General features: G+C 71.9%; 51 protein-coding genes and 1 pseudogene. 10 read left to right on the forward strand and 42 right to left on the reverse strand.

The annotated features are described in order from the left end of the window. Nucleotides 1-106 precede the first annotated feature (106 nt). Nucleotides 107-994: a TIGR03619 family F420-dependent LLM class oxidoreductase gene (locus tag IG74_RS0118615; protein ID WP_030677999.1), complete on the reverse strand. Its 888-nt coding sequence runs from the start codon at nt 992-994 to the stop codon at nt 107-109. 180 nt (nt 995-1,174) lie between these two features. On the opposite strand from IG74_RS0118615, the gene IG74_RS0118620 reads away from it, so the two are divergent. The 4 genes from IG74_RS0118620 (at nt 1,175) to IG74_RS0118635 (ending at nt 5,312) form a co-directional block, all read left to right on the forward strand. After that, complete coding sequence (locus IG74_RS0118620) at nt 1,175-1,885, forward strand: hemerythrin domain-containing protein (protein WP_051855010.1); 711 nt, start codon at nt 1,175-1,177, stop codon at nt 1,883-1,885. 95 nt (nt 1,886-1,980) lie between these two features. Further along, nucleotides 1,981-3,426 carry a hypothetical protein gene (locus IG74_RS0118625; RefSeq protein ID WP_078868873.1) on the forward strand — a complete coding sequence of 482 codons (1,446 nt, stop codon included), beginning with the start codon at nt 1,981-1,983 and terminating at the stop codon, nt 3,424-3,426. A gap of 219 nt (nt 3,427-3,645) precedes the next feature. Continuing rightward, the gene (locus IG74_RS0118630; RefSeq protein ID WP_030678008.1) at nt 3,646-4,599 is read left to right on the forward strand and encodes a M28 family metallopeptidase; all 954 of its coding nucleotides are present in this window, start codon (nt 3,646-3,648) and stop codon (nt 4,597-4,599) included. 116 nt (nt 4,600-4,715) lie between these two features. Continuing rightward, nucleotides 4,716-5,312, forward strand: a complete 597-nt coding sequence (locus tag IG74_RS0118635; RefSeq protein ID WP_030678012.1) for a flavodoxin family protein — start codon at nt 4,716-4,718, stop codon at nt 5,310-5,312. 10 nt (nt 5,313-5,322) lie between these two features. On the opposite strand, the gene IG74_RS0118640 is transcribed toward IG74_RS0118635, so the two are convergent. The 6 genes from IG74_RS0118640 to IG74_RS0118665 form a co-directional block, all read right to left on the reverse strand. Further along, nucleotides 5,323-6,318 (reverse strand): ABC transporter permease, encoded by a 996-nt coding sequence (locus IG74_RS0118640; RefSeq protein WP_030678015.1) that lies wholly within the window; start codon nt 6,316-6,318, stop codon nt 5,323-5,325. Next, complete coding sequence (locus IG74_RS0118645) at nt 6,305-7,285, reverse strand: ABC transporter ATP-binding protein (protein WP_030678018.1); 981 nt, start codon at nt 7,283-7,285, stop codon at nt 6,305-6,307. The genes IG74_RS0118640 and IG74_RS0118645 overlap by 14 nt, the downstream gene beginning before the upstream one ends. A gap of 146 nt (nt 7,286-7,431) precedes the next feature. Further along, on the reverse strand, nt 7,432-8,640 hold the full coding sequence (locus IG74_RS0118650) for a LolA family protein (RefSeq protein ID WP_030678020.1): 1,209 nt from the start codon (nt 8,638-8,640) through the stop codon (nt 7,432-7,434). A 317-nt stretch (nt 8,641-8,957) separates the two neighbouring features. Beyond that, the gene (locus IG74_RS0118655) at nt 8,958-9,905 is read right to left on the reverse strand and encodes a CHRD domain-containing protein (protein WP_030678024.1); all 948 of its coding nucleotides are present in this window, start codon (nt 9,903-9,905) and stop codon (nt 8,958-8,960) included. Between the two features lie 156 nt (nt 9,906-10,061). After that, nucleotides 10,062-11,072, reverse strand: a complete 1,011-nt coding sequence (locus IG74_RS0118660; RefSeq protein ID WP_030678026.1) for a polyprenyl synthetase family protein — start codon at nt 11,070-11,072, stop codon at nt 10,062-10,064. A gap of 352 nt (nt 11,073-11,424) precedes the next feature. Continuing rightward, entirely contained in the window at nt 11,425-12,270 is an 846-nt protein-coding gene (locus IG74_RS0118665; RefSeq protein WP_051855011.1) for a Cof-type HAD-IIB family hydrolase, read from the reverse strand. 379 nt (nt 12,271-12,649) lie between these two features. On the opposite strand from IG74_RS0118665, the gene IG74_RS0118670 reads away from it, so the two are divergent. Then, nucleotides 12,650-12,910 (forward strand): hypothetical protein, encoded by a 261-nt coding sequence (locus tag IG74_RS0118670; protein ID WP_030678030.1) that lies wholly within the window; start codon nt 12,650-12,652, stop codon nt 12,908-12,910. 37 nt (nt 12,911-12,947) lie between these two features. On the opposite strand, the gene IG74_RS0118675 is transcribed toward IG74_RS0118670, so the two are convergent. Both IG74_RS0118675 and IG74_RS0118680 read right to left on the reverse strand, forming a co-directional pair. Then, complete coding sequence (locus IG74_RS0118675; RefSeq protein WP_030678033.1) at nt 12,948-14,150, reverse strand: FAD-dependent oxidoreductase; 1,203 nt, start codon at nt 14,148-14,150, stop codon at nt 12,948-12,950. 190 nt (nt 14,151-14,340) lie between these two features. Beyond that, the gene (locus IG74_RS0118680) at nt 14,341-15,627 is read right to left on the reverse strand and encodes a hypothetical protein (RefSeq protein WP_030678036.1); all 1,287 of its coding nucleotides are present in this window, start codon (nt 15,625-15,627) and stop codon (nt 14,341-14,343) included. A gap of 179 nt (nt 15,628-15,806) precedes the next feature. Here IG74_RS0118680 and fahA point away from each other — a divergent pair, with 179 nt between their 5' ends. Further along, the gene (fahA, locus tag IG74_RS0118685) at nt 15,807-17,117 is read left to right on the forward strand and encodes a fumarylacetoacetase (protein WP_030678039.1); all 1,311 of its coding nucleotides are present in this window, start codon (nt 15,807-15,809) and stop codon (nt 17,115-17,117) included. 103 nt (nt 17,118-17,220) lie between these two features. Here fahA and recQ read toward each other — a convergent pair whose 3' ends face one another. Then, nucleotides 17,221-19,077 (reverse strand): DNA helicase RecQ, encoded by a 1,857-nt coding sequence (gene recQ, locus IG74_RS0118690; RefSeq protein ID WP_420709911.1) that lies wholly within the window; start codon nt 19,075-19,077, stop codon nt 17,221-17,223. 257 nt (nt 19,078-19,334) lie between these two features. On the opposite strand from recQ, the gene IG74_RS0118695 reads away from it, so the two are divergent. Next, nucleotides 19,335-19,883 (forward strand): hypothetical protein, encoded by a 549-nt coding sequence (locus tag IG74_RS0118695; RefSeq protein ID WP_030678043.1) that lies wholly within the window; start codon nt 19,335-19,337, stop codon nt 19,881-19,883. 70 nt (nt 19,884-19,953) lie between these two features. On the opposite strand, the gene nuoN is transcribed toward IG74_RS0118695, so the two are convergent. The 14 genes from nuoN to IG74_RS0118765 all read right to left on the reverse strand — a co-directional run bounded on the left by nuoN (nt 19,954) and on the right by IG74_RS0118765 (nt 36,134). Further along, nucleotides 19,954-21,603: an NADH-quinone oxidoreductase subunit NuoN gene (gene nuoN / locus IG74_RS0118700; protein WP_030678047.1), complete on the reverse strand. Its 1,650-nt coding sequence runs from the start codon at nt 21,601-21,603 to the stop codon at nt 19,954-19,956. Next, on the reverse strand, nt 21,600-23,171 hold the full coding sequence (locus IG74_RS0118705; RefSeq protein ID WP_030678049.1) for an NADH-quinone oxidoreductase subunit M: 1,572 nt from the start codon (nt 23,169-23,171) through the stop codon (nt 21,600-21,602). The genes nuoN and IG74_RS0118705 overlap by 4 nt, the downstream gene beginning before the upstream one ends. A gap of 5 nt (nt 23,172-23,176) precedes the next feature. Next, nucleotides 23,177-25,123, reverse strand: a complete 1,947-nt coding sequence (gene nuoL / locus IG74_RS0118710) for an NADH-quinone oxidoreductase subunit L (RefSeq protein ID WP_030678052.1) — start codon at nt 25,121-25,123, stop codon at nt 23,177-23,179. 14 nt (nt 25,124-25,137) lie between these two features. Beyond that, nucleotides 25,138-25,437, reverse strand: a complete 300-nt coding sequence (gene nuoK / locus IG74_RS0118715) for an NADH-quinone oxidoreductase subunit NuoK (protein WP_030678055.1) — start codon at nt 25,435-25,437, stop codon at nt 25,138-25,140. Next, complete coding sequence (locus IG74_RS0118720) at nt 25,434-26,300, reverse strand: NADH-quinone oxidoreductase subunit J (RefSeq protein WP_030678058.1); 867 nt, start codon at nt 26,298-26,300, stop codon at nt 25,434-25,436. Before IG74_RS0118720 ends, nuoK begins: the two co-directional genes overlap by 4 nt. After that, nucleotides 26,297-26,977: an NADH-quinone oxidoreductase subunit NuoI gene (gene nuoI / locus IG74_RS0118725; RefSeq protein ID WP_234334372.1), complete on the reverse strand. Its 681-nt coding sequence runs from the start codon at nt 26,975-26,977 to the stop codon at nt 26,297-26,299. The genes IG74_RS0118720 and nuoI overlap by 4 nt, the downstream gene beginning before the upstream one ends. Then, the gene (gene nuoH / locus IG74_RS0118730) at nt 26,970-28,337 is read right to left on the reverse strand and encodes an NADH-quinone oxidoreductase subunit NuoH (RefSeq protein ID WP_030678064.1); all 1,368 of its coding nucleotides are present in this window, start codon (nt 28,335-28,337) and stop codon (nt 26,970-26,972) included. Before nuoH ends, nuoI begins: the two co-directional genes overlap by 8 nt. After that, complete coding sequence (locus IG74_RS0118735) at nt 28,334-30,850, reverse strand: NADH-quinone oxidoreductase subunit G (RefSeq protein WP_030678067.1); 2,517 nt, start codon at nt 30,848-30,850, stop codon at nt 28,334-28,336. The genes nuoH and IG74_RS0118735 overlap by 4 nt, the downstream gene beginning before the upstream one ends. Then, nucleotides 30,847-32,208: an NADH-quinone oxidoreductase subunit NuoF gene (gene nuoF / locus IG74_RS0118740; RefSeq protein ID WP_199818852.1), complete on the reverse strand. Its 1,362-nt coding sequence runs from the start codon at nt 32,206-32,208 to the stop codon at nt 30,847-30,849. The genes IG74_RS0118735 and nuoF overlap by 4 nt, the downstream gene beginning before the upstream one ends. Beyond that, a complete protein-coding gene (gene nuoE / locus IG74_RS0118745; RefSeq protein WP_107058968.1) occupies nt 32,205-33,035 on the reverse strand; it encodes an NADH-quinone oxidoreductase subunit NuoE in 831 nt (276 codons plus the stop codon). Before nuoE ends, nuoF begins: the two co-directional genes overlap by 4 nt. 26 nt (nt 33,036-33,061) lie before the next feature. Continuing rightward, nucleotides 33,062-34,399: an NADH-quinone oxidoreductase subunit D gene (locus IG74_RS0118750; protein WP_030678076.1), complete on the reverse strand. Its 1,338-nt coding sequence runs from the start codon at nt 34,397-34,399 to the stop codon at nt 33,062-33,064. After that, the gene (locus tag IG74_RS0118755; protein ID WP_030678078.1) at nt 34,399-35,157 is read right to left on the reverse strand and encodes an NADH-quinone oxidoreductase subunit C; all 759 of its coding nucleotides are present in this window, start codon (nt 35,155-35,157) and stop codon (nt 34,399-34,401) included. The genes IG74_RS0118750 and IG74_RS0118755 overlap by 1 nt, the downstream gene beginning before the upstream one ends. After that, nucleotides 35,154-35,708 (reverse strand): NuoB/complex I 20 kDa subunit family protein, encoded by a 555-nt coding sequence (locus IG74_RS0118760; protein WP_030678080.1) that lies wholly within the window; start codon nt 35,706-35,708, stop codon nt 35,154-35,156. The genes IG74_RS0118755 and IG74_RS0118760 overlap by 4 nt, the downstream gene beginning before the upstream one ends. Nucleotides 35,709-35,774: 66 nt before the next feature. After that, on the reverse strand, nt 35,775-36,134 hold the full coding sequence (locus IG74_RS0118765) for an NADH-quinone oxidoreductase subunit A (protein WP_030678082.1): 360 nt from the start codon (nt 36,132-36,134) through the stop codon (nt 35,775-35,777). A gap of 882 nt (nt 36,135-37,016) precedes the next feature. Here IG74_RS0118765 and IG74_RS0118770 point away from each other — a divergent pair. Further along, a complete protein-coding gene (locus IG74_RS0118770; RefSeq protein ID WP_030678084.1) occupies nt 37,017-37,874 on the forward strand; it encodes a C40 family peptidase in 858 nt (285 codons plus the stop codon). A gap of 85 nt (nt 37,875-37,959) precedes the next feature. Here the strand turns inward: IG74_RS0118770 and IG74_RS0118775 are convergent, their stop codons facing one another. After that, nucleotides 37,960-39,252, reverse strand: coding sequence for a geranylgeranyl reductase family protein (locus IG74_RS0118775; RefSeq protein WP_030678087.1), 1,293 nt, complete (start codon nt 39,250-39,252; stop codon nt 37,960-37,962). Nucleotides 39,253-39,349: 97 nt separating this feature from the next. Between IG74_RS0118775 and IG74_RS0118780 the strand changes: the two genes are divergently transcribed. Next, nucleotides 39,350-39,895, forward strand: coding sequence for a GNAT family N-acetyltransferase (locus IG74_RS0118780; RefSeq protein ID WP_420709912.1), 546 nt, complete (start codon nt 39,350-39,352; stop codon nt 39,893-39,895). 124 nt (nt 39,896-40,019) lie between these two features. Further along, a complete protein-coding gene (locus IG74_RS0118785) occupies nt 40,020-40,334 on the forward strand; it encodes a PASTA domain-containing protein (RefSeq protein WP_037825704.1) in 315 nt (104 codons plus the stop codon). Between the two features lie 76 nt (nt 40,335-40,410). Here IG74_RS0118785 and IG74_RS0118790 read toward each other — a convergent pair whose 3' ends face one another. From IG74_RS0118790 to IG74_RS0118865, 17 genes and pseudogenes are all read right to left on the reverse strand, one after another. Beyond that, nucleotides 40,411-42,717 carry a hypothetical protein gene (locus IG74_RS0118790; protein ID WP_051855014.1) on the reverse strand — a complete coding sequence of 769 codons (2,307 nt, stop codon included), beginning with the start codon at nt 42,715-42,717 and terminating at the stop codon, nt 40,411-40,413. Between the two features lie 135 nt (nt 42,718-42,852). Then, a pseudogene (locus tag IG74_RS54690) lies at nt 42,853-42,921 on the reverse strand (zinc-ribbon domain-containing protein); the annotation flags it as partial. 175 nt (nt 42,922-43,096) lie between these two features. After that, on the reverse strand, nt 43,097-43,792 hold the full coding sequence (locus IG74_RS0118795; protein ID WP_030678097.1) for a demethylmenaquinone methyltransferase: 696 nt from the start codon (nt 43,790-43,792) through the stop codon (nt 43,097-43,099). Between the two features lie 158 nt (nt 43,793-43,950). Beyond that, nucleotides 43,951-44,493, reverse strand: a complete 543-nt coding sequence (locus IG74_RS0118800) for an imidazolonepropionase-like domain-containing protein (protein WP_030678100.1) — start codon at nt 44,491-44,493, stop codon at nt 43,951-43,953. A gap of 17 nt (nt 44,494-44,510) precedes the next feature. Continuing rightward, on the reverse strand, nt 44,511-45,725 hold the full coding sequence (gene mqnC / locus IG74_RS0118805; protein WP_030678103.1) for a cyclic dehypoxanthinyl futalosine synthase: 1,215 nt from the start codon (nt 45,723-45,725) through the stop codon (nt 44,511-44,513). A gap of 94 nt (nt 45,726-45,819) precedes the next feature. After that, a complete protein-coding gene (locus IG74_RS0118810; RefSeq protein WP_030678106.1) occupies nt 45,820-46,545 on the reverse strand; it encodes a prepilin peptidase in 726 nt (241 codons plus the stop codon). Between the two features lie 2 nt (nt 46,546-46,547). Next, nucleotides 46,548-49,577 carry a BTAD domain-containing putative transcriptional regulator gene (locus tag IG74_RS0118815; protein WP_030678109.1) on the reverse strand — a complete coding sequence of 1,010 codons (3,030 nt, stop codon included), beginning with the start codon at nt 49,575-49,577 and terminating at the stop codon, nt 46,548-46,550. A gap of 240 nt (nt 49,578-49,817) precedes the next feature. Then, a complete protein-coding gene (locus tag IG74_RS0118820; protein WP_030678111.1) occupies nt 49,818-50,189 on the reverse strand; it encodes a hypothetical protein in 372 nt (123 codons plus the stop codon). A gap of 105 nt (nt 50,190-50,294) precedes the next feature. Continuing rightward, nucleotides 50,295-50,774, reverse strand: coding sequence for a pilus assembly protein TadG-related protein (locus IG74_RS0118825; RefSeq protein ID WP_030678113.1), 480 nt, complete (start codon nt 50,772-50,774; stop codon nt 50,295-50,297). Further along, entirely contained in the window at nt 50,771-51,181 is a 411-nt protein-coding gene (locus IG74_RS0118830; RefSeq protein ID WP_030678114.1) for a TadE/TadG family type IV pilus assembly protein, read from the reverse strand. The genes IG74_RS0118825 and IG74_RS0118830 overlap by 4 nt, the downstream gene beginning before the upstream one ends. A 110-nt stretch (nt 51,182-51,291) precedes the next feature. Beyond that, nucleotides 51,292-51,726 carry a TadE/TadG family type IV pilus assembly protein gene (locus IG74_RS0118835; protein WP_030678115.1) on the reverse strand — a complete coding sequence of 145 codons (435 nt, stop codon included), beginning with the start codon at nt 51,724-51,726 and terminating at the stop codon, nt 51,292-51,294. Nucleotides 51,727-51,794: 68 nt separating this feature from the next. After that, nucleotides 51,795-52,046 (reverse strand): hypothetical protein, encoded by a 252-nt coding sequence (locus IG74_RS0118840; protein WP_030678117.1) that lies wholly within the window; start codon nt 52,044-52,046, stop codon nt 51,795-51,797. Between the two features lie 80 nt (nt 52,047-52,126). After that, a complete protein-coding gene (locus IG74_RS0118845) occupies nt 52,127-53,056 on the reverse strand; it encodes a type II secretion system F family protein (RefSeq protein WP_030678120.1) in 930 nt (309 codons plus the stop codon). After that, nucleotides 53,053-54,048: a type II secretion system F family protein gene (locus IG74_RS0118850; RefSeq protein WP_030678123.1), complete on the reverse strand. Its 996-nt coding sequence runs from the start codon at nt 54,046-54,048 to the stop codon at nt 53,053-53,055. The genes IG74_RS0118845 and IG74_RS0118850 overlap by 4 nt, the downstream gene beginning before the upstream one ends. 4 nt (nt 54,049-54,052) lie before the next feature. Beyond that, nucleotides 54,053-55,360, reverse strand: coding sequence for a CpaF family protein (locus IG74_RS0118855; protein WP_030678126.1), 1,308 nt, complete (start codon nt 55,358-55,360; stop codon nt 54,053-54,055). Beyond that, on the reverse strand, nt 55,357-56,193 hold the full coding sequence (locus tag IG74_RS0118860) for a hypothetical protein (protein WP_030678129.1): 837 nt from the start codon (nt 56,191-56,193) through the stop codon (nt 55,357-55,359). Before IG74_RS0118860 ends, IG74_RS0118855 begins: the two co-directional genes overlap by 4 nt. Nucleotides 56,194-56,211: 18 nt before the next feature. After that, nucleotides 56,212-56,937, reverse strand: a complete 726-nt coding sequence (locus IG74_RS0118865) for a hypothetical protein (RefSeq protein WP_030678132.1) — start codon at nt 56,935-56,937, stop codon at nt 56,212-56,214. Nucleotides 56,938-57,252: the final 315 nt, after the last annotated feature.

Consider the following 57,252-nt stretch of genomic DNA (forward strand, 5'->3'; position numbering starts at 1 on the left):
CAGGGCCCGGCGGGGGCACCAGGGCCCGGCGGGGGCACCAGGGCCCGGCGGGGGCACCAGGGCCCGGCGGGGGCGCCAGGGGCCCGGGCGGGGCAGGGCCCCGGGGTCAGCCCGCCCGGACGAGGGTCAGTACGCGGGAGCCCAGTTCCAGCGCCTCCTCAGGCCCCCGTACACACTGCTGGAAGTCCACGAAACACCCCTCCACCCCGGCCCCCCGGACCCCGCGCAGCACCCCCGCGATCTCCTCCGCCGAAGCCCCCGGCTTGGGGTTGTGGCGGAGTTCGCGGCGCAACGCGTCGGGGTCGCGCCCGGCGCCCTCCGCCGCGCGGCGTGCGACGGTCCACAGCCCCGCGAGGGCCTCGGGCGGCAGCGTGACCCCGACCCAGCCGGCGGCGCGGCGGCCGACGCGGGCCATCGCGGCGGGGCTGAAGCCGCCCAAGTACACCGGAGGACCGGCCTGTTGGACCGGCCGCAGGCCGACGTAGGAACGGGGTATGCGCCAGTGCGGCCCGTCGTGCCCGAAGGTCTCCTCGGTCCAGATGCCCGCGAAGACGTCCAGGATCTCGTCGAGCCGCGCCCCGCGCTTGCCGAAGTCCGCATTCACGGCCGTGTACTCGTCGCGCAGCCAGCCGATGCCGAGCCCCACGTCCAGGCGGCCGCCGCTGACGCGGTCGAGCGTGGTCAGGGAGCGGGCGAGCAGCAGCGGCGGGTACCAGGGGGCGTTGAGGGTGCTGGTGCCGAGCCGTACGCGGGTGGTCGCGGCGGCGGCGACGGTGAGGACCGTCAGGGGGTCCATGAAGGTCTTGTACTCGGGCGGGTACGGGTTCTCCGGAGTGTGGCCCGGGTACAGGTCGCTGGGCGCGACCGGCGTGAGCGAGCGGTCCCCGACCCAGAGCGAGTCGAACCCGGCGGCCTCCGCGTCCCGGGCGAAGGGGGCGACGGACTCTTCCCGGGCATGGGTGCCGTACTGCGGCAGGGCGATACCTATGTGCATGCGCCCATCCTGGGTGCGGGGAAGGCCCCGGACCGCGTAGCCCCACGTGTGACCCGCGCCACCAGCCACGCAAGCACCACCGGCCGCACCACCCGCCACCCGCCACCCGCCACCCGGAGGAGGCTTTGCCGTTTAACGGCTGTTGACCGGTTCCGTACCGGTCCCCGCCACAGTCTCCCCATGACCAACCGCACCCTGGCCCCCGCCCCCGACCTGACCGGCATCCGCCTCGCCCACCGCGCGCTGACCGGCGACATCGAGCGCCTGGCCGCGCTGGCCGACGGCATCGCCGAGTCCGGCCGCCCGGTGTCCGGCGCGTGGGCCCGCTCCATCGCCGCGTACGTGCACCGCTACAACGTCGGCGTCCGGCACCACCACGAGAACGAGGACGCCATCCTGTGGCCGGTGATCGCGGCCGCCGTCGAACAGGCCCTGACGGACGGCTCCTTCGTCGAGGGCCTCTCCGCCGAGGGTGTCGCCGACCTCGCCTCGCTCACCGAGGACCACACGGCCCTCGACCCGCTCCAGGACGCCTGCGACTGGGCCGCCACGCTGTTCGGCGAGGACCCCGCGCGGCACGCCCGCCGCCTCGCCGACGCCCTCGACGCGCAGCGCGTGGCCCTCGTGGAGCACATCGCCGCTGAGGAGCGTGAGCTGTTCCCGGTCATCACGCGGCACGTCAGCGCCGCTGCCTACGCCGCCGCCGAGGCCAGGATCCGCGCGGCCACGCCCCTCGAGCACGCGCCGTGGCTGCGGGCCTGGCTGCTGTCGTTCGCCACGGTCGACGACCTGCGCGTCCTCACCCCGGGCGGCACGGCGTCCGCCCTGGCCGACACGGTGTTCCGGGTGTACGCCGAGCACGAGGTGGAGGTCTTCGGCCCGACCTCCTGACGGCCGGGCGGCGGCGCCGCTTTCACGACAGGGCGGGCCACGCCCGGCGGCGGGCGTACTCCCGCCGGATTGCCCGTATTCCTTACGGTTGTCGAGTGGCGCTCGACTTGAGGAAACAGGAAGCACGGCGCTCCGCGCGTCGCGACCGCGAACAGCGTGCCCACCGGCTGCTGCTCGCCGTCTGCGCGCTGTTCGCCCTCACCTCGCTCGTCCTCGTCCCGCTCGGCCTGCGGCTCGGCTGGGACGAGCTCGTCTACGCGAGCCGCTTCGGCCCGTTCGCGGGACCCGGCGCCGGGGTGCCGTTCAGCGCGCCCCGCACCCGCGGCGTGCCGCTGCTCCTCGCCCCCGTCGCCACCTGGAGCGACTCGGTCGTCCTGCTGCGCGCCTGGCTGACGCTGCTCGCGAGCGCCGCGCTCTACCTCGGCTTCCGCCCCTGGGTGCGGGCCGCGCCGGACCGCCCGGAGGCCGCCCCGGTGGCCGCGGGCCTGTACGGCAGCCTGTGGATCGCGCTGTTCTACGCGAACGCCGCGATGCCGAACCACTACACCGCCATGGGCGCCACCGGCGCGGTCGGCCTCTTCCTGCACCGCCGCCCCACCGCGCGCACCTGCGCGGGCGTCGCGGGCGGCCTCGCCCTCGCGACCCTCATGCGGCCCAACGACGGGGCCGCCGTCGCCGGACCGCTGCTGCTCGCCACGGCCCTGGTGCCGCGGTGGCGCTCGTACGCCCGCGCGGCCGCGGCCCTCACCGGCTTCGCGGCGGGCTTCCTGCCCTGGGCGATCGAGGCCCACGTTCGCTTCGGTGGCGTGCGCGAACGTCTCAGCTCCGCGAGCGAAGTCCAGGGCGGGCTCCGGCTCACCGACTCCGCGCTGCACCTGTTCACCGTCATCGACGGGCCGCTGCTGTGCCGCCCGTGCTCCGGCGACGGGGTGCGGCCGACCGCCCTGGAGTGGTGGCTGCTGCTCGCCGTCCTGGTGCCGCTCGGCCTGTGGTCGGTGCGCGGGCTTCGGCGCACGGCCGCCGGGGGGCTGCTCGCCGTGGCCGTCGGGGTCTCGGTCGCGCTGCCGTACGTGCTCGTCGTGCCGTACACCGCGCCGCGGTTCCTGCTGCCCACGCACGCGCTGTTCGCGGTGCCCGCCGCCTTCGGGGTGCTCGCGGCGGTCCGGGTGGCGCGGCGCGCGCGGCTGCGGGAGCTCGCCGTGGGCGCGCTCGTCCTGGCCCTGGCGGCCCATCTGACCGTGCAGTTGACCACGGTCGCCGCCAACCACCGCGTCCAGGAGTCCGCGCGGCGCGACTGGGCGCGGGTCGCCGGGGTCCTGCACGAGCAGGGCGTACGGGCGCCCTGTCTGCTCGGCGGCAACACGTCCGTGATTCCGCTCGCGTACGCCGCGGACTGCGAGCCCTCGCCCCGCGGAGCCGAACGACGGCCAGATGCCCTGGTCATGAGGTCGGCCCCGGCACCGGCCTGGGCCCGGTCCTGGACCCGGGTGCCGGTTCCGGATACGTACTCGTCCGGCTGGGTCGTGTACGTACGGCCCTGACGGCTGCCCCGTACCGGCCGTCGGGCGCGCCCCCGCGGATCCCCCCACACGCACCCGAAGAGCGCACGGAATGCGGAACTACGCGTCCGGATCCCGCTCTTGACGTGAACTCAACACGCCTCCACCATCGGGCACTCCAGGCTCATTCGAAATTCAACTCGGGATGTGCGCCCCGGGAATCCACCCGGGGTTCACCACACAGAAGCCGGAGCCCCCCACATGAGACTCTCCGTACCCGGACGCGGCGCGACGGCGGCCGCCATCGCCGTCGCCGCGCTCCTGACGACCAGCGCGATATCCACCGCGGCCACCGGGACCACGGCGCCGACGCGCGCCGCCGCCCCCGACATCCCCGTGGCCAACGTCAAGGCCCACCTCTCGCAGCTGCAGTCCATCGCCTCCGCCAACGGCGGCAACCGCGCGCACGGCAGCGCGGGCTACAAGGCCTCGCTCGACTACATCAAGGGCAAGCTGGACGCCGCCGGATTCACCACGACCGTCCAGCAGTTCACGTCCAGCGGGCGCACCGGCTACAACCTGATCGCCGACTGGCCCGGCGGCGACCCCAACCAGGTCATCATGTCGGGCTCGCACCTCGACAGCGTCAGCCGCGGCGCGGGCATCAACGACAACGGCTCGGGCTCCGCGGCCGTCCTGGAGACCGCCCTCGCCGTGTCCCGTGAGCAGTACAAGCCCACCAAGCACCTGCGGTTCGCCTGGTGGGGCGCGGAGGAGCTGGGCCTCGTCGGCTCCTCGTACCACGTGCGGAACCTGCCCGCCGCCGAGCGCTCGAAGATCAAGGGCTATCTGAACTTCGACATGATCGGCTCGCCGAACCCGGGCTACTTCGTCTACGACGACGACCCGGCCATCGAGCGGACCTTCAAGAGCTACTACGCGGGTCTGAACATCGGCACCGAGCCCGAGCGCGAGGGCGACGGCCGCTCCGACCACACCCCGTTCAAGAACGCGGGCGTCCCGGTCGGCGGCGTCTTCACGGGCGCCAGCACCGCCAAGACCTCGGCCCAGGCCCAGAAGTGGGGCGGCACGGCCGGGCAGGCCTTCGACCGCTGCTACCACTCGTCGTGCGACACCACGGCGAACATCAACAACACGGCGCTCGACCGCAACAGCGACGCCGTCGCGTACGCGGTGTGGGGCCTGTCGCAGTAGCTCCCGGCGGGAGCGGGGCACCCTCGCCCCGTAGGCGATGACCATCCCTGGACGGAGATCCTTGCGCGTGCATATAGTGCACGCGCAAGGATTCGTCGCACTGCCCAGGGGGCCCCATGACCCGCACGTTCCTGTTCGTCCTCGGCAGCGCCCGCCCCGAGGGCAACACCGAGCTCCTGGCCCGCAGGGCCGCCGAGCAGCTGCCCCCGGACGTCGAGCAGCGCTGGCTCAGCCTCGCCGACCACCCGCTCCCCGACTTCCAGGACCTGCGCCACCACGCGTCGCACGAGCGCGCCCGCCCGCTGCCCGTCGGCGACACCGAGGCCCTGCTCCTGGAGGCCACGCTCGACGCCACGGACATCGTCATCGTGTCCCCGCTGTACTGGTACTCGGTCTCGGCCTCCGTCAAGCGCTACCTCGACTACTGGGACGCCTGGCTGGAGGTCCCGGAGCTCGGCTTCCAGGACACCATGAAGGGCCGCACCCTGTGGGGCGTGACCACGCTCGCGCACCGCGAGGAGGAGGTCGCGGAGCCGCTGATCGGCACGCTGCGCTACTCGGCCGCGTACTTCCCGATGCGCTTCGGCGGCGTCCTGCTCGGCAACGGCACCCGGCCCGGGCAGGTGCTCGACGACACCGAGGCGCTGGCCCGCGCCAAGACGTTCTTCGCCCAGGAGCCGCCGCTCGCGCGCTACCCGTACGACACCGAGTGACCGGCGCCGGTCAGCTCGCGATGTCCTTCGCCCCGAACCGCGCCCACGCCGCCGAGCCGAACACGCCCGCGTACAGCGCCTGAAGGCCGAGGTTCTTCACCAGGTCGTCCCAGTAGACCGGGTCGCGCACGAGGTCGGCGAAGGACAGCCAGTAGTGCGGGAACAGGTACGGGTGGACAGCGTGCAGCTGCGGGATCTGGTCGACGATCTGGACGGTGATGAGCAGGCCCACCGTCGTCGCCATCGCGGCGATGCCGCTGCTCGTCAGCGTCGACACGAAGAGCCCGAGCGCCGCCACGCCGATCAGTGAGGCGGCGACCACGAGCGCGATGAGCAGCGCCCGCAACAGCCCGTCGGTGAAGCTGATGCGCGTGCCGGAGATCGTCGTGACCTCCCCCAGCGGGAAGAGCAGGGCGCCGACCGCGAGCGCCGACACGGCCACGACCAGGGTCGCGACCACGCAGAAGGCCAGCGTGGTCGCGTACTTGGCGAGCAGCAGCCGGGTGCGGCCCGCGGGCGCGACCAGGAGGTAGCGCAGCGTGCCCGCGCTGGCCTCGCCCGCGATCGCGTCGCCCGCGACGACGCCGACCGCCATCGGCAGGAAGAACGGCAGCGTCGCGGCGAGCGCCGTGAAGACCAGGAACAGACCGTTGTTGGTGACCTGCGCGATGAACGCGGGGCCCTCGCCGTCCGGGCCGCCCGCGCCGACCGAACCGCCGTCGCTGGTCTCGATCTTCACCGCGATGCCCACGAGGATCGGCACGGCGGCCAGGACCGCGAGCAGCGCGAGGGTGCGCCAGCGCCGGAAGGTCACGGACAGCTCGCTGCGGAACAGGCCGAGGCTCCACAGGAGGCTGGGCGTGCGGGGCGCGCCGCCCGCCTTTCCCTTCCCCTTCCCCGTGTGGCTCCCGCCCGTCACGCCGGTCTCTGGTGTCATACCGGTCCCTGATGTCATACCGGCCTCTGCTGTCGTGCCGTTCCCTGGTGTCACTTCAGCCCGCGACATCGAATCCCTCTCCCGTCAGCGCCACGAACGCGTCCTCCAGGGAGGCCCGTTCGACGCCGAAGCCGCGGACGCGGACGCCCGCGTCGACCAATGCGGCGGTCACGTCGGCGAGCTCCGGGACGCGGTCCGTACCCGGTGGCTCGCCCGTCACCCGGTCCTCCTCGACGACGACGTCCGCGACGCCGTGCTCCTTCAGGACCCGGGCGGCGTCGGCGGTGTCCGGCGTCGTCACGACGAGCCGTCCCCGCGCGCCCGCGGCGAGGTCGGCCACCGGGCCCTGGGTGATCAGACGGCCCTGCGCCATCACCGCGGCGTGCGTGCACACCTGCTCGATCTCGTCGAGCAGGTGCGAGGACAGGAAGACCGTCGTGCCGTCGGACGCCAGCTCCCGCACCAGCGAGCGGATCTCCCGCATGCCCTGCGGGTCGAGGCCGTTCGTCGGCTCGTCGAGCACCAGCAGCTCGCGCGGCTGGAGCAGCGCCGTGGCCAGGCCGAGCCGCTGCTTCATGCCCAGCGAGTACGCCTTGGCCTTCTTGCCCGCGGCGGCGGTCAGGCCGACCCGGTCGAGCGCGGCCTCGGCGCGGGCGCTGCGGGTGCGGGGGTCCGCCGTCGGGTCGGCGGCGTCGTACCTGCGGAGGTTCTCGCGCCCCGAGAGGAAGCCGTAGAGGGCCGGGCCCTCGATGAGCGCGCCCACGCGCGGGAGCACGGTGCGCTGCGCGCGCGGCATGGGCCTGCCGAGCACCGAAGCCCGGCCCGACGTCGGCTCGATGAGGCCCATCAGCATGCGGATGGTCGTGGTCTTGCCCGAGCCGTTGGGCCCGAGGAAGCCGAAGACGCTGCCGCGCGGCACGACGAGGCTCAGTCTGTCCACGGCGAGGTGCTTGCCGTACCGCTTCGTCAGCGCGGAGGTCTCGATCACGCTGTCGCCGCGTGCGCTGCCGCGCGGGTCCCCGTCGGTGCTCGGCACCCGTTTCCTCCTGTCGTCCGGCCGCCGGCCGGTGGTCGTGCCGGGCTCGGCGCCGCCGGTGGGGTCAGGGGCCGAGCACCGCCGCGGCGGACCGGGGGGTGTCGCCCCCCCGGCCCGCCGCCCTGTCGTCCGTCAATGGCCCACGCTCAGCGGTTCGCCGCCTTCACCAGGGCGTCCTTCGTCACCGCGCCCACGTACACCTTGCCGTCGTCGGTGACCAGGGCGTTGATCAGGCGGGTCTTGAAGACCGTGCCCGAGCCGAAGTCGCCGCTGACCTTGTCGCCGAGCGAGTCGAGGAACCGCTGGGCGTCCGCGGGGACGTCGGCGGAGCCGGACGCGGGCAGGCCCTGGCCGCCGGGCAGCTTCAGCTCGGCGACGGACGTCCAGCCCTCGCCGATGACGTTGACCTCGGGCTCCGCGCCCTTGAAGGCACCGGCTCCGGGCTTGCCCGCCTTGCCGTCCGCCTCGGTGACCTTCGTGCCCTTCGCGGGCTTGAAGTCGAAGGTGGCCGCGGACGGCTTGGCGAAGTCGACCTTGGTGAAGCCGACGTCGACGACCGCCGCGCCGCCGCTCGCCGGGGTGAGCGTGAACTTCAGCGGCGTACCCGTCTTGGCGTCGACCGCGATGGTGATCTGGCCGACCGTGGTGCCGGAGTCCTTCGGCTTGAGCACCAGGCGGTACGCGTCGCGGCCCGCGACCTTCGCGCTGCCGTCGACCTTCACCGACGTCGTCTTGTCGGCCGCCTTCAGGGCCTCCCGCGCGAACTCCTTGGGCGTCGACGGGACGTCCTTCGGCAGGTCGCCCTTCTCGCCGGCCCGGTCGCCGTGCTTTCCGGTGTCCTTCGTGTGGTGCGCCTCGTTCGACGCGCTGTCGTACGCCCATACGTCGTCGCCGTTGCGGATCACGCTGTACTCGGCGGCGTCGTCCAGGACGGAGACCTTCTGCTTGTCGGGGCCGTCCGCCGCGACGCGCAGCGTGTGCGAGCCGGACGCCAGCTCCATCAGCTTGGCCGCCGGGTCGGCGGCCGAGCCCTCGCCGTCCGCCCCGCCGCCACCGCCCGCGCCGCCCGGCGCGAAGGCGCCGCCGCCGAAGGACGGCAGGCCCAGATCCGTGTTGATCTTCACGGTGCCGGACAGCTGCTCGGTGTCCGACGCGGCGATCTTCTCGATGAGTTCCTGTGCGGTCAGCTTCGGCAGGTCCGGGTCGCCGCCGGACGCGAGCGCCGGGACCAGCCCGATGGTCGCCGCCGCCACCCCCGCCACCGCGACCGGGACGAGGTAGCGCGCCGCCTTGCGGCGACCCGCGCTCAGCTCCTCGGCGTCGGTCGTGCCCTGCTCCGGTTCGTACGGTGCCATTGTGTGCCTTACCTCCGTGGTCGGCGGCGGCTTTCCGTTTCGTACACGCGCTCGTCCACCCCGCGCCGCCATTCTCACCCGAATTGGTCAGGAGTGGTGGTCCCTGTTCGCCTTTCGACTGTCTCCATCCGACCAAATCGGCCAGCGGGAAGCGTCAGACCGCGGGAGCAACTCCGCGTACTGCTACGGGATGACAAAAGAGGGCGGCGCCTCCCCCGTCCCGTAAGGGGAGGCGCCGCCCTGGAGGTGACGACCGGCCCGCCGGGGGTCTGCCGGGTCGGTCGTCCGCACAGTGGTTCAAGGGGCCCCGCGCCGGGTCAGCGCTGGACGAACACGTAGTCCGCCCCGTACGGCACGGAGACGATCGCGCCGGGCCTGCACGCGCCGGCGGGCTGGACGCCGCCCACGGTGTTCAGGCGCAGGATCTCGACGGTGTGGGCGAGGAGGCCGCTGTGCCGCCCGGCCTGCTCGGCCTTGAGGTCGAGCTCGGGGATGTTCTTCGCGCCGTTCGGCGTCTTGGAGATCAGCTTTCCGGTGACGGCGCTGCGGTCCGGGGCCCGCCAGCGCGGCGTACCGGAGTTGGGGGCGACGAAGTCGTGCGCGATGCGGCCGCCGAGCGTCGCGCGCACGTCGCGCTGGGCGAAGGCGAACTTCCCGTCCGCACCCTTGGCGCACTGGTAGATCTGCTTGCCCTTGACGACGGAGGCCTGGAAGCCGCGCGCCGCCGCGCCCGCGCCGACCTTCGCGGTGACCTTGTGCAGCTGCCCGCGGACGGCTCCGCCGGGGAACTCCGCTGTGTGCAGATTGGCGTAGAAGCCCTTGGGGTCCGCCTTCAGACGCTTGAGCAGGGCCGCGTCGCGCACCTTGACGGTGCCGGTGACCCGCCGGTGCTCCGCGTTCGCCAGGAGCTGGGTGAAGTCGACCTTGACGCCGCCGTTCGTGCCCCTGCCGCCCTGGTGGATGTGGAGCGCGGTCGGCCTGTCCGTGCCGCGCCACGTGGCGGTGACGGTGACCTTGTCGCCCTTGATCCGTACGAACTGGAGCGCGGCGCCGTCCTTGTCGCCGACGGCGGGGCCGCCCGGCACGGGCACCTCGTTGGCGCCGTTCAAGCTCGCGACGAGGAGGGATCCGCCGGAGCCACCGCTGCGGCCGTCCGCCGCCGCCGGAGGCACGGCCGTGACCACGGCGCCCGCGGCGGCCACCGCGATCACGGAGGCGAGCAGCGTCCGCCGACGGTTCTTCGCAGAAGTGGTGATACTGCCCATGACGTGAAATCTCCCCGTTCCATAGCCAACGCCCCCTGCGTCAGCTTCTGGGCATGAGTACGGAACGGATCCGAGCCTGGACTCAATCCAGGCTCGGGAATTCCCTGTGACGCCCGTCACACCCCGGGCGGGGGTCGGAGCGGGGTCGGGCGGGGATCACCCCGCCCGGTGCACCACCAGGTCGCAGAGCTCGACGAGGGCGGACTTGGCGTCCCCCTCGGGCAGCGGAGCCAGCGTGGCCCGCGCCTCCTGCGCGTACCGCACGGTGTCCCGCCGGGCCTGTTCGAGCGCGGGGTGGGCCCGCAGCAGCGAGAGCGCCTCGGCGTGCCGGGCGTCGTCCGTGAGGTCGGAGTCGAGCAGCTCGCTCAGTGCGACGTCCTCCGCGAGCCCGAGCCGCTCCACCCGCTCCCGCAGCCGCAGCACCGGCAGCGTGGGGATGCCCTCGCGCAGGTCCGTGCCGGGCGTCTTGCCGGACTCGGTGGAGTCGGAGGCGATGTCGAGCACGTCGTCGGCGAGCTGGAAGGCGACCCCGAGCCGCTCCCCGTACTGGGTCAGGACGTCCACGACCGTCTCGTCCGCGCCGGACATCATCGCGCCGAAACGGCCCGCCACGGCGATCAGCGAGCCGGTCTTGCCGCCGATGACGTCCAGGTAGTGCTCGACCGGGTCGCGCCCGTCGCGCGGCCCCGCCGTCTCCAGGATCTGCCCGGTGACGAGGCGCTCGAAGGCCTCGGCCTGGATGCGGACGGCCTCGGGGCCGAGGTCGGCCAGGATGTGCGAGGCGCGCGCGAACAGGAAGTCGCCGGTGAGGACGGCCACGGAGTTGCCCCAGCGCTGGTTGGCGCTGGGCACGCCACGGCGCACATCGGCCTCGTCCATCACGTCGTCGTGGTAGAGCGTCGCGAGGTGCGTGAGCTCCACGACCACGGCGGACGGCACGATGCCGGGCGCATACGGGTCGCCGAACTGGGCCGCCAGCATCACCAGGAGTGGCCGAAAACGTTTGCCCCCCGCGCGGACGAGGTGCTGCGCGGCCTCGGTGATGAAGGGCACTTCGCTCTTGGTGGCCTCGAGCAGGCCCTCCTCGACAGCCGTCAATCCGGCCTGGACATCGGCTTCGAGAGCCTGGTCCCGCACGCTCAGCCCGAAGGGCCCGACGACGGTCACGAGGGGTTCTCCTGTCTGCTGACGATCACAAGTCGATCACTCGGTCGATCATTCGTCGATGACACGGTTTGTCGATGTGTCGCTGCCATCACTCAAGTCAGCGTATCCGGTCGCCTTTCGATCACAGCCAGCGCCTGCCCGACCAGAGGGGACCAGCCTGCCCGATAGACAGGAAATGACCGATTTACCACCTGGCGGGCGAAGCGCCCCACATGCCAATCGGCCTCCGCACGACCTGCCGATCATCCTCCGCGCGACCGTCGCCGCCGCCCCGTGGCGCGGCCCACGACGGCCCGCGACGCCGGACCGCGCCACCTGAGCGGACGGCCGCCCGGCACCCTGCCGGGTACCCTTACGCGCGCTGCCTGCCACCCACCGCTTTCCGGCCATCGGCACCCAGCATCCGCTCCAGAACGGCGGCGATCCCGTCCTCCTCGTTGGACAGCGTCAATTCGTCCGCCACCGCCTTGAGTTCGTGGTGGGCGTTGGCCATCGCCACGCCGTGCGCGGCCCAGGCGAACATGGGGATGTCGTTCGGCATGTCACCGAACGCGATCGTGTCGGCGGCCCGCAGGCCGAGCCGCTCCGCCGCGAGGGCGAGCCCGGTCGCCTTGGTGACCCCGCAGGGCTGGAGCTCCACCGTGCCGGGCCCGGACATCGTCACCGTGGCGAGCGACCCGACGACCCCCCGGGCGACCGCCGCCAACTCGTCGTCCGCCAGCGTGGGGTGCCGCAGCAGCACCTTGCTGATCGGCTCCTCCCACAGCACGCTCCGGCCGGGCACCCGCATCGCGGGCAGCGTCGGGTGCGGCATCTCGTACCCGGGCTCGATCAGGGTCAGGCCCTCGGCGCCGTCCTGGTCGACCGCCGCGAAGACCTGGCCGACCTCCGCCTCGATCTTGCCGAGCGCCACCTCGGCCAGCTCCCGGTCCAGGGTCACCGACCACACCATGCGGTCGGCCCCGGCGTCGTACAGCTGCGCCCCCTGCCCGCACACGGCGAGCCCGTCGTACCCGAGGTCGTCGAAGAGCGGGCGCACGCGGGGCGCGGGGCGTCCGGTGACGACGAGGTGCCGCGCTCCGCCCTCGCTCGCGGCGGCCAGCGCCCGGCGGGAGCGGTCGGAGACCGTGTCGTCGCCGCGCAGCAGCGTTCCGTCCAGGTCAGTAGCGATGAGGGAATATGCGAGGGGAGCGGCCATGATCCGAAGAATACGGATCTGAGCCCGACCGGTAAGCCGTGTCACAGGACCTGTGACGCTTTGGGTGCGCCCGGCGCACTCCCGGCATGCACCAGGTCGTGCGGCCGACGTCCCCTGCTCGTACGCGCCGGGGGCGCAGAGGCGCGCCGAGCGTGACCGCCCGCTCCCGGTTCACCGGAACGAGGCGGGCCGTACGGCGGTCACGACGACGCGGGCAGCGGCCCCGAACCTCCTTGTGGACGCGGCGCCTTGGCCCGGCCCCCGCGCCCGCTGCGCGCTCCGCGCACCGGAACTTCCGCAGGTGGCGGAACCTCCCGGCGCCCGGCCACGTCACAGGAGTATCGATACGCCCGGAACGAAGACTGAGGCAAGGAACGACATGGCCCTCCCGCAGAACCGCAAGCTCGCCCTCGCCACCGCGACCGCCCTCGCGCTGCTCACCGCGGGCCTCGCCTGGCAGGCCTCGGCCGCGGACGCCGACGGGAGCGGCCGCCCGGCCGCGCCCGGGGCGGGGGCGAAGTCGGACACCGTACGCAGCGAGCCCGCCGAGCACGCCCCGGGCGCGGCCGGGGCGTACTGGACCCCGGAGCGCATGCGCGCGGCCGAGCCGGCCCCGATGCCGGTGGTCCCTGGCGAGTGACCACCCGCGGCGGCGGCACGGCGCCCGAGCCCGGCGCTCAGCCGTACGCGGCTGCCAGGTGCCGGGCCAGCCGCGGTGACGCGAACTCCGTGCCGCACACGAACCGCATCACCGGCCCGTACGACGACCCGGCCAGCATGCCCGTGAAGTAGAGCCCCGGCACCGAGGAGGCGTAGCCCTCGCCGAGCCGGGGCGTGCCGCGGCTGACGGCCATGTGGGCCCGCAGGCCGTGGCCGAGGAAGCTCAGGGCCGCGAGGTCGACGCGGTAGCCCGTGGCGGCGATGACGTGGTCGGCGGTGAGCTCCCGGGTCCGGCCGCCGAGTGACTCCACCGTCAGGACGGGGCGGCCGTCGTGGGTCTCGGCCCGCACCACGCGTCGCATCTCGCGGGCGTCGACCCGGTCCTGGAAGCGCTCGCGCAGCCACCAGGCGCCGAGCGGGCCGAGGACGCGGCGGGTGAGGAAGTGCCGGGTCACCGGCGGGAGATGGCGGTACAGGTCGGCGTGGTAGCTCAGCGCGTACAGCGTCCAGGCGCGGCCGAAGGGGGACTCCGGGCGCAGCCTGGGCTGCTCCCACGGGGGCGCGCCGAAGCCGATGGCGCCCCTGCCGCGGGCCACGAGCCGGACCCGGGCGCCCGCCTCGGCGGCGAGCACGGCCGTCTCCAGGGCGGACTGGCCCGCGCCGACGACGAGGAGGTCGGTGTCCGCGTACCGCGACAGGTCGTGGTGCTGGGCGCTGTGCGAGAGGGGGCCCGCGGGCGAGGGCCCGTCGGGCACGGCGGCGGCCAGGGCGGGCGGGAGCTGCGAGAGGCCCGTCAGACCGCTGGCGACGACGACGGCGGGGGCGGTGAACTGCTCCCCCGAGTCGAGCTTGAGCTCGAAGCCGCCGCGCTCGCCGCGCTCGACGGACACCACCCGCACCCGCTCGAGGCCGGGCACGAGCTTCTCCTGGAACCACTGTCCGTACTGGGAGAACGTTTCGACCGGGATGATGTCCTCGTCCGTGAGCAGCCGTGGGATGCCCGCGTCGGCGCAGTAGTCGGCGAGGGTGTGGCCCGGCTGCGGGGCGTCGATGCTGGACGCCGCCGGGGTCGACTTCAGGAGCATGCCCGCGGGCATGTGGGAGCGCCAGCTGACCATGGGGTCGCCGAAGACGCGTACCGGTATGCCGCGGGCGCGGAGGTGGGCTGCGGTGGACAGGCCGTAGGGGCCCGCCCCGATGACTGCTACTGGTTGCTTCACGAAGTCCCTCCCCAGGACATCGCATGCGCCGCGCCGTCGCACGGCACACGGTCTTACCTCGTGGGTATTCCTTTGTCCCCCGCTGTGCCCCCGCCGTGTCCCCCTGCCGCATCCCCCTGTGGGCTCCCCTGTGCTGTCCCCGCCGGGATGCCTTCGCCGCCGTGCCCCTGGTCGGGCGGGCGGGCGGTGGTCATCTCGCCGTCGTGCCGCCCCGCCGGCTGGTCCGCCACAGCTGGTACAGGTGGATCGCACCTGGTCGTACGAAGCGCGCCAGCATCGTGAAGAACGGCTTCATGTCGTCGGCGGCGAGCCAGGCGAACTCCGTGCCGCTGGCCCGGGCGGGGGCGTGGGGCGTGAGGTACCCGCTGCGGCGGTAGGCGATGAGCGCGGGCAGGTCGATGTTCTCCACCACATAGCGGTGGCCGGTGCGCTGGTCGCCCTCGGGGACCTCGCGGCCTGTCAGGTGCAGGTGCATGGCCCGGACGACGTCGATGCCCGTCTCGCTCTCGAAGAGACGGAACTGGGCGCCCATGCGCGGGTTGAAGTCGAGCAGTTTGTACTGACCGTCGCGCCGGTCGAAGCGCAGGTCCAGGTCGATGATGCCGGTGAAGCCGATCTCTTTGATGAAACGCGCGGCGAGGTCGGCGAGTTCCGGGTTGTCGACGACGTACGCGTTGGCCGTCATGCCCGCGTGCGGCGGCCAGGAGCGGACCTTCACCCCGGTGAACAGCGCGAGGGGCGAGGAGTTGTCGTCGAAGTAGGCGTGCACCACCCAGTCCTCGGCCTGCTCGCGCGGCAGGTACTCCTGGAGGATCACCCCGGGTCGCTCACCCCAGTCCCGGGCCAGCTCGCGCAGGCCGGTGGCGGTGTCGATGCGGGTGGTGCCGTGCACGGCGGGCCGCTCGCGGCGCTGGAACGCCTCGCGGTTCTTCGCCACCACCGGGAAGGTCGCCGTCGCGGCGAACTTCTCGATGTCGTCCTGGCTCTGCGGGCACGCCGACGCGGGCGAGCTGAGGCCGTGCTCCACGCACAGTTCGTGCAGTCCCTGCTTGCTGGCGAGGCGGCGCGGCAGGGCGGCGTCGACACGCGGGAACAGGAAGCCCCCGAAGTCCGTTTCGCTCAGCTCCCGCTGGTGCTCGGCGATGAGGACGGCCGCTTCCTCATCGGTCGGGATGAGCACCGTCGGCCTGCCGATGCGCCGCCCTATCCGCAGCAGTCCGTCGATCAGATGTCCCGGATCTTCCGCTCCGGTGGTGCGCCACGGAAAGGCGCCGGTGAGATAGCGGGACACGGCCGCGGGCGTGTGCCGGTCCTCGGTGATCGCGTACATCGGCACGCCGATGCGGCCGAGGCTCCGGATCGCCCCCACGCCGCCGTGGTGCAGTGGATAGTCGCCGAACTTCACGATCAGTCCGGGCACTTCACGGTCAGGCGTGCATGGCACACCACCGCTGGAATTGGTCACGGGTCCCCCCATGCGTCCGCATCGCACTGACCCGGACCCACCCCGTCCGCGTCCCCCCGAGGAACCTAAGCCGGAACTGAACACTCCATGCGCGGTTTATCCGGACATTGCTAACTCTTTAGGCACTGCCCGAATACAGAGCTTCCACGTAACGTGTGGGGCACTCAGATTGGAAAGCGAGGCAGGAACGCATGTCCGAGCAGAATCCGCTCGACCTCCCCGAGGGCGACCCCTTCGGCCCGCACAATCTTCCGTACGGAGTCTTCTCCCCAGCGGGATCCGCCGCCCCCGCGCCCGGTTCCGCTTCCGGCGCCGCGGCCGGGTCCGCGCCCGTCAGCGAGGGCCGTCGCGTCGGTGTCCGGCTCGGCTCGTACGTCCTCGACGCGGGGGCCGCCGCGGCCGCGCTCGGCTCGCCCTACGTGTCCCTGCTCGCCCAGCCCACGCTGAACCCGCTGCTCGCCGCGGGCCGCCGGACGTGGAGCGACGTCCGCCGCGCCCTGACCGCCTGGGTGACGGTGCCCGCCCACCGCGACGCCATCCGCCCGCTGCTGCACCCCCTCTCCGACGTCACCCTGCACCTGCCCTTCGACGTCGCCGACTACGTGGACTTCTACGCGTCCGAGCACCACGCGTCGAACCTGGGCCGCATGTTCCGCCCCGACGCACCGGCCCCGCTCACCCCCAACTGGAAGCACCTGCCCATCGGTTACCACGGCCGGTCGGGCACCGTCGTGGTCTCCGGGACGGACGTGATCCGCCCCACCGGGCAGCGCAAGACACCCGCCGACGCCGCCCCGGTCTTCGGCCCGTCCGCCAAGCTCGACATCGAGGCGGAGGTCGGCTTCGTCGTCGGCACGCCCTCCACGCTCGGCACGCCGGTGCCGCTCGCCGACTTCCGCGAGCACGTCTTCGGCCTGTGCCTGCTCAACGACTGGTCCGCCCGTGACATCCAGGCCTGGGAGTACGTGCCGCTCGGGCCGTTCCTCGGCAAGTCCTTCGCCACCTCCGTCTCGGCCTGGGTCACGCCTCTCGAAGCCCTGGACGCGGCCCGGGTGGCCCCGCCGGAGCGCACCGAGCCGCTCCTGCCCTACCTGGACGACTCCGCCGGATCCGCCGGATCCGCCGAGTCCGCGTCCGACGGGCTCGGCGGTTACGACCTCCGCATCACCGTCACCCTGAACGGCGAGGTCGTCTCCAACCCGCCCTTCTCCACCGTCTACTGGACCGCCGCCCAGCAGCTCGCCCATATGACGGTCAACGGCGCCTCCTTGCGCACCGGCGACTTCTACGGCTCCGGCACCGTGAGCGGGCCCTCGCCCGACCAGTTCGGCTCCCTCATCGAGCTCACCTGGAACGGCCGCGACCCCCTCGAACTGCCCTCCGGCAAGCGGACGTTCCTGGAGGACGGTGACGTGGTGACCCTCTCGGCCTGGGCCCCGGGCCCGGACGGCACCCGGGTGGGCCTGGGTGAGGTGACGGGCCGCGTGGCCGCCGCGCGCTGAGCGCCCGCCTGGCTCGCGCCGCCGCCCATCCGCCCCCTCTTCGGGAGCGGGTGGGCGGCCCCGCGCGGGCCGAGGTCCTGCTCTGCCCGCGCGGGCCGAGGCCCTACTCCCCCTCCCCCGCCAGCACCTCCAGCACCCCTTCCCCATAGGTCGCCAGCTTCTTCTCGCCGACCCCGCTGATCCCACCCAGCTCGTCGACGGAGGCCGGCCGCGCCGCCGCGATCTCCCGCAGCGTCGCGTCGTGGAAGATCACATACGCGGGCACGCCCTGCTCCTTGGCCTGCGCCGCCCGCCACGCCCGCAGCGCCTCGAAGACCGGCACCGCCTCCTCCGGCAGCTCGGCCACGGCCGCCGCGGCCTTGGCCTTGCGCTCGCCCCGCGGAGTGGACCGCGCCGACCCCGCGGGCTTCTTGGGCTCCTTGCGCAGCGGCACCTCCCGCTGCTGGCCGAGGACCGAGGCGCTGTCCTCGGTGAGCACCAGCGTGCCGTACTCCCCCTCGACGGCGATGAGGCCCTGCGCGAGGAGCTGGCGCACCACGCCCCGCCATTCGGCCTCGCTCAGCTCTTCGCCGATGCCGAAGACGGAGAGCTGGTCGTGGTCGAACTGGATGACCTTGGCGGTCTTGCGGCCGAGCAGGATGTCCACGATCTGGCCCGTGCCGAACTTCTGGCCGCGCTCCCGCTTCAGGCGCACCACCGTGGACAGCACCTTCTGCGCGGCGACCGTGCCGTCCCAGGTCTCCGGGGGCGTCAGACACGTGTCGCAGTTTCCGCAGCCGGTGGCCGTCGGGTCCTGGCCGAAGTACTTCAGGAGCTGGGCGCGGCGGCAGGAGGCCGTCTCGCACAGCGCCAGCATCGCGTCCAGATGGGCCGCCGAGCGGCGCCGGAAGGCCTCGTCGCCCTCGCCGGACTGGATGAGCTTGCGCTGCTGCACGACGTCCTGGAGGCCGTACGCCATCCAGGCCGTGGAGGGGAGGCCGTCGCGGCCCGCCCGGCCCGTTTCCTGGTAGTACCCCTCCACCGACTTGGGCAGGTCGAGGTGGGCCACGAAGCGGACGTCCGGCTTGTCGATGCCCATGCCGAAGGCGATCGTGGCGACCACGACCAGGCCGTCCTCCCGGAGGAAGCGCGACTGGTGGCGGGCGCGGGTGCCGCCGTCCAGGCCCGCGTGGTACGGAACGGCCTCGACGCCGTGGGCGCTGAGGAAGTCGGCGACCTGCTCCACCGACTTGCGCGAGAGGCAGTAGACGATGCCCGCGTCGCCGTCGTGCTCCTCCTTAAGGAAGGTGAGGAGCTGCTTCTTGGGGTCGGACTTCGGCACGATCCGGTACTGGATGTTCGGCCGGTCGAAGCTGGCGACGAAGTGCTTGGCGTCCGGCATGGCCAGGCGCTGGGTGATCTCGCGGTGCGTGGCGTCGGTGGCCGTGGCCGTCAGCGCGATCCGGGGGACGTCCGGCCAGCGCTCGCCGAGGACGGACAGGGCCAGATAGTCGGGCCGGAAGTCGTGGCCCCACTGGGCCACGCAGTGCGCCTCGTCGATCGCGAAGACGGAGATCTTCGCGCGCGAGAGCAGATTGAGCGTGGTGTCCAGACGCAGCCGCTCCGGCGCCAGATACAGCACGTCCAGCTCGCCCGCGAGCAGTTCGGCCTCGACGACGCGGCGCTCGTCGAAGTCCTGCGTCGAATTCATGAACCCGGCGCGCACGCCGAGCGCCCGCAGCGCATCGACCTGGTCCTGCATGAGCGCGATCAGCGGTGAGACCACCACGCCCGTGCCGGGTCTGACCAGGGCCGGGATCTGATAGCACAGCGACTTTCCGCCGCCGGTCGGCATGAGGACGACCGCGTCGCCGCCCGCCACCACGTGCTCGATGATCGACTCTTGCTCGCCCCGGAAGGCGTCGTACCCGAACACCCGGTGGAGCGTCCGCAGCGCGTCGCTCTCCACCACCTCTGTCATGCCGACCCCACTGCTCCCGCTCATCGCCGTGCCCCCGCCTGTCGCACCTCGACCACTGCCTCCACGATAGGCGCCCGCGCCGACACCCAGGGAAGTTATCCACAGGCTCGTCGGGCGCTCCTCGGTCAGTCCAATGGCCCAGGCGTTCTGGCCCCCGGGTCCGCCCGGGGTGATCCTGCTCCTTGTGGCGGCTCGGGGGCTGAGCCCGCCCCAGGTCATGGCGCCCCAGCGCGCCGCACCTCCCGAGGAGCCCCTCCATGCCTCTGCCCCGTACCGCCCAGGCCGCCCTCGCGCTGGCCGCGGCCGCCGGTCTGGCCCTGTCCGTGGCGCCCGCGCGAGCGGCCGCACCCGCGCCTCCGCCGCTCCCGCAGCATGCGCAGTTGGCCAAGGTCAAAGCCGCGACCGCCAAGTACGTGTACGAGCCGCTCGCGATCAAGGACGGCTTCGTCCGCACCGACGAGTGCGTCTCCGACCCGGACCTCGGCGGCATGGGCTACCACTACATCAACCCCGCGAACTACGGATCCGTCGATCCGGCGAAGCCCGCCGCGCTGCTCTACGAGGACACGGCCGACGGGAAGCGCAAGCTCATAGCCGTCGAGTGGATCGTCGACGACGCCGACCAGGACAAGAGCACCGACGACGACCGCCCGTCCCTGTTCGGACAGCCCTTCGACGGCCCGATGGACGGGCACTTCCCGGGCATGCCGATCCACTACGACCTGCACGCCTGGATCTACAAGGACAACCCGAGCGGCAAGCTCTCCCCCTGGAACCCGACCGTCCACTGCCCCGCGCACCCCTGACGGCGCACGCGAAGGGCCCCGGCCCTCCCGAAGGAGAGCCGGGGCCCCGCGCGGACGCGGACGAGCCGGGTCAGCGCACGAACACGCCGGCCTGGTTCGCCAGGTCCAGGAAGTACTGCGGCGCCACACCGAGCACCAGCGTCACGGCGACGCCGACGCCGATCGCCGCCGTCGTCAGCGGCGAGGGCACGGCGACCGACGGGCCGTCCGCCTTGGGCTCGCTGAAGAACATCAGCACGATCACCCGGATGTAGAAGAACGCCGCGATCGCCGACGAGATCACACCGACCACCACGAGCGCGCCCGCGCCGCCCTCGGCCGCCGCCTTGAAGACGGCGAACTTCCCGGAGAACCCGGAGGTCAGCGGGATGCCCGCGAAGGCGAGCAGGAACACCGCGAAGACCGCGGCGACCAGCGGCGAGCGGCGCCCGAGCCCCGCCCACTTCGACAGGTGCGTCGCCTCGCCGCCCGCGTCCCGCACGAGCGTCACGACGGCGAACGCGCCGATCGTCACGAACGAGTACGCGCCCAGGTAGAAGAGCACCGACGAGACGCCCTCCTCCGTGGTGGCGATGACACCCGCGAGGATGAAGCCCGCGTGGGCGATCGACGAGTACGCGAGGAGCCGCTTGATGTCGGTCTGGGTGATCGCGACGATCGCGCCGCCCAGCATCGTGATGATCGCGACGCCCCACATCACGGGCCGCCAGTCCCAGCGCAGCCCCGGAAGCACCACGTACAGCAGGCGCAGCAGCGCGCCGAACGCGGCCACCTTCGTCGCCGCCGCCATGAAGCCGGTGACCGGCGTCGGCGCGCCCTGGTAGACGTCCGGCGTCCACATGTGGAACGGCACCGCGCCCACCTTGAACAGCAGGCCCATCAGGATCATCGCGGCGCCGATCAGGAGCAGCGCGTCGTTGCCCATGGTGTTCGCGAGCGCCGGGTCGACCGTCTGGACCGTGCCGTCGACGACGTCGGCGATCGTGCCGTACGACACCGAGCCCGCGTAGCCGTAGATCAGCGCGATGCCGAAGAGGGTGAACGCGGACGCGAAGGCGCCGAGCAGGAAGTACTTCACGGCCGCTTCCTGCGACATGAGGCGCTTGCGGCGGGCGAGCGCGCACAGCAGGTAGAGCGGGAGCGAGAAGACCTCCAGGGCGATGAACAGCGTCAGGAGGTCGTTCGCCGCGGGGAAGACGAGCATGCCGCCGATCGCGAAGAGGGCGAGCGGGAACACCTCGGTGGTGGTGAAACCGGCCTTCACCGCGGCCTGCTCGCCCGCGCCGCCGGGCACGGCCCCGGCCTGGGCCACGAAGGAGTCGACGCGGTTGCCGTGCGCCTCCGGGTCGAGGCGCCGCTCCGCGAAGGTGAAGATCGCGACCAGGCCCGCGAGGAGAATGGTGCCCTGGAGGAACAGCGCGGGCCCGTCGACCGCGATGGCTCCCATCGCGGCGATGCGTGCCTTCGTGGTGCCGTACCCGCCGGAGGCGAGCGCGACGACCGCGGCGAAGGCGGCGGCGAGCGCCACGACCGACACGAACAGCTGGGCGTAGTAACGGGACTTGCGCGGCACGAAGGCTTCGATGAGCACTCCGATGACGGCGGCACCGATGACGATGAGGGTCGGCGCGAGCTGGCCGTACTCGATCTTCGGCGCGTCGATCTTGTCGATCGGCTCTGCCGCCACTGTCCACAGGCTGTGGACGGCTGTCGCACTCACTTGGCGGCCTCCACCTCGGGCTTGGGGTCTGTCTTCTGTACGTCGGACATGGTGTGCTCGACCGCCGGGTTCACCAGGTCGGCCACCGGCTTCGGATACACGCCGAGGCCGATGAGGAGCGCGATCAGCGGGGCCACCACGACCAGCTCACGCACCCGCAGGTCCGGCATCTTCGCGAGCTCCGGCTTCACCGGGCCCGTCATCGTCCGCTGGTAGAGGACGAGGGTGTAGAGCGCGGCCAGCACGATGCCGAGCGTCGCGATGATCCCGACCGCCGGATAGCGCGCGAACGCGCCGACCAGGACCAGGAACTCGCTGACGAACGGCGCGAGCCCCGGCAGCGAGAGCGTGGCCAGACCGCCGACGAGGAAGGTGCCCGCGAGCACCGGGGCGACCTTCTGCACCCCTCCGTAGTCCGCGATCAGACGCGAGCCGCGGCGCGAGATCAGGAAGCCGGCGACCAGCATCAGGGCGGCCGTCGACAGACCGTGGTTGACCATGTAGAGCGTGGCGCCGGACTGTCCCTGGGACGTCATCGCGAAGATGCCGAGGACGATGAACCCGAAGTGCGAGATCGACGCGTACGCCACCAGGCGCTTGATGTCGCGCTGGCCGACGGCCAGCAGCGCGCCGTAGATGATGCTGATCAGGGCGAGCACCAGGATGACCGGGGTCGCCCACTTCGAGGCCTCCGGGAACAGCTGGAGGCAGAAGCGCAGCATCGCGAACGTGCCGACCTTGTCGACCACCGCCGTGATCAGTACGGCGACGGGGGCGGTGGCCTCCCCCATCGCGTTCGGCAGCCAGGTGTGCAGCGGCCACAGCGGGGCCTTCACCGCGAAGGCGAAGAAGAAGCCGAGGAACAGCAGCCGTTCGGTGTTGGTCGCCATGTCCAGCGAGCCGTTGGCCCGCGCCTCGGCGATCTCCTGGACCGAGAAGTTCCCCGCGACCACATAGAGCCCGATCACGGCGGCGAGCATGATCAGACCGCCGACCAGGTTGTACAGCAGGAACTTCACGGCCGCGTACGAGCGCTGCGCCGACGCGTTCTCGTCGCTGCCCGCGTGGGCGCGGTCTCCGAAGCCGCCGATGAGGAAGTACATCGGGATGAGCATGGCTTCGAAGAAGATGTAGAACAGGAAGACGTCGGTGGCCTCGAAGGAGATGATCACCATCGCCTCGACGGCGAGGATCAGGGCGAAGAAGCCCTGAGTCGGGCGCCAGCGCGACGACTTGGTCTCCAAGGGGTCGGCGTCGTGCCAGCCCGCGAGGATGATGAAGGGCAGCAGCAGGGCGGTCAGCGCGATCAAGGAGACCGCGATGCCGTCCACGCCCAGTTCGTACCGCACCCCGAAGTCCTTGATCCAGGAGTGCGACTCGGTCAGTTGGTACCGGTCGCCGTCCGGGTCGAACCGGACGACCACCGTGACGGCCAAGGCGAGGGTGGCCAGCGAGAAGAGCAGCGCGAGCCACTTGGCGGCGGTGCGCCGTGCGGCCGGTACGGCCGCCGTGGCGATCGCGCCCACCGCGGGCACCACGGCCGTCGCTGTCAGCAGAGGAAAGGACATCGGTATCAGACCGCCCTCATCAGCAGCGTCGCGGCGATGAGGACCGCCGCGCCGCCGAACATCGAGACCGCGTAACTACGGGCGTAGCCGTTCTGGAGCTTGCGCAGGCGCCCGGAGAGCCCGCCGACCGAGGCCGCCGTGCCGTTGACCACTCCGTCGACCAAGGTGTGGTCGACGTACACCAGGGAGCGCGTGAGGTGCTCGCCGCCGCGCACCAGGACCACGTGGTTGAAGTCGTCCTGGAGCAGGTCGCGGCGGGCCGCGCGGGTGAGCAGCGAGCCGCGCGGGGCGACCACCGGGACCGGCCTGCGCCCGTACTGCGCCCAGGCCAGGGCCACGCCGACGACCAGGACGACCACGGTGGCGCCGGTGACCGTGGCGGCGCTCAGCGGGGAGTCGCCGTGGTCGTGGTGCGTGACCGGCTCAAGCCAGTTCAGGAAGCGGTCGCCGATGCTGAAGAAGCCGCCGGCGAACACCGACCCGAAGGCCAGCAGGATCATCGGGATCGTCATGGTCTTGGGCGACTCGTGCGGGTGCGGCTCGTCGTGCGCGCCCTCCGTCGCGGCCGCCGGCTCCACGCCGGGCTCCTGCGGGGACGCCGTCGCCCGGTGGCGCCAGCGCTCCTCGCCGAAGAAGGTCAGGAGCATCACGCGCGTCATGTAGTACGCCGTGATGGCCGCGCCGAGCAGCGCCACCGAGCCGAGGATCCAGCCCTCCGTGCCGCCCTTGGCGAACGCCGCCTCGATGATCTTGTCCTTGGAGAAGAAGCCGGAGAGCCCCGGGAAGCCGATGATCGCGAGATAGCCGAGCCCGAAGGTCACGAACGTGACCGGCATGTACTTCCTGAGGCCGCCGTACTTCCGCATGTCCACCTCGTCGTTCATGCCGTGCATGACCGAACCGGCGCCGAGGAAGAGCCCGGCCTTGAAGAAGCCGTGCGTCACCAGGTGCATGATCGCGAAGACGTAGCCGATCGGGCCGAGGCCCGCGGCCAGGATCATGTAGCCGATCTGCGACATCGTGGACCCGGCGAGGGCCTTCTTGATGTCGTCCTTCGCGCAACCGACGATCGCACCGAAGATCAGCGTGACCGCGCCGACCACCGCGACCGCCAGCTGCGCGTCCGGCGCGGCGTTGAAGATCTCCCCGGAGCGCACGATCAGGTACACGCCCGCGGTCACCATCGTCGCCGCGTGGATCAGGGCGGAGACCGGGGTCGGGCCCTCCATCGCGTCCCCGAGCCAGGACTGCAGCGGCACCTGCGCGGACTTGCCGCACGCCGCGAGCAGCAGCATCAGGCCGATCGCCGTGAGCTTGCCCTCGCCGGTCTCGTCCGCGGCCTCCAGGACGGACCCGAAGGCGAACGTCCCGAAGGTGGTGAACATCAGCATGATGGCGATCGAGAGGCCCATGTCGCCGACGCGGTTGACCAGGAAGGCCTTCTTCGCCGCGGTGGCCGCGCTCGGCTTGTGCTGCCAGAACCCGATCAGGAGGTACGAGGCGAGGCCGACGCCCTCCCAGCCGACGTACAGGAGCAGGTAGTTGTCGGCGAGGACGAGCAGGAGCATCGCCGCCAGGAACAGGTTCAGATAGCCGAAGAAGCGGCGGCGGCGCTCGTCGTGCTCCATGTACCCGACCGAGTACAGGTGGATCAGCGTGCCGACGCTGGTGATCAGCAGGACGAACGTCATCGACAGCTGGTCGAGCTGGAAGGCGACGTCGGCCTTGAAGCCCTCGACCGGGATCCAGCTGAACAGGTGCTGGTGCAGGCCCCGTTCCTCGGCGTTCTTGCCGAGCATGTCGGTGAAGAGCACCGCGGCGATGACGAAGGAGACGGCCGAGAGCAAGGTGCCGAGCCAGTGGCCGACGCGGTCGAGCAGACGCCCGCCGCACAGCAGGACGGCCGCTCCGAGCAGAGGCGCCGCGACGAGCAGCGCAATCAGTTTCTCCACGATTCAGCGACCCCTTAGAGCTTCATCAGACTGGCGTCGTCGACCGAGGCCGAGTGGCGGGAGCGGAACAGCGACACGATGATCGCGAGCCCCACCACGACCTCGGCCGCGGCGACGACCATCGTGAAGAAGGCGATGATCTGGCCGTCCAGATTGCCGTGCAGCCGGGAGAACGCGACGAACGCGAGGTTGCAGGCGTTGAGCATCAGCTCGATGCACATGAAGACGACGATCACGTTCCGCCTGATCAGCACGCCGGTGGCGCCGATGGCGAACAACAGGGCCGCCAGGTAGAGGTAGTTGACCGGATTCACTTCGACGCCTCCTCGGTCTGCTCGGCCCGGTCGCCGCCCGCGCCGCTCCCGGTGTCCGTGCGGCGCAGGTCGGGGCGCTCCAGGCGGTCCGTGGAGCGCTGCTCCAGGGCCCGCAGGTCCTCCAGGGCCTCGGTGGAGACGTCGCGGATCTGGCCGCGCTCCCGGAGGGTCTTGTTGACCGTGAGCTCCGAGGGCGTGCCGTCGGGGAGCAGGCCCGCGATGTCCACGGCGTTGTGCCGGGCGTAGACGCCCGGGGCCGGGAGCGGCGGCAGGTGCTTGCCCGCGCGCACCCGCTCCTCGGCGAGCTCGCGCTGGGTCTTGGCGCGCTCCGTGCGCTCGCGGTGGGTGAGCACCATCGCGCCGACGGTCGCCGTGATCAGCAGGGCGCCGGTGATCTCGAAGGCGAAGACGTACTTCGTGAAGATGAGGGCGGCCAGGCCCTCCACGTTGCCGCCCTCATTGGCCTTGCCCAGGCCGTTGAAGTCCTTCACCGAGGCGTTGCCGATGCCCGCGAACAGCAGGACGGCGAAGCCGAGTCCGCACAGGGCGGCCAGCCAGCGCTGCCCCTTGATGGTCTCCGTCAGGGAGTCCGCCGCGGTGACGCCGACGAGCATCACGACGAACAGGAAGAGCATCATGATCGCGCCGGTGTAGACGACGATCTGGACGATGCCCAGGAAGTACGCGCCGTTGGCCAGGTAGAAGACCGCCAGGATGATCATGGTCCCGGCCAGGCAGAGGGCGCTGTGCACCGCCCTCTTCATGAGGATCGTGCTCAGCGCGCCGATCACGGCGACCGTGCCGAGCACCCAGAACTGGAAGGCCTCGCCCGTGGAGGTGGTGTAGGCCGCGACGGAGGTCACGCGTCCACCTCCTCGGCCCTGGACTCCGGCGCCTGCTCGCCCTTGGAGGCGGCGACCTGGCGCTCCGTGCCGGGGGCCGCCCGCGTCACCAGGCCGCGGTAGTAGTCCCCCTCGTCCGTGCCGGGGTAGATCGCGTGCGGCGCCTCGACCATGCCCTCGTCCAGGCCCGCGAGCAGCTGCTCCTTGGTGAAGATCAGGTTCTGGCGGCTGGTGTCGGCGAGCTCGAACTCGTTCGTCATCGTCAACGCGCGCGTGGGGCACGCCTCGATGCACAGGCCGCAGAAGATGCAGCGGGCGTAGTTGATCTGGTAGACGCGGCCGTACCGCTCGCCCGGGGAGTAGCGCTCCTCCTCGGTGTTGTCCGCGCCCTCCACATAGATGGCGTCCGCGGGGCAGGCCCAGGCGCACAGCTCGCAGCCGACGCACTTCTCCAGGCCGTCCGGATGGCGGTTGAGCTGGTGCCTGCCGTGGAAGCGGGGAGCGGTGGTCTTCTGCTGCTCCGGATACTGCTCGGTCAGCCGCTTCTTGAACATGGCCTTGAAGGTCACGGCGAAGCCCGCGACGGGGTTCTGGAACCCCTGATCCGACTGGTTCGCCTGTGCCGCTTCCTGGCTCTGCGGCTGCTCGGGCAGCTGCCCGCTCCGCCGCCGGTCCGGCGTGTTCGACTGCTCAGCCATCGGACGCCTCCTTTCCGTCACTTTGAGTATCCGGGCCACCACTGACAATCAACTCCCGCTCGTGGCGCGGGCGTCGGCGCGGCACGGGCGGCAGGGTCTGTCCGGGCAGCGGTGGCACCGGGAAGCCGCCCGCCATCGGGTCGAAGGCGCCGGATTCGGCGGGCTCGGCGGCGACCGCCGCCTCCTTCTCCCGCTTGTCCCTGAACAGGTCGAACAGGACGGAGAGCAGGAGCAGCGCGATGACTCCGCCGCCCACATAGAGCGCGATCTCGCTGAAGTCGTAGTCCTCGTTGCGCAGCGCGCGGACGGTGGCGACGAGCATCAGCCACACCACCGACACCGGGATGAGGACCTTCCAGCCGAGCTTCATCAGCTGGTCGTAGCGGACGCGGGGCAGCGTGCCGCGCAGCCAGATGAAGAAGAACAGCAACAGCTGCACCTTGAGTACGAACCAGGCCATCGGCCACCAGCCGTGGTTGGCCCCCTCCCAGAAGCCGCTGATGGGCCAGGGAGCCCGCCAGCCGCCGAGGAAGAGCGTCGCGGACACGGCCGAGACGGTGATCATGTTGATGTACTCGGCGAGCATGAAGATCGCGAACTTGATCGACGAGTACTCGGTGTTGAAGCCGCCGACAAGGTCGCCCTCGGACTCCGGCATGTCGAACGGCGCGCGGTTGGTCTCGCCGACCATCGTCACGATGTAGATCAGGAACGACACCGGCAGGAGCACCACGTACCAGCGGTCGTGCTGCGCCTCCACGATCGCCGACGTGGACATCGACCCGGAGTACAGGAAGACCGACGCGAACGCGGCGCCCATCGCGATCTCGTACGAGATCATCTGCGCGCACGAGCGCAGACCGCCCAGGAGCGGATAGGTGGAGCCGGAGCTCCAGCCCGCGAGCACGATGCCGTAGATGCCGACCGAGGCGACCGCGAGGATGTAGAGCATCGCGATCGGCAGGTCGGTGAGCTGCATCGTGGTGCGGTGCCCGAAGATCGAGACCTCGTTGCCCGCGGGCCCGAAGGGGATCACCGCGATCGCCATGAAGGCGGGGATGGCCGCGACGACCGGCGCCAGGATGTAGACCACCTTGTCGGCGCGCTTGACGATCAGGTCTTCCTTGAGCATCAGCTTGATGCCGTCCGCGAGGGACTGGAGGAAGCCCCAGGGGCCGTTGCGGTTGGGGCCGATGCGCAGCTGCATCCAGGCCACGACCTTGCGCTCCCACACGATGGCGAAGAGCACGGACACCACGAGGAACGCGAAGCAGAAGACCGCCTTGATGGCGACCAGCCACCACGGGTCGCGACCGAACATGGAGAGGTCTTCGGCGGCGAGCTGGGTCATGGGGCTCACGACTGCACCTCCTGGGCGCCCTGGGCGGGCTCGACGCGGACAGCGGGGCCGATCCTGACCAGCTCGCCCGGCCGCGCGCCCGTGTCGGAGGCGACGCCGCCGCCCACGGAGTTCAGCGGCAGCCACACCACGCGGTCGGGCATCTCCGTGACCGCGAGCGGGAGTTCCACCCGCCCCGCGGTGCCGGTGACGGCCAGCGTGTCGCCGCTCTTGACGCCCGCCTCGGCCGCGGTGGCCGCCGAGAGCCGGGCCACCGCCGCGTGCCGCGTACCGGCCAGCGCGTCGTCGCCCTCCTGGAGGCGGCCCCGGTCCAGCAGGAGCCGGTGCCCGGCGAGCACGGCCTCCCCCGCGGCGGGCCGCGGCAGCTGGACCGCGGTCTCCAGGGGCTCGGTCGCGCGCGGCCCGTCCCAGCCGCCGAGCCGGTCGAGCTCGCGCCGGACGGTCTGCAGGTCGGGAAGGCCGAGGTGGACGTCGCCCGCGTCGGCCAGCATGTGCAGGACGCGCGCGTCGGTGGGCGCGAGGCGGCGCGTCATCTGGTCCGGCTTGAGCGCCGCCTCGAAGAGCCGGGCCCTGCCTTCCCAGTTGAGGAAGGTGCCCGGCTTCTCGGCGACGGCGGCCACCGGAAGGACCACGTCGGCGCGCTCGGTCACCTCGCTCGGCCGCTGTTCGAGCGACACCAGGAAGCCGACCGCGTCGAGCGCCTCACGCGCGCGTGCCGGGTCGGGCAGGTCGGCGACCTCGACGCCCCCCACCAGGAGGGCGCTCAGCTCGCCGGTCGCGGCGGCCTCGACGATCTGGCCGGTGTCCCGGCCGTAGCGGTGCGGGAGTTCGGCCACGCCCCAGGCGGCCGCGACCTCGTCCCGCGCGCGCGGGTCGGTGGCCGGGCGGCCCCCGGGGAGCAGGGACGGCACCGCGCCGGCCTCGACGGCACCGCGCTCGCCCGCGCGGCGCGGGATCCACACCAGCGACGCGCCGGTCGCCGACGCGGCCCGCACGGCGGCGGTGAGCGCTCCTGGCACGGACGCGAGCCGCTCGCCCACGACGATGACCGCGCCCTCGGCGCGCAGCGCCTCGGCGGCCTTCGCGCCGTCGTCCTCGATGCCGACCCCGGCGGCGAGCGCGTCCAGCCACTCGGTCTCCGTGCCGGGCGCGGCGGCAAGGAGCGTGCCGCCCGCCTTCGCCAGGCCGCGCGTGGCGTGCGTGGCGACGGCGTACGTGCGCTGGCCGTGCTTGCGCCACGCCTTGCGGAGCCGCAGGAACACGCCGGGCGCCTCCTCCTCGGCCTCGATGCCGACGAGCAGGACGGCGGGCGCCTTCTCCAGCGCGGTGTACGTGACTCCGCTGCCGTCGAGGTCCCGGCCGCGCCCGGCGACCCGTGCCGCAAGGAAGTCGGCCTCCTCGCTGGAGTGCACCCGCGCGCGGAAGTCGATGTCGTTCGTGTCGAGCGCCACGCGTGCGTACTTGCTGTACGCGTAGGCGTCCTCAAGAGTGAGGCGTCCACCGGTGAGGACACCGGCCCGCCCGCGCGCGGCGGCGAGGCCGCGTGCGGCCGCCTCCAGCGCCTCGGGCCAGCTGGCCGGTTCGAGCTCGCCCGAGGACGCGTTCCGCACCAGCGGCGTGGTCAGGCGATCCGGCTTCTGCGCGTACCGGAAGCCGAAGCGGCCCTTGTCGCAGATCCACTCCTCGTTGACCTCGGGCTCGTCCTGGGCGAGCCGTCGCATGACCTTGCCGCGCCGGTGGTCGGTGCGGGTCGCGCAGCCGCCCGCGCAGTGCTCGCACACGGACGGCGTCGACACCAGGTCGAAGGGGCGCGACCGGAAGCGGTAGGCGTGCGACGTGAGCGCTCCCACCGGGCAGATCTGGATGGTGTTCCCGGAGAAGTACGACTCGAAGGGGTCGCCCTCTCCGGTGCCCACCTGCTGGAGCGCGCCCCGCTCGACCAGCTCGATCATGGGGTCGCCCGCGATCTGGTTGGAGAAGCGGGTGCAGCGGGCGCACAGGACGCACCGCTCGCGGTCGAGCAGCACCTGCGTGGAGATCGGCACCGGCTTCTCGTAGGTGCGCTTGCTGCCCTCGAAGCGGGACTCTGCGTTGCCGTGCGACATGGCCTGGTTCTGCAGCGGGCACTCGCCGCCCTTGTCGCAGACCGGGCAGTCCAGCGGGTGGTTGATGAGCAGCAGCTCCATCACGCCGTGCTGGGCCTTCTCGGCGACCGGCGACGTCAGCTGCGACTTGACGACCATGCCGTCGGTGCAGGTGATCGTGCAGGACGCCATCGGCTTGCGCTGGCCCTCGACCTCGACGATGCACTGGCGACAGGCGCCCGCGGGGTCGAGCAGCGGGTGGTCGCAGAAGCGCGGGATCTCGATGCCGAGGAGCTCGGCGGCACGGATGACCAGGGTCCCCTTGGGGACGCTGATCTCGATGCCGTCGATCGTCAGCGTGACCAGGTCTTCCGGCGGAACCGCCGCCTCCCCGCCTCCGGAGGGAGCGCTACTGGTGGTCACTGTCATGCGTTCACCTCCGTGCTCTCCAGGGGCCTGTCGGCCCAGAGCGTCGACTTGGCGGGGTCGAAGGGGCAGCCCCTGCCCGTGATGTGCTCCTCGTACTCCGCGCGGAAGTACTGGAGCGAGGAGAAGATCGGCGAGGCGGCGCCGTCGCCGAGGGCGCAGAAGGACTTGCCGTTGATGTTGTCGGCGATGTCGTTCAGCTTGTCGAGGTCGGCCAGCACGCCCTTGCCCGCCTCGATGTCGCGCAGCAACTGCACGAGCCAGTAAGTCCCTTCGCGGCAGGGCGTGCACTTGCCGCAGGACTCGTGGGCGTAGAACTCGGTCCAGCGCGTCACGGCGCGTACGACACAGGTCGTCTCGTCGAAGCACTGGAGGGCCTTGGTGCCGAGCATCGACCCGGCGGCGCCCACGCCCTCGTAGTCCAGCGGGACGTCGAGGTGCTCGTCGGTGAACATCGGCGTCGAAGAGCCGCCCGGCGTCCAGAACTTGAGGCGGTGCCCGGGCCGCATGCCGCCGCTCATGTCGAGCAGCTGGCGCAGCGTGATGCCGAGGGGCGCCTCGTACTGGCCGGGCGACGCGACGTGCCCGCTGAGCGAATACAGCGTGAAGCCGGGCGACTTCTCGCTGCCCATCGAGGTGAACCAGTCCTTGCCGCGTTGCAGGATCGCGGGAACCGATGCGATGGACTCGACGTTATTGACAACAGTGGGGCACGCGTAGAGACCCGCGACCGCAGGGAAAGGGGGACGGAGTCGCGGCTGGCCACGGCGGCCTTCGAGCGAGTCGAGCAGCGCGGTCTCCTCACCGCAGATGTACGCGCCCGCGCCCGCGTGCACGGTGAGTTCGAGGTCGAGTCCGCTGCCCAGGACGTTCTTGCCGAGGTAGCCCGCCGCGTATGCCTCGCGCACGGCCTCGTGCAGCCGCCGCAGTACGGGGACGACCTCACCACGCAGATAGATGAAGGCATGCGACGAACGGATCGCGTAGCAGGCGATCACGATGCCCTCGATGAGGGAATGCGGGTTCGCGAAGAGGAGCGGGATGTCCTTGCAGGTCCCGGGCTCCGACTCGTCGGCGTTGACAACTAGATAGTGCGGTTTGCCGTCGCCCTGCGGAATGAACTGCCACTTCATGCCCGTGGGGAAGCCCGCGCCGCCGCGGCCGCGGAGCCCGGATGCCTTCACATAGGCGATGAGGTCGTCCGGCTCCATCGCGAGGGCCTTGCGGAGCCCCTCGTAGCCCTCGTGACGCCGGTAGACGTCAAGCGTCCAGGACTTCTCCTGGTCCCAGAAGGCCGAGAGGACCGGGGCGAGCAGCTTCTCGGGGCTGGTCTCGTTGATCTCGGCGGCCAAGGTCATCACTCCCCCTCCTCGCGGTCCTCGCCGACCGGGCCCGCGGAGTGCGAGGGGTCGGATGCCGAGGTCCTCTGCGGCGCGTCGTGCGAGCTCAGGTGCTCGCTGGGCGACGGGTCGTGCGGCTGTGTGCCCTCCGGTCCGCCCGTGCGCGGATGGACCACGCGCGCGGGGGGCGCCTCGCCCTTGGCCAGGCGAAGGCCGATCAGGGAGGCCGGGCCCGCGCCGCCGGTGGCCTCGACGGCTCCGGGGCGCTCGTCGGGGAAGCCCGCGAGGATGCGGGCCGTCTCCTTGAAGGTGCACAGCGGGGCGCCGCGGGTCGGCTCGGCCTGGACGCCCGCGCGCAGGTCGTCGACGAGGCGCTTGGCGCTCCGCGGGGTCTGGTTGTCGAAGAACTCCCAGTTGACCATCACCACGGGCGCGAAGTCGCAGGCGGCGTTGCACTCGATGTGTTCGAGCGTCACCTTGCCGTCCTCGGTGGTCCCGCCGTTGCCGACGCCCAGGTGCTCCTGGAGGGCCTCGAAGATGGCGTCGCCGCCCATGACCGCGCAGAGCGTGTTGGTGCACACGCCGACCTGGTAGTCGCCGGAGGGCTTGCGCCGGTACATGGTGTAGAAGGTCGCGACGGCCGTGACCTCGGCGGTGGTCAGGTCGAGCACCTCCGCGCAGAACCGCATCCCGGTGCGCGTGACGTACCCCTCCTCCGACTGCACCAGGTGCAGCAGCGGCAGCAGGGCGGAGCGGGAGTCCGGATAGCGGGCGATGACCTCCTTGGCGTCCGCTTCGAGCCGGGCCCGTACGTCGGCCGGGTAGTCGGGGGCGGGGAGTTGGGGCATCCCCAGGCTCGTCGGCGATGCGTCTGTCACCGGTCGACGCCTCCCATCACGGGGTCGATGGACGCGACGGCGACGATGACGTCGGCGACCTGGCCGCCCTCGCACATCGCCGCCATGGCCTGCAGGTTGGTGAAGGACGGATCGCGGAAGTGCACCCGGTAGGGGCGGGTGCCGCCGTCGGAGACGACGTGCACGCCGAGTTCGCCCTTGGGGGACTCCACGGCGGCGTAGGCCTGTCCGGGCGGCACCCGGAAGCCCTCCGTCACCAGCTTGAAGTGGTGGATCAGGGCCTCCATGGAGGTGCCCATGATCTTCTTGATGTGGTCGAGCGAGTTGCCGAGGCCGTCCGGGCCGAGCGCGAGCTGGGCGGGCCAGGCGATCTTCTTGTCGGCGACCATGACCGGGCCCGGCCGCAGCCGGTCCAGGCACTGCTCGATGATCCGCAGCGACTGGCGCATCTCCTCCACGCGGATGAGGAAGCGCCCGTAGGAGTCGCAGGTGTCGGCGGTCGGGACGTCGAAGTCGAACGTCTCGTAGCCGCAGTACGGCTGGCTCTTGCGCAGGTCGTGCGGGAGCCCGGCGGAGCGCAGGACCGGGCCGGTGGCGCCGAGGGCCATGCAGCCGGTCAGATCGAGGTAGCCGACGTCCTGCATGCGGGCCTTGAAGATGGGGTTCCCGGTGGCGAGCTTGTCGTACTCGGGGAGGTTCTTCTTCATCTTCTTCACGAACTCGCGGATCTGGTCCACCGCGCCGGGCGGCAGGTCCTGGGCGAGTCCGCCGGGCCGGATGTACGCGTGATTCATGCGCAGGCCGGTGATCAGCTCGTAGATGTCGAGAATGAGTTCACGATCACGGAAGCCGTAGATCATGATCGTGGTGGCGCCCAGTTCCATGCCGCCGGTGGCGATGCACACCAGGTGCGAGGACATCCGGTTCAGCTCCATCAGGAGCACGCGGATGAGGGTGGCGCGGTCGGGGATCTCGTCCTCGATCCCGAGGAGCTTCTCGACGCCCAGGCAGTACGCCGTCTCGTTGAAGAACGGCGTCAGATAGTCCATGCGCGTGACGAACGTGGTGCCCTGGGTCCAGGTGCGGTACTCGAGGTTCTTCTCGATGCCGGTGTGGAGGTAGCCGATGCCGCAGCGGGCCTCGGAGACCGTCTCGCCCTCGATCTCCAGGATGAGCCGGAGCACGCCGTGCGTGGAGGGGTGCTGCGGGCCCATGTTCACGACGATGCGCTCGTCGTCGGCCTCGACCGCGGACTTGGCGACCTCGTCCCAGTCGCCACCGGTGACCGTGTAGACGGTGCCTTCGGTGGTCTCGCGCGCGGAGGCGGAGGAAGCGGATGCAAAGGGAGTGCTCATCAGCTGTACGACCTCCGCTGGTCCGGAGCCGGGATCTGGGCGCCCTTGTACTCGACGGGAATGCCGCCGAGCGGGTAATCCTTCCGCTGCGGGAAGCCCTGCCAGTCGTCCGGCATCATGATGCGCGTGAGCGCGGGATGGCCGTCGAAGACGAGGCCGAAGAAGTCGTAGGCCTCGCGCTCGTGCCAGTCGTTGGTCGGATAGACCTCGACGAGGGAGGGCACGTGCGGGTCGGCGTCCGGGGCGCTGACTTCCAGGCGGATCAGGCGGTTGTGGGTGAGCGAGCGCAGGTGGTAGACGGCGTGCAGCTCGCGTCCCTTGTCGCCGGGGAAGTGCACGCCGGACACGCCGGTGCACAGCTCGAAGCGCAGCGCCGGGTCGTCCCGCAGGGTCCGGGCCACCCGGGGGAGGTGCTCGCGCGCGATGTGGAAGGTGAGCTCGTCGCGGTCGACGACCGTCTTCTCGATGGCGTTCTCGGGGACGAGGCCCTGTTCCTCCAGGGCGCCTTCCAGTTCGTCGGCCACTTCGTCGAACCAGCCGCCGTAGGGCCGGTTGGCCGCGCCCGGGAGCCGGATGGAGCGGACCAGGCCGCCGTAGCCCGAGGTGTCGCCGCCGTTGTCGGCGCCGAACATGCCGCGCTGGACGCGGACCTCCTCGCCGTGCTCGCCGCGCTGGCCGGGGAGGTTGGAGGCGCCGAGGTCCCGCTCGGGGTTGACCCCGTCGGTGCCCTTGGCGGCGTTGTCGTTCGCGTCGGTCACCGCAGCAGCCCCTTCATCTCGATGGTGGGGAGCGCCTTGAGGGCCGCTTCCTCCGCCTCGCGGGCCGCTTCCTCGGCGTTCACGCCGAGCTTGGTGTTCTGGATCTTGTGGTGCAGCTTCAGGATCGCGTCCAGGAGCATCTCGGGCCGGGGCGGACAGCCGGGCAGATAGATGTCGACCGGGACAACGTGGTCCACGCCCTGGACGATCGCGTAGTTGTTGAACATTCCGCCGGAAGACGCGCAAACCCCCATGGAGATCACCCACTTGGGGTTGGGCATCTGGTCATAGACCTGCCGCAGGACGGGCGCCATCTTCTGGCTCACGCGTCCGGCCACGATCATCAGATCCGCCTGCCGCGGCGAGCCGCGGAAGACCTCCATGCCGAAGCGCGCCAGGTCGTAGCGCCCGGCGCCGGTCGTCATCATCTCGATGGCGCAGCACGCGAGGCCGAACGTGGCGGGAAAGACGGATGCCTTGCGCACCCACCCGGCGGCCTGCTCGACGGTGGTCAGCAGGAATCCGCTCGGCAGTTTCTCTTCGAGTCCCATGCTCAGTGGCTCCTCTGTCCCCTTCCGGGGCTCAGTCCCATATCGGGGGTCAGTCCCTTGCCGGGGTCAGTCCCATTCCAGGCCGCCGCGCCGCCATACGTACGCGTACGCGACGAAGACGGTGAGCACGAAGAGCAGCATCTCCACGAGCCCGAAAATCCCCAGGGCGTCGAAGGTGACGGCCCAGGGGTAGAGAAAGACGATCTCGATGTCGAAGACGATGAAGAGCATCGCCGTCAGGTAGTACTTGATGGGGAAACGCCCGCCGCCGGCCGGCGTGGGGGTCGGCTCGATTCCGCACTCGTAGGCCTCGAGCTTCGCGCGGTTGTAGCGCTTGGGGCCGACAAGCGTGGCCATGACCACGGAGAAAATCGCAAAGCCTGCCCCGAGGGCTCCCAGTACGAGGATGGGCGCATACGCGTTCACCGCTCCTCGCTCCTCTCAGTCGGCACTGACTGCTGGCGGTTGCGTCGGACCCGCTCGCCGCCCCGCCCGTATGCGATCCCCGGGCCTTCGGAGCTCCTCGAAGATCGCTTACATGTGAAGCAGGTCACAAGCCCAACTGCCCCGCATCTTATGCCCGCCGGTCTGTGATCTGCGACACGGGGTACGACAACGGCTTTGTGATCTCCACCACCTGACGAAGGATCATGAAGTCGGATGAGCGGTGATCTTCGTACGCGAAGCACCTGAGTGATCACCAGAGGTGACATCTTGACGCGTCAGGGCTGGTCGGGGCGGTGTTGCATTATCAAGAGATGGCCACTACAGACAAATTGGCGCTGGACTTGATCACTTGATAGAGGGGCACGTTCACACGTTGGCGGCAGAAGTGTGGACGGCAGTGGACGCGCGCCCGTGAAGGCGGCGGGAAGGGGCGGGCGGCTCCGCCGTGTGCACGCGTTCACGAGACCGCCGCGAACTCGCGCGCGAAAGAGGGGGACAAAGAAGGGGAGGGGGGACCGCGCGGCGATCCGGAGGGAGCCCCTCAGATACCCGGGAGATATCAGCCAGATCTCAGCCAGGTCTCAGGCGGCGCTCACGCGACCCGGAAGGTGACCTGCGTCACACCTTCACCTCGGGTCGAACAACCGGGCTTGGCCAACGGCCTCAACGCGTGTTAGACCACGGGCAATTCGGACGTAACTCGAAAAACCCATGATCACAGGCGTGATCACCTCTGTCCACATTGCCCGTTACGGCGTCAATAAGGAGCGACACGCCCGGGATTCAAGCCCGCGCGGGGCAACTGTGGCGCAGCACACGTTTCTTGAAGGGAACCCCCACTCCTTGATAGCGGTTGTTCCCATGTCCCACACCGCTCACATACCCAGCCACCGGAAGCCCCGTCGCAGCGCGTCGAAGATGGCTCTGCGCGCCGGAGTTGCCGGTGGCGTCCTCAGCACCCTGGCAGTGGCCGGCGCCGCTGGTACGGCGAACGCCGCCGAGCCGGTGACCGAGACGATCGAGCTGCCCACCCTCACCGCCGATCTGTCCGCTCAGATCGCGCAGTCCGCGGACGCCACGCAGCAGACCGCCGACGGCTACGAGGCGCGCGCCCAGCAGGAGGCCGCCGCCGTCAAGGCCGCCAAGCAGGCCACCAAGGACCAGAAGGCCGCTGAGAAGAAGGCCGAGGCCGAGAAGAAGGCCAAGGCCGAGGCCGAGGCCAAGCGCAAGGAGGCCCAGGAGCGCGCCGCGCGGGCCACCGAGCGCACCCAGCTCAGCACCAACTCCACCCCCTCCGGCGGCTCCGGCGGCTCCGGCGGCGGTTCCTCCGCCTCCAACGCCTCCAATGCCTCCGCGCCCTCCAGCGGCAGCGTGGCGACCGTCATCAACTTCCTGAAGGCCCAGCTGGGCGACGCGTACGTGATGGGCGCCTCGGGCCCCAACGCGTGGGACTGCTCCAGCCTCGTGCAGGCCGCCTTCAAGCAGGTCAACGTGGACCTGCCGCGCGTCTCGCAGGCGCAGTCGACGGCCGGCACGCCGGTCTCGCTCTCCAACATCCAGCCTGGCGACATCCTGTACTGGGGTGGCGCGGGCTCCGCGTACCACGTGGGCGTCTACATCGGCAACGGCCAGTACCTGGACGCCGCGAACCCGAGCAAGGGCGTCGTGATCCAGGACCTGTCGGGCTACCCGGCCTCCGGAGCGGTACGAGTGCTCTGAGCTTGAACCACGAAGAAGGGCCGCCGCTCCTGTCAGGAGCGGCGGCCCTTTCGTGAGAGCCCCGCGGCCTTTCGGGGCGCACCCCTCAGGCCTTGGGGGCCACCTTGCTCAGGCCGTTGATGATGCGGTCCATCGCGTCGCCGCCCGTCGGGTCCGTCAGGTTGGCGAGCATCTTCAGGGTGAACTTCATCAGCAGCGGGTGCGTGAGGCCGCGCTGGGCGGCGATCTGCATCACCTTCGGGTTGCCGATGAGCTTCACGAAGGCGCGGCCGAGCGTGTAGTAGCCGCCGTAGGTGTCCTTGAGGACCTTCGGGTAGCGCTGGAGGGCCAGTTCGCGCTGGGCGGGCGTGGCGCGGGCGACGGCCTGCACGATGACGTCCGCGGCGATCTGCCCGGACTCCATGGCGTAGGCGATGCCCTCGCCGTTGAACGGGTTGACGAGGCCGCCCGCGTCGCCGACGAGCAGCAGGCCGCGGGTGTAGTGCGGCTGGCGGTTGAAGGCCATCGGCAGGGCGGCGCCGCGGATCGGGCCCGTCATGTTCTCCGGGGTGTAGCCCCAGTCCTCGGGCATCGAGGCGCACCAGGCCTTGAGGATCTCGCGCCAGTCGAGCTCCTTGAAGGCGGCGGAGGTGTTCAGGACGCCGAGGCCGACGTTCGACGTGCCGTCGCCCATGCCGAAGATCCAGCCGTAGCCGGGCAGCAGGCGGTCCTGGGCGCCGCGGCGGTCCCACAGCTCCAGCCAGGACTCCAGGTAGTCGTCGTCGTGGCGCGGCGACGTGAAGTACGTGCGCACCGCGACGCCCATCGGGCGGTCCTCCCGGCGGTGCAGACCCATCGCGAGCGAGAGGCGCGTGGAGTTGCCGTCGGCGGCGACCACCAGCGGCGCGTGGAAGGTGACCGGCGTCTTGTCCTCGCCGAGCTTGGCCTCCACGCCGGTGATGCGGCCGGTGCGGTCGTCGACGATCGGGGCGCCCACGTTGCACCGCTCGTAGAGCCGCGCGCCCGCCTTCTGGGCCTGGCGGGCGAGCTGCTCGTCGAAGTCATCGCGCTTGCGGACGAGTCCGTAGTCGGGGAAAGAGGCGAGATCCGGCCAATCCAGCTGGAGCCGCACCCCGCCTCCAATGATGCGGAGGCCCTTGTTCCGCAGCCAGCCGGCCTCTTCGGAGATGTCGATGCCCATGGACACCAACTGCTTCGTGGCACGCGGCGTCAGGCCGTCGCCGCAGACCTTCTCCCGCGGAAACGCGGTCTTCTCCAGGAGGAGCACGTCGAGCCCGGCCTTCGCCAGGTAGTACGCGGTGGTCGAACCGGCGGGACCCGCGCCGACGACGATGACGTCCGCGGAGTTGGCGGTGGTGTCGGAGAGCGGCTCGGTCACGGAGGGTTCTCCCCAAGGCTCGAAATCGGTGTGCCGACCGGCACGGGATGAGGGCAGTCTATGAGGCGGTACTGATCAATCACCCGAAGGGCCACTTGTGAGCGACGTGAGCGAGCTGAGCGACGCCCCCCGCCGGACCGGCACCGCCCCCTCCGTCGGCCTGCGCGTGCCGACCCACGAGGACGCCTTCGTCTGGCACCGGCTCTTCGACGACCCGGAGGTCATGGAGTACGTGGGCGCGGGCGTGCCCAACGAGCTCTCCGTGTACGAGGAGCTGACCGCGCGCCAGCGCCGCCACGACGCGGAACTGGGCTTCTGCCTGTGGACGTTGCTTGACCCGGCCGGCGAGCCCGTCGGCCTCGTCGGCGCCCAGCCGTGGCCGCGGGACTGGGGGCCCACGGGGGAGATCGAGATCGGCTGGCGGCTCGCGCGCCGGGCGTGGGGGCGCGGCTACGCGATGGCGGCGGGCCGCGCGACCCTGGACCGGCTGCGGGCGGCGGGCGTTCCGTCGGTGGTCGCCGTGATCGACGTGCGCAACGAACGGTCCATGGCGGTGGCCGAGCGCCTCGGCATGGAGCGCGCGGAGACGTACTCCGTGCCCGGCACCGACCGGCGCTCGTCCTGCTACCGCGTGGGGTTGTAGTCCGGCCCGGCCGGGCTACCCTTCCCCTACCGCCGGGGCCTCCCCTACCGCTGGGGGCTCGCGCCCCTGCCGCTGGGGAGTGACGCCTGTGCCGAGGACGCCGGGGGACGCCGGTCCGCTGGAAGTGCGTGTGCCGCGCTTCGTGGGCCTGATGGGGATGGACGCGCGCGAGAAGGCCGTCAAGCACGGCGTGCGCCTGGTGGCGGGCGACCGCTCCGAACTCCACGACGTGATCCTGGAGTACGTCGTGCGCCAGTACCCGCTGCCGGAGGCCGAGGTGCCGCGCGGCGCCGTCGTGACCGTGTGGTTCGACCTCGGTCCCGACGAGGGCGAGGGCGGCGCGGGCGTGCGCGAGCCGCGTCTCCCCGGCCCTTCGGACGGCGGCCTCCAGCGGGAGCTGGCCGAGCCGGGGCAGCCGGAGGTCGGCGTCGGCGGCTGAGGTCCGCGGCTGAGGTCCGCGGCCCCGGCCGACCGGCGGCCGGGGCGTGTCGCCCGCGCCGCCGGTCGGCCCGTGGTCAGCCCGTGGTCTGCCAGGTGTCGAGCGCCGTCCGGTGCGTCCGCGCGCCGTGCGCCGTTGACCACACCTTCGCGCGCCAGGAGAGCTGGATCGCGTACTCGGTGCCGTCGTCGGTGACGTAGCTCTGGTTGATCGCGTGGATCTTGCGGCCCGACTTGTCGGTGTACGTGTACTCCCACACCGCGCCCGCGCGGCCCTGGAAGGTGTTGTCCTCAAGGCGGATCCGCCGGTAGTCGGACTTGTCGGGGTCCTTCTCGGCGTGCTCCTCCATGTTCGTGAGGTTCTCGTACGAGGTGTAGCCGGCGTCCGGGATCACGCCGACCTGGAAGTGCTCCGCCCCGTTCGCGCCCGCGTACGTGGACTGCGTGGGGTTGTCACCGGCGCGGCTGCCCCAGCCTTCGGGGGCCGCGAACGAGAACCCCTTGGAGTCGGTGACGCGCTCGGAGCCCGGCGGCACTGCGGCGTCCCCCGCGGTCTCGCCGCCGCCGCTCTCCTCTTCGGAGGGGCGCGCCGGGTCGGTCGGCCGGTCCTGGGTCGGCTCGCCGGTGTGGCTGACGGCCGGGCCGTTCTCGCCGTCGTCCTCGGAGCCGGTCGAACCGTCGTCCGCCGTGCCGGCGCTCTCGTTCTCGCCCGCCTTGTCCGACGTGCTCCGGTTGTCCTGCCAGACGACGATGCCCGCCGTCGTGCCGCCGCCGACGAGCAGGGCGACGGCCAGCGTGACCGCCCAGACCCCGGCGCGGCCGCCGCGCCGGCGCGCGGGGACGGGCGGCGCGGCCAGCACGCCCTGGGTGGGGGCCGCGCTGGGGTCGTACGGGCCGGGCACCGCGTACGCCGCGGGCGCGCCGCCGGGGCCCGCCGCGCCGGGCGGCACCGGCGGCGCCTGCCCTACCGGCGGGCCCGGCGGAACCGGCGGCACCCCGCTCCCGCGCGCGGTGAACACCGCCACCACGAGCACCGCTCCGGCCACCCACAGCAGCCCGAACAGCAACAGGTCCGGCATGCTCACGCCCGCGTCGAACGAGCCGCTCGACGTCTCCCCGCCGAGCCCGCGCCGCTCGGCGGACGTCTCGACGCCGAGGCCGCCGACGGCGGCGAGCAGCAGGATCAGACCGAACGAGAGCCCCGCGGCCAGGATCTGCTCGCCGCGCCGGGCGCAGCGGCGCGCGCCCACGAGCGCGATCACGAGGGCGCACACCAGGCCGAGCGCCAACGCGCCGACGACAGCGCCTGAGTTGACCAGGTCGCCGAGTTTCGACAGGCCGAACGACGCGCTCTCGTAGTCGTCGCCGTACCGCGAGCCCCGGCCCGCCTCGGATTCGAGCGGCGCGCCCCAGCCGAGGCCGAGGGCGTGCAGGCCGAGGTTCGGCAGGAGAAGCAGCGCGACGAGGTGGGGCGAGACGCGGTCGTCCGACACGTCCGAGCCGGGCACGTCGGAGTCGCCGCTGAAGGCGTCGATCTGGGTGACGCTGAGGTACGCGGTGACGGAGCTGAGGACGAGCACGACGGCGAGGGCGCGCAGGGATGCGCCCAGGGCGCGGGTGAAGACCTGTGCGCCGGGGCGGGCGGCCAGCCAGGGCGCCGCTCCGTCGCGGTGCAGTACGGCGCCGCAGACGCCGAGGCTGAGCGCGAGCGCGCCGAGCATCGCGAGGAGCGGCCCGGACGACACCTCTACGCGCTGGATCTCGGGCTGCCCGAAGAGGGCGAGCACCAGCACGCCGAGCGCGGTGAGCAGCCCGACGCGGACGGCCGCTTCGAGCCCCGCCGTGCCGCCCGGCAGGCTCTGCCCGCGCAGCCGGAGGCGGTTCCTGAGGATGCGCGCGCCGACGACGAGCGCCCCGATGAACAGCGCCGTGACCGTCAGCGGTACGAGGTGCACGGCGAAGGTGCCGTCGACCGCCGTCTCCGTCGACGAGCCGTCGAGGCTGCTGCTCTCCTCGCTGCCCGAGAACTCCAGGCTGCCGCCCACCGCCTGGAGGACGAAGCCGAGTGCGATCCGCAGCCGGTCGCCGAAGCCGACGAAGTCCTCGTCATCCTGGCCGTACTTCGGGACGGCGCAGGCGAGCGCGGAGAGCAGCAGCGCCGCGAGCGGCCACAGCGCGGCCTGCGCGGACCCGGCCCAGTCACCGCGCGCGGTCCGCCCGAGGAAGGCACCGACGGGCGAGGGAGCGGCGGGGACGGGGGCGTATGCCGGGGTGGGCGGGGTTGCCAGGGAGAGTGGTGACGGTGGGGCCAGCGGTGTCGGTGGGGCTGCTGGTGGCGGTGCGGCTACCGGTGGCGGTGCGGCCGTCGGGGTGGGGGGAACCACCAGGGTCTTGGGGTGACTTGGACCTTCGGGGGCGCCCTCGGGAGCGCCCGCGGGAGCGTCCTGGAGCGCTTCTTGTGGCGCGTCTTGAGGCGCGGCGTCCGAGGCCTCCCCCGTCGGCTCCGGAAGGCGTTCACGCCCGCACTTCATGCAGAAACGGGCCTCGTCCGGGGATGGCGCCCCGCAGTGCGGGCAATACGACGACATCGGAACGCTCCGTCTTGAGGAGATCGTCAGGGGGACGGGTCGGTGAGCGCCGACCGTTATGCTCCGGCCACGCGGAGTGGCCGGTACATATCAACTGACACATCTTCCCCGGCGTGCGGTTCCCGTCAACCGCCGCGTCCGAAACGACCGTTCGACCTCTTGTCGAAACGACCGTTCAGTCCTTCTTGAACCCCCGGTGGAGCGCCACCACGCCGCCCGTCAGGTTGCGGTACGCCACCTTGGACCAGCCCGCGTCGGACAGGCGCGCCGCCAGCTGCGGCTGGTTCGGCCAGGAGCGGATGGACTCGGCGAGGTAGACGTACGCGTCCGGGTTCGAGCACACCGTGCGGGCCACCGGCGGCAGCGCGCGCATCAGGTACTCGATGTAGACCGTGCGGAACGGGCCCCACGTCGGCTCGGAGAACTCGCAGATCACCACGCGGCCGCCGGGGCGGGTCACGCGGAACAGCTCGCGCAGCGCGGCGTCGGTGTCCTGCACGTTGCGCAGGCCGAAGGAGATCGTGACGGCGTCGAAGGTGTCGTCCTTGAACGGCAGCTTCGTGGCGTCGCCCGCGGTGAACGGCATCCACGGGTGGCGCTGCTTGCCGACCCGCAGCATGCCGAGCGAGAAGTCGCACGGCACCACGTAGGCGCCCGCCTGCGCGAAGGGCTGCGAGGACGTGGCCGTCCCGGCAGCGAGGTCGAGGATCTTCTGCGCGGGCCGCGCGTCGACGGCCCTGGCGACCTCCTTGCGCCACAGCCGGGCCTGGCCGAGCGAGATCACGTCGTTCGTGAGGTCGTACCGTTCCGCGACGTCGTCGAACATCGAGGCGACTTCGTGCGGCTGCTTGTCCAGGGATGCGCGGGTCACCCGGCCTATTGTGTCAGGCCGGTCTTCTTCCTCGGCCGGGGCCTCTCGCCTGCGGCGGGCGGGCGCCCTCGCGTCTGCCCTCTTACCCTTTGCTGGCGAGTGCGGCGTCATCGTGGTTGCTCGCGCAGTTCCCCGCGCCCCTTTCGGGGCGCCTCGCCTCAGCGGCGGCGGAAGAGGAGGCGGCCCTCGATGGCCGTGGCCAGGCAGGTCTCGTCGTCGGTGAAGATCGCGAAGTCCGCGGGTGACGACGGGGTCAGGGCGGTTCGGAGCGGAGCTTCGGTGACGACCCTGATGCCTGAACGGGTGACGGCCGTGCGGACCGGAGGGTGGGTGAAGGGGCCCGTCAGGGTGGTGGTGCCGGTGGCCAGGAGTCGCTGGAGGCCGCGGCGGGCGCTGTGGCCCCAGCGGGTGTCCGTCATGCCGAGCCGGTCCAGGTCCGCGCCGGTCAGCGGGGCCGTGCCGAGCTCGTCGGCCTCGCGCGGGTCGGGCCAGTACGCGGACTCCAGGAGGGCCGCGGCGTCGGGCTCGTGGCGGCCGGGGGTCAGGACGCCGTCCCAGCGCCGGACCCGGGCGCGCTCGCCGTACGCCGCGAGCAGCTCCTCGTACGGGCCGACGGCCGCGATCCGGGCGCCGTCGACGACGACGGCGTCCGCCCCCGCGGGGGCGGGCCGGACCGCGCGTACGTGGTGCAGTGTCAGCAACTGGCCCTCGCGCGGCCCTAGTTGGCGGTGAGGAGCTTCAGCTCCGGGTGGGCCGTGCCGCCCTCGATGGCGGTGGAGGAGATGTGCGAGGCGACGCGCTCGTCGACCGGGTCGTTCGCCGGGTCGTCGTGCACGACCAGGTGCTCGTACGTCGTGGCGCGCTGGGCGGGGACGCGGTCGGCTGTGCGGATCATGTCGATCATCTCGCGCAGGTTGGAGCGGTGCTTGGCGCCCGCGGAGGAGACCACGTTCTCCTCCAGCATCACCGAGCCGAGGTCGTCCGCGCCGTAGTGCAGCGTCATCTGGCCCGCCTCCTTGCCGGTGGTCAGCCAGGAGCCCTGGATGTGCGCGACGTTGTCCAGGAAGATCCGCGCGATCGCGATCATCCGCAGGTACTCGAAGAGCGAGGCCTGCGTACGGCCCTTGAGGTGGTTGTTCTCCGGCTGGTACGTGTACGGGATGAAGGCCCGGAAGCCGCCCGTCCGGTCCTGTACGTCGCGGATCATGCGCAGGTGCTCGATGCGCTCGGCGTTCGTCTCGCCCGTGCCCATGAGCATCGTGGAGGTGGACTCCACGCCCAGGTTGTGCGCGGCCTCCATGATCTCCAGCCAGCGCTCGCCGGACTCCTTCAGCGGGGCGATGGCCTTGCGCGGCCGCGCCGGGAGCAGCTCGGCGCCCGCGCCCGCGAAGGAGTCGAGCCCGGCGGCGTTGATCCGCTGGATGGCCTCCTCGACGGACACCTTCGAGATCCGGGCCATGTGCTCGACCTCGCTCGCCCCCAGGCTGTGGATGACGAGCTGCGGGAACTCCTTCTTGATGGCCGCGAAGTGCTTCTCGTAGTACTCCACGCCGAAGTCCGGGTGGTGGCCGCCCTGGAACATGATCTGCGTGCCGCCCAGCTCCACGGTCTCCGCGCAGCGGCGCAGGATGTCGTCGAGGTCCCGGGTCCAGCCCTTCTTGGTGTCCTTCGGGGCGGCGTAGAAGGCGCAGAACTTGCACGCCGTCACGCAGACGTTCGTGTAGTTGATGTTCCGCTCGATGATGTACGTCGCGATGTGCTCGGTGCCCGCGTACCGGCGGCGGCGCACGGCGTCGGCCGCCGAGCCGAGCGCGTGCAGCGGGGCGTCCCGGTACAGGGCGAGCGCCTCTTCGGCGCTGATCCGTCCGCCCGCCGCGGCACGGTCGAGGACGGCTGTGACATCAGAGGACGTGAGGTCGGCCTTCTCGGTCACCGGGGCGTCCCTTCCGTAAGGGGGTTGGACAGATCGCTCTTCAGCGTACGCCAGCGCTCCGGGGCCCCCGCGTCCGGTGGTCGGCGCCCCGGCGTCAGGCCGCGTACGCGCCGAGCAGGACGCCCGTGAGCCCGCCCGCCAGCAGGAACGGGCCGAAGGCTATGGCCGTCCTGCGGCCCGCCCCGCGCACCACGACGAGCCAGCCGCCGTACAGCGCGGCGCACACGAACCCGGCGAACGTGCCGAGCAGCAGCATGCCCCAGCCGTACCAGCCAAGGACCGCGCCCAGCGCGAGCGCGAGCTTGACGTCGCCGAACGCCATCCCGTTCGGATTGATCAGGAACAGCACGAAGTAGCCGCCGCTGAGCACGAGCGCGCCGAGGGCCGCCTTCGCCCAGTCGCCGCCGTGCTCGGGCAGCGCGGCCGCCACCCCGAGGAGCGCGAGCGCCGCCCCCGCGAGCGGCAGGGTCAGCACGTCCGGCAGCCGCATCACGGCGCGGTCGACCCAGGCCAGGACGAGGGCGGGCGGCACGCACAGCAGCCACACCACGAGCTCCGGGCGCGGGCCCGTCGCCAGGCCGAGCAGCGCGCAGACCGCCGCCGCGACGAGCGCGAGGACGGGGCCCCGGGGGCCGTACCGCTCCCCGTCCGGGCAGCGGCCCGGGCCCAGCCAGCCCCGCACCTCGTGCGCGCCGCTCGGGCAGCGGTCGCGCCAGGGCTCGCCCGCCGGGGCCGAGAAGCGGTACACGGCGCGCGGCAGCGCGAGTCCGGCCAGGGCGCCCCACAGCGCGCCGCCGAGCACGAGCGGCAGTTCCACCACGGTCACCCCACCGCCGTGAGTCCGTCGCGCCACGCCGGAAGCAGCTCGTCGAGCAGCGCCTCCGTGCGCGGCGGGAGGCCGCGCGCGCCGCTGCGCGCAACCAGGTCGGCGGCCAGGGCCTGGAGCCGGGCGGGGTCATCCGTGGCGTGCGTGGCCCGCAGCAGTTCGTTCCACAGCCGTTCGTCGGCGGGGGCCGAGGCGCGGGCGGAGGTCAGCGCCTCGATGGCCTGCTCGGCGCGCCCCTTCTCCAGGTGGAACTCGCTGAGCGCGAGCCCGATGTCCGCCACCAGCAGCGGCAGCTGCGCGTCGACGATCTCGTGCGTCAGCCAGCCGTAGCGCCCCTGGGGGCGGTCGGCGAGCAGCGGGCCGCGGACGAGGACCAGCGCGTCCGTGAGCATGCGGCCGCGCACCGCGCGGTTGCCGGCGCCGCGCCCCTGCGTCGCCTCGTGGTACAGCGAGCGCAGCACGTCCAGGTCGGAGACCACGGACGGGGCGAGCGTGAGCCGGCCCGACTCGTCGGCGCGCAGCCGGGGCGCGCCGTCCGGATCGCTGCCGAGCCACTCCCGGACCCGGTCGACGAGCGCGTCCCGCACGTCCTCGGTCACGCCGCGCGGCCACAGCGCGGAGGCGAGCACGCGCGGGTGCACCCCTTCGCGGTGGAGCAGCAGCAGCGCGAGCGCCTCGTGGAGCAGCGGGCTGCGCTCGCCGTCGGGCGTCTCCAGGCCGATGATCTCGTACGACCCGACCAGGCGCGCGTACACCGCGGGGCGGCCCTGCTCGCTGACGTCGACGAGGAAGGGGGGTGCGGCCGCGCCGCCGGTGGAGTCGTCGTCGCCGTCGCCGCCGTCGGGGTCCACCGCGGTGAACAGCTCGACCACCGCCCGCTGGAGCGCGTCCGGCAGCTGCTGCGCCGCCAGTTCGAGGCCGAGCAGCGGGGCCAGCAGCTTGCCGTCGGCGGTGATCTCCATTTCCCAGGCGGCACCGGGCAGTTCGCCGGAGTCCGTGCCGACGAGATAGCCGATGCCGAGGCGGCTGGCGTCGGCGGCCAGCTCGGCGAGCTTGACGGCCTCGTCCGCTGCGGGCCGGTCCGCGAGCAGCACCAGGTGGGGCGCCCAGCGGGTGTGCTGGGCGGGGCCGGTGCGGCCGGTGAGGACCGAGTCGTGCCCGGCGGCGCCGAGTGCGCCGCGCCGCTGCCGCGTCTCGGCCTCCATGGTCTCGATGAGCGCCTCGACGTCCTCCAGGTGCCGCAGCCGGTTCGGCGCGAGCGGGGTGAGGTCGCGGCCGAAGCCGACCAGCGTGATCGTCATGCGGTCCGACCAGCCGTTGGTGGCCAGCTCGGCGGCGACGGACGCGAACACGGCGGCCCGGTCGGCGACGGCACCGCTCAGCGAGACGATGCCCGGCACCGCTTCGAGGTTGAGCAGCAGCCGCGAGTCGTCCATGGTGCCGAGGCAGACCAGGCCGGGATAGGGCGCCGCCGCGTCCACGTCCTCGTACGCCTCGGCGTCGGTGCGCGCGAGCGTCCAGAACGTCTGGTCCTGGCCCAACCGCCAGGGCGCGGGCGGCCGTCCCGCGGGCTGTGCGAGCTGGAGGTGCAGGTCGCCGTTGCTCAGCCAGGCCGCGTACACCGTCGGCAGCGGGCGGGACTCGGCGGTGAGCGCGGCGGCGAGGCCGCGCAGGCCGCGGTCCAGGAGCCGGACGCCCTCGGGGTCGGCGCCCACGAGCAGCGCGTCCTGCGCATCGGCCGCGGTGCCGGTCGGCGTGGGCGGCTCCATGCCGCGGCGCCCGCCGACGGCGCCCATCGCCGACTGCCACAGCGCGTGGCGGCGGCGCCTGCCGAGCGCGCCGAGCAGCCCGGCCGCGAGCAGCGGTGCCCCGACGAGCGCCTCGGGGAGCCCGAAGGAGAAGCCGTCGGACTCGGCCGCCGTGCCCTGGTCGCCCGCGGCGGGCGCGGCGGGTTCGCCGGTGCCCCGGCCGCCACCCCGCTCCGCGCCGCCCGGACGCTGCTCGGGGATCGTGATGTGCGCCGTGTCCCGGTCGACGGATCCGCCGCCCTTGCGGTCAGCGCCCTGCCGGTCGCCGCCCTGGTGGGCGCCGCCGCCCCGGCGCTCGTCCCCGGTCTTCGCGTAGTCGGAGATCTGCTCGCGGACCTCCTTCGGCACCTCGGGCGCCTCGTCGGGCATCTCGACGAGCTCGCCGCCGTGGGCGTCGGCGGGCATCTCCATGATCCAGCCGGGCCGGATCAGACTGGCCTCGGAGAGGCGGGAGCCGTCGGGCTGCTCGCGGTCCTTGTTGAGCTGGTAGATCTCCTTGTACCTGCGGCCGTCGCCCAGGTGCCGCTCCGCTATCTCCCACAGGGAGTCGTGGTGGCGGCCCTCGGGCGGCTGGATGCGGTAGAACTTCGTGTCGCCGTCCTCGCCGGTGCCCGCGCGGTCGGCGGCCTGCGCCGCCTGGTCCGCGACCGCGTTCGCCGCGGCCGCCGCGCCCTGGTGCTCCTGCGCGAAGAGGCCCGGCGTCCGCTGGGCGGCCGCCGCCGCGGGCTTCTGGTTCCCCTCGGGGGACTGCCCGAACTGCGAGAGCCCGGGCGCGAAGCTGGCCGCCGTGGCGCCGATGAGCAGCACCGCGGCGACCAGCTGCCGCGCGAGCACCTGGCTCGGTCCCGCGCCCGGCACCCGCCCCGGCATGCCGACCCCGGACAGGGCGGCCTTCACCTCGACGAGCACACAGGCGGTGAACTGGGCCCAGGCCAGCCACACGACCACCGTCAGCACATTGACGAACGTGCCGACCGTGATCTCCTGCTGGAGCCAGTCGAGGGACGGTGCCCCGCCGGGCAGCGGCCAGCCCACGAAGTACGCGAGCGCCCCGGGCACGCCGACGAGCAGCGCGGCGAGGGCGACGAAGGCGAGGAACGCCTTGACGAAGTCCCCGGCCGAACGCCGTCGCGTCGGCAGCGGCTGCGGCGTCCTGTTCCGCGGCGTCGCCGGGGTGCCCGACGAGCCGTTCGAGGAGCGGGTGTTGCGTCGCGCCATGGCGGGTGTCCTGGTCCTGGTCCTGTGAATGGGGGCCTGTGGGTGGGTGCTTGTGGGTGGGTGCTTGTGGATGGGGGTCTGTGGGTGGGGATCTGTGGATGGCTGCCAGCGAGTGGGTGCCTGTGGTGCCGGAGCACGTACTGCCGCTCGTATGACAGCGATCGTACGGACGGCGCGTCCGGCCGGGAGCGGCCTGTGGATAACCCTCGGCTTGTGGATATCCCCCGGCCGGACCGCGGCTCAGGTGCGGGTCTGGAACCTGTCGACGACCCAGTGGTTGCCGCCGCGCTTGGTGTAGACCTCGAAGTTCACCCGGCCGCTGCCGAAGCTGAAGTCACAGGTACGCGTCTTGCCCTTGCCGCCCACGAGGCAGTGCCCGCCCCTGCCTTCCGTGGCCGGGCCGAAGACCACCACGCCGAAGGAACGGCCGTCCTGCTTGAGGTCCTTGACCTTCACCACGTCGTTGGCCGGGTTGTACGAGACCGAGCCCGCGGAGTACCCCTCGTAGAGGTTGGGGTGGACCGCCGCCGAACTGGGGCTCGTGCCCAGGGCGAGCGCCGCGGCGGCCGATACGGACACCACGGCCAGGGAACGGCGTATGTGCTGACGCACTCTTTCTCTCCTCATGTCGAACTGTCGAACTGTCGAGACGTAGAACTACTGAACTCTGATCGCCGGGCGGCGGGCGGCGGGCGGCGGGCGGCGGGAACCGTCGGCTCACCCGACCTGGTTCTCCGCCGTCGCCCGGCCGTGGACGACGACGTCCCCGCCGTAGAACATCCCGGTGAAGACGGGGCTGTACGTCATCTGCACCTCGACCTCCACCTGCTGGGCGTCGGCGCTCACGCAGTGCGTGGCCGCCACGTCCGCGCCGCGCAGGCCCATCTCCCGGGCGAACTTCTGCACGCGGGCCCCGCAGTTCTCGTATCTGATGGGTGCTTCCTCACCCGCGTACAGGCCCTCGCGGTCGATGTCCTGCGCCGCGTAGCGCGCCGCCTGTTCGGCGATGTCCGCGGCGCGTTCGCGCTTCGAGATGGACATGCCGCCGTCGATCACGAACGCGGCCAGGGTCAGGAAGACGATCGCGAAGACGATGACCGCGCCCGCGCCCGAGCCCCGGTCGTCCAGGCGGGCGCGGCGGTCGTCGAGCCAGGCCCGCGCCCGCACCGCGTACGCGCGGTGGACTCCTGTCCTCATGTCTCGGCCCTCCGCAGCGGGTCGAGCGGCGAGCTGAACGTGGACTTCAGCGTGGTCGGCACGTCGAGGCCGAGCATCCCGAGGCCCCGCACCTCGCAGCTCACCTCGACCGTGAAGAGGGAGTCCGCCCGGAAGCCCGCGCTCTTCTGGACGACGTTCACCGGGCCCGAGCAGACGTCCGCCAGGTTCGCCATCGCGGCCCTGCGCGCCTCGATCATCGCCGTGCCCTGGTCCTTCTGGATGGAGCCCGCGCGGGCCGCGTCCCGCGCCGCCCCGTCGACGGCGCCGCGCCCGTCCACGAGCTGGCCGAAGGCCACCAGGACGAGGATGAACAGGATCATGACCGGCGCGAGGATGACGACTTCGACCGTGGAAAGACCGCTGTCCGCGCCCTGTCCGCCATCCACGCCCTGTACGCGGTCCGCACCCGCGCGCAGTGGGCCCGTCGGCCCCTCCGACCCCGCCGAACCCTCCGTACGCATCAGCCGCCGGAGCCGACGGCCTGGTTCGGGCCGTCTCATCCGTCCTCCTCCACGAACCGCTCGACCGGACCCGCGGAGCGCGCGTGCACGGTCAGATCGAGGCCCGGGAAGACCGACGGCACATGGGCGGTGATCTCCACGCCGACCGTGTTCTGCTCGGGCTGGATCATCTTGACGTCGGGGCCGAGCACCAGCTCGGGGCCCAGTTGGCTGATGTAGTCCTCGACGACGTCGTTCGCCTCGCCGCGCCAGCCGCCCGGGTTCTCGTCAGCCGTGGCACGGGCCTTGCGCGCGCCCGCCTGGGCCGCGGCCTGGGCGACGTGGTCCGCGAAGAAGTAGAGCGCGAACTGCACCGTCGCGAAGATCATGAAGAACAGCACCGGGGTGAGCAGCACGAACTCGATCGCGGTCATGCCGGACTCGCCGCGGGTGGAGGCGGCCTCCACTCGACGGCGTACGAATCCGGGCATCCGGTCGCGGTGCGGCGCTGCTGCGCCCCGGCCCCCGTGGCCCCACATGGTCGTAGGTGACCCGTCGCTCAGCAGGTCTTGCCCGCGTCGGCGCCCTCGATGCAGTCGCCGACCTTGTCGGCACCGCCCTTGAGGGCGTTGTTGATGATCGCGGCGACCACGCCGACGATCGCCACGACGACTGCCGAGATGATCACCCACTCGACCGCCGACGCGCCCCGGTCGAGCTCGCCGGAGCGGGCGCGCCGCACCCGGGTCTGCAGGAAGGTGACGAGGAAGTCGACCGCCGGGATCCCGGTGCTGACGTTCCGTCCGTTCATGGTGAGTTGTCCTCTCGGGAAGCAGGATGGTGGAGGGGCTCGGAAGGGCCCGCCCGTGAAGGGGGCCGGAGGATGGAGGGTCAGACCTGGAACACGCGCATCGCCGCCGGGAAGATGAGGAAGACCAGGAACCCCGCGCACAGCAGCAGCTGGGCCACCAGCATCGACTGGGACTTCTCGCCCGCGCTGCCCTCGATCTCGGCGAGTTCGCGGTGGCGCATCGTCTCGGCGCGGGAGGCGAGCGACTCGCGCACCTTCGCGCCGTCGTCGGCCACGAGTGCCAGGGACGCGGAGAGGTCCTTGAGCTCTTCGACGCCCAGCTCCTCGCCGAGCGAACCGAGCGCCTGCCACTGGCTGATGCCGGTGATGCGGGCGTCCGCCAGGGCGTTCCTGATGCGCTGCGTGGCCCAGCCGTCGGAGACCTCGGCGGCGGCCATCAGCGCCTCGGGCAGGCCGCGGCCGCCCGCGAGGCTCATGGACACCAGGTCCAGATAGGCGCCGATCACCCGGCGCAGGTCGCGCCGCTTCTCCTGCGCGTCCCGCCGCACCTCCAGGTCCGGCAGGAAGAAGAAGAGCACCCCGAACATCAGGGCCAGCCAGACCGGGATGATCGGGCTGCGGCCGAAGCCGAACGTCCAGACGACGGCGAACAGGAACGGTCCGAAGAACACGCCCGCCACCGCGAGCAGCACCTTCGTCGCGAGGAACTTCTCCCAGCTGCGGTCGAGCACCGCCAGGTCGGCCCGCATGGACCGCAGTTCCCAGCCCTGCTGGACGTAGAACTCGGCGACGCGGGCACCCACCCGCGCGCGCAGCGTGCCCAGACGCCCCGTGTGGTCCGCGTCCGCCGTGCGGTGCGTGGACTCGTACGCGGCGCCGCGCGCCCGCATCGCGTCGATCCGGGCGACGGTGGCGACGGCGCTGCGCTTGCTCGGCAGCAGCGCCCGGACCAGGGCGAAGACGCCGAGGCCGAGCGTGGCGCCGATGAGGATCGGCAGGGTCAGACTCATCGGCGTACCCCCTCGGTGGGCGTGTTCGCGTGCGGCGGCAGCGTCTGGGACTGGCCCGTGCCGCCCTCGCCGCCCGTCGGCCGGGGGCGCACGAACTGCACGCCCGGCTCGTCACGGACGAGGAACCGGTCCGGCGTCTCGACGGTCGACAGCTTGCGCAGCCACCAGAAGCCGAGCGCGAACAGGCCGCACACACAGGCGAGGACGAGCTGGCCGACGGCCGTGCCGTACGGCGAGACGAACTCGCGGTTGAAGATCGAAAGGCCCAGGACGAAGGCGATCGAGACGGCGACGACGATCTGCACGGAGCGGCGTGTGGACGCGCGCTGCGCCATCACGCGCTGCCGCATGTCGACCTCCTCGCGCGCCGACTTGGCGAGCGCGCCGAGGACCTGGCGCAGACCGGGGCCGCGAAGCCGGGCGTTGAGGATCAGCGCGGCGACGATGATGTCGGCGGAGGCGTCGTCGATCTCGTCGGCGAGCACCTGGAGGGCGTCCGGCAGCGGTGTCCGCGCGCGCAGCCGGTCCACGAGCGCGTCCAGATGCGGCCTGAGCACCGGCGCCGCGGCCCGCGCGGAGGCCGGGATGGCCTGCTCCAGGCCGACCGCGCCCGCGATGGTGTCGCGCAGCGACTCGGTCCAGGCGGCGAGCGCCTCGACCCGCTTCATCTGCGCCCGCTCCTCGGCGGCCCCGCCGAACAGCTTGTCCCAGAAGAAGACGAGGATGCCGGAGGCGATGCCCGCCACCGCCCACCGCGTGAGCAGCAGTACGACGAGGCCGACGCCGACCGCGAGCGAGCCGCGCTGCCCGGCGAACCGGACGAGTTCGCTCATCCGCTCGCTGGCCTGCCGCTTCTCGTGCTCCGGCTTGGCGGGCAGACCGCGCAGCGCGACGACGAGCAGGGCGAGGCCGCCGCCGACGGCGACGCCGCAGGCGAGGCCGTAGAGCACGGTCAGCGAGAACAGACCGCCCATGGATCCCAGCGAGTTCATGTGCTCACCCCCACTGTCCGGCGGGCCGGTAGCCGTACGCGATGAGGTCGTCCAGGCACGCGATCGGGGCGTGCGCGACGACGCGCCCGTCCTGGGTCTGAGCGAACACCTCGCTGGACAGCACCCGGCCGTCGACGCCGTTGACCTCGCGGACGGAGGTCACCACGCGCTGCAGCTTGCCGCCGGACTGGTAGTCGTTGCGCCGCTGGATGAAGACGACGAAGTTCACCGCGCCCGCGACGAGCATCTGGCTCGCCTCGATCGGCAGCCGCTCGGCGGCCTGGAGCGCGTACGTGGAGATCCTGTTGAAGACCTCGCTCGAGCTGTTGGCGTGGATCGTGGACAGCGAACCGTCGTTGCCCTGCGACATGGCGTTGAGCATGGTGACGATCTCGTCGCCGAGGACCTCGCCGACGATGACGCGCGAGGGGTTCATGCGCAGCGAGCGGCGCACCAGCTCGGCCATGGCGATGGCGCCCTGCCCCTCGGAGTTGGGAAGGCGTTCCTCGAAGGCGACGACGTTCGGGTGCAGGTCGGCGAAGGTGTCGAGGCCGAGTTCCAGGGCGCGTTCGACGGTGATGAGGCGCTCGTGCGGGGGGATCTCGTTGGCGAGGGCGCGCAGGAGCGTCGTCTTCCCCGCGTTGGTGGCGCCCGCGATCATGATGTTCTTGCGCGCCCGTACGGCGCAGGCCAGGAAGTGCGCGACCTCGGGCGTGAGCGTGCCGTTGCCGACGAGGTCGGACATGAACACCTTGCCCATGCGCGCGCGGCGGATGGACAGGGCGGGCCGCCGGGTCACGTCCATGACGGCCGAGAGCCGGGAGCCGTCGGGAAGGCGCAGGTCGAGCTGGGGATTGGCGGAGTCGAAGGGGCGCGAGGAGAGGCCGGAGTAGGCGCCGAGCACCTGGATGAGCTCGATCAGCTCCTCGTCGGTCTCGGCGACCGGCTCCCCGGTGACCTCGCGCCCGTCGGCGTACCCGACGAAGACCTGGTCGCAGCCGTTGATGTCGATGTTCTCGACCTCGGGGTCGTCGAGCAGCGGCTGGAGCCTGCCGACGCCGAAGAGCGCGGCGTGCACGGCGGCCGCGTACTGCTCCTCGGTCTCCGCGTCGAGGGGGGTGCGCCCGGTGTTGATCTCCGCGCGGGCGTACTCCTCCAGTATCTGCGCGATGACGGCGCGGGCGTACTGCCGCTCGTCCTCGTTCGACATCGGGGTGACGCCCGAGACCTGGTCGAGGCGGCGCTGCTCGGCGATGCGGTCGCCCGCGTCCTGCCGGAACCGCTTGACCAGCTGGTGGTCGACCGCGCTCACCGCCCGGCCCCCGCGGCTCCGGCGACGGGCCCGGACCAGGCGGCGCCGTACTGCTGGTAGAGGTCGACGGTCACCTTCCGCGCGGAGCGGATGAGCATCGACTTGTCGAGCCGCCCGCGCCTGCGCCCGGCCAACTGGTCGGCGCCCGTGGGGTCGTCGGCGAGCGTGCCGACGACGCGGGCGCCGGTCTGCGCGGCCGCCAGCATGTCGTCGACCTGGTGGACGAGCTTGGCGGAGTTCGCCGGGTCGGCGACGAGGAGGACGCCGATGAGGGGCGTCGCGAGCGCGGCGGCGCCCCGCGGCCCGCCGTGCAGCTTGGCGGCCAGGGCGGCGGCGCGGTCCCGCACCCGGGCGAGGGACTCCGGCTCCGCGCGCGCCACCAGGAGCACGAGCGCGGCCTGCGGGAACAGCTCGACCACCGGGCTGTCCCCGCTGATCCGGCCGCAGTCGGCGATGACGTCGGCGGGCGCGTGCGGCGAGTCGGCGAGCTGGGCGAAGGCCCGGCCGAGCGTCGGCCAGATCCCGGCGAGCCCGGCGGCCTGCTCGGAGATGCCGAGCCCCACCAGGACGTCGAGGCCGCCCGAGAGCGGCTGGGTGTGGTCCCACAGCTGGTCGGGGACCAGGCCGCGGCGCGCGGTCGCGGCGATCGACAGCATGCCGGTGTTCGGGTTGAGCGGCCCGCCGTGCGCGGCGGCGCTGCGGTAGACCAGGTCGCCGCCCGCGGGGTCGGTCTCCGCGACGAGCACGCGGCGCGGCCAGACGGCCGCGAGCGCGACGGACGCGGTGGTGACGCCGGGCGACCCCTTGTCGGCGGCGAGGGCGATGAGAGCCATGGGTGGTCCTCTCGCCCTCTAGTTGCCGGAGTCGCCGGGCACGACGACCAGGGACACCTCACCGGCGGACGCGGCGGCGGTGAGGGACGCGGCGTCGTCGGAGTCCACGAGGAGGGTGACGCTGAGGTTGCCCGTGCTGATCGTCGAGTCGTTCTTGCTGGCGACGGTGTTCACGCGCGCGTCGGCGACGATGGGCGTGCTCCCGCCCGCGCCGCCGCGCTCCGAACCCTTGCCGCTGCCGGAGCCGTTGGTGGCCACGCGGTACGCGGCGACGGTGTCGCCCTGCTTCAGGGTCGAGGGGTACTGCCCCTCCTTGAGCGAGAGGCCGACCGTGGACTTGCCCGACGGCACGCCGCCGTCCTCGGCGAACATCTGGCCCACGACGACGGAGCCGGCCGGGATGGTGCTCTTGGCCTCGTAGTCCTCAAGTGCCTTGCGCTGGGACCACTTCACGTACTTGATCCCGGTGTCCTCGGCGACCAGGACGGACGTGATGTTCACGCCCTCCTTCGGGGATTCGCCCGCGGGGATCTCCTTGGTGGCCTTCACGACCTCGATCCGGTCACCGGCGCGCAGGACGAGCACGGTGGCGCCGAGCGCGCCCACGAGGATCAGCAGGACGGCCAGCGCGGCCAGCGCCGGTTTGCGCTCGCGAGGTGCTGTGGGAAGTCGTTCGCCGACTCCGCCCTGAGCCGATACGCCGGTACGGTTTCCGCCCGCCCCCGTACGCTCTTGGATCTTCACGCAACCGCTCCCCGTACACCCAAGAAAAACACGTCATTTGGACACTATTGAGGCACTTCGGCCCCGCCTCGGCCGGGGTTCCCTTGACCCGTCAGCCACAGGCGCAGTGTCAAGCCATCGCACCGTATCAGCAGCACATAAGCCCCTCAAGGCGCGTTATGGATCGCGAAGCCCACACGATCCATCGTTATTCACGCGCAATACGAGGTGCGCGGTTCCCCTTTTATGGACACACGTTCCCCGCGCTTTGAATGTGCACATGCGAACTAAGCCCCGCCACGGGGCGGAGAGTTCACACCAGCACGAGAGGACGTC

The sequence above is a fragment of the Streptomyces sp. NRRL B-1347 genome (assembly GCF_000720325.1).
Classification (GTDB): domain Bacteria; phylum Actinomycetota; class Actinomycetes; order Streptomycetales; family Streptomycetaceae; genus Streptomyces.

Coding starts and splice junctions, on each gene's coding strand:
- IG74_RS0118615 (WP_030677999.1), bottom strand. CDS start 994: ATGCACATAGGTATCGCCCTGCCGCAGTACGGCACCCATGCCCGGGAA.
- IG74_RS0118620 (WP_051855010.1), top strand. CDS start 1,175: ATGACCAACCGCACCCTGGCCCCCGCCCCCGACCTGACCGGCATCCGC.
- IG74_RS0118630 (WP_030678008.1), top strand. CDS start 3,646: ATGAGACTCTCCGTACCCGGACGCGGCGCGACGGCGGCCGCCATCGCC.
- IG74_RS0118635 (WP_030678012.1), top strand. CDS start 4,716: ATGACCCGCACGTTCCTGTTCGTCCTCGGCAGCGCCCGCCCCGAGGGC.
- IG74_RS0118640 (WP_030678015.1), bottom strand. CDS start 6,318: ATGTCGCGGGCTGAAGTGACACCAGGGAACGGCACGACAGCAGAGGCC.
- IG74_RS0118650 (WP_030678020.1), bottom strand. CDS start 8,640: ATGGCACCGTACGAACCGGAGCAGGGCACGACCGACGCCGAGGAGCTG.
- IG74_RS0118655 (WP_030678024.1), bottom strand. CDS start 9,905: ATGGGCAGTATCACCACTTCTGCGAAGAACCGTCGGCGGACGCTGCTC.
- IG74_RS0118665 (WP_051855011.1), bottom strand. CDS start 12,270: ATGGCCGCTCCCCTCGCATATTCCCTCATCGCTACTGACCTGGACGGA.
- IG74_RS0118670 (WP_030678030.1), top strand. CDS start 12,650: ATGGCCCTCCCGCAGAACCGCAAGCTCGCCCTCGCCACCGCGACCGCC.
- IG74_RS0118680 (WP_030678036.1), bottom strand. CDS start 15,627: ATGGGGGGACCCGTGACCAATTCCAGCGGTGGTGTGCCATGCACGCCT.
- fahA (WP_030678039.1), top strand. CDS start 15,807: ATGTCCGAGCAGAATCCGCTCGACCTCCCCGAGGGCGACCCCTTCGGC.
- recQ (WP_420709911.1), bottom strand. CDS start 19,077: ATGACAGAGGTGGTGGAGAGCGACGCGCTGCGGACGCTCCACCGGGTG.
- IG74_RS0118695 (WP_030678043.1), top strand. CDS start 19,335: ATGCCTCTGCCCCGTACCGCCCAGGCCGCCCTCGCGCTGGCCGCGGCC.
- IG74_RS0118705 (WP_030678049.1), bottom strand. CDS start 23,171: ATGTCCTTTCCTCTGCTGACAGCGACGGCCGTGGTGCCCGCGGTGGGC.
- nuoI (WP_234334372.1), bottom strand. CDS start 26,977: ATGGCTGAGCAGTCGAACACGCCGGACCGGCGGCGGAGCGGGCAGCTG.
- IG74_RS0118735 (WP_030678067.1), bottom strand. CDS start 30,850: ATGACAGTGACCACCAGTAGCGCTCCCTCCGGAGGCGGGGAGGCGGCG.
- nuoE (WP_107058968.1), bottom strand. CDS start 33,035: ATGCCCCAACTCCCCGCCCCCGACTACCCGGCCGACGTACGGGCCCGG.
- IG74_RS0118750 (WP_030678076.1), bottom strand. CDS start 34,399: ATGAGCACTCCCTTTGCATCCGCTTCCTCCGCCTCCGCGCGCGAGACC.
- IG74_RS0118760 (WP_030678080.1), bottom strand. CDS start 35,708: ATGGGACTCGAAGAGAAACTGCCGAGCGGATTCCTGCTGACCACCGTC.
- IG74_RS0118770 (WP_030678084.1), top strand. CDS start 37,017: ATGTCCCACACCGCTCACATACCCAGCCACCGGAAGCCCCGTCGCAGC.
- IG74_RS0118815 (WP_030678109.1), bottom strand. CDS start 49,577: ATGGCGCGACGCAACACCCGCTCCTCGAACGGCTCGTCGGGCACCCCG.
- IG74_RS0118825 (WP_030678113.1), bottom strand. CDS start 50,774: ATGAGGACAGGAGTCCACCGCGCGTACGCGGTGCGGGCGCGGGCCTGG.
- IG74_RS0118835 (WP_030678115.1), bottom strand. CDS start 51,726: ATGCCCGGATTCGTACGCCGTCGAGTGGAGGCCGCCTCCACCCGCGGC.
- IG74_RS0118840 (WP_030678117.1), bottom strand. CDS start 52,046: ATGAACGGACGGAACGTCAGCACCGGGATCCCGGCGGTCGACTTCCTC.
- IG74_RS0118845 (WP_030678120.1), bottom strand. CDS start 53,056: ATGAGTCTGACCCTGCCGATCCTCATCGGCGCCACGCTCGGCCTCGGC.
- IG74_RS0118850 (WP_030678123.1), bottom strand. CDS start 54,048: ATGAACTCGCTGGGATCCATGGGCGGTCTGTTCTCGCTGACCGTGCTC.
- IG74_RS0118860 (WP_030678129.1), bottom strand. CDS start 56,193: ATGGCTCTCATCGCCCTCGCCGCCGACAAGGGGTCGCCCGGCGTCACC.